Origin of the sequence: Curvibacter sp. APW13, assembly GCF_032337135.1 — a bacterium.
GTDB lineage: Bacteria > Pseudomonadota > Gammaproteobacteria > Burkholderiales > Burkholderiaceae_C > Allorhodoferax.
The window spans coordinates 1-57,103 of sequence record NZ_JAVXZZ010000003.1 but is presented as its reverse complement, the minus strand read 5'-3'; the positions used below and the strand labels follow the sequence as shown (position 1 = coordinate 57,103).

At 64.8% G+C, this 57,103-nt stretch carries 50 protein-coding genes (1 of these 50 cut by a window edge); 20 read left to right on the top strand and 30 right to left on the bottom strand.

Annotated features, from left to right (window positions below):
* Positions 1–286, bottom strand: the 5' portion of a protein-coding gene (locus RQP54_RS13425; RefSeq protein WP_315678886.1) for a response regulator. 149 nt of this gene lie to the left of the window's left edge; only the first 286 of its 435 coding nucleotides appear in the window; it begins with the start codon at positions 284–286; its stop codon lies off the left edge, out of view.
* 159 nt (positions 287–445) lie between these two features.
* Here RQP54_RS13425 and RQP54_RS13420 point away from each other — a divergent pair, with 159 nt between their 5' ends.
* The gene (locus tag RQP54_RS13420; RefSeq protein ID WP_409997580.1) at positions 446–1,357 is read left to right on the top strand and encodes a DMT family transporter; all 912 of its coding nucleotides are present in this window, start codon (positions 446–448) and stop codon (positions 1,355–1,357) included.
* A gap of 41 nt (positions 1,358–1,398) precedes the next feature.
* Here the strand turns inward: RQP54_RS13420 and RQP54_RS13415 are convergent, their stop codons facing one another.
* From RQP54_RS13415 to RQP54_RS13405, 3 genes are all read right to left on the bottom strand, one after another.
* The gene (locus RQP54_RS13415) at positions 1,399–3,882 is read right to left on the bottom strand and encodes a DUF1631 family protein (RefSeq protein WP_315678884.1); all 2,484 of its coding nucleotides are present in this window, start codon (positions 3,880–3,882) and stop codon (positions 1,399–1,401) included.
* A 33-nt stretch (positions 3,883–3,915) separates the two neighbouring features.
* The gene (gene ettA, locus RQP54_RS13410) at positions 3,916–5,577 is read right to left on the bottom strand and encodes an energy-dependent translational throttle protein EttA (protein WP_315678883.1); all 1,662 of its coding nucleotides are present in this window, start codon (positions 5,575–5,577) and stop codon (positions 3,916–3,918) included.
* Positions 5,578–5,642: 65 nt separating this feature from the next.
* Positions 5,643–7,916, bottom strand: coding sequence for a DUF1631 family protein (locus RQP54_RS13405; RefSeq protein WP_315678882.1), 2,274 nt, complete (start codon positions 7,914–7,916; stop codon positions 5,643–5,645).
* A 245-nt stretch (positions 7,917–8,161) separates the two neighbouring features.
* Between RQP54_RS13405 and RQP54_RS13400 the strand changes: the two genes are divergently transcribed.
* Together RQP54_RS13400 and RQP54_RS13395 are read left to right on the top strand one after the other, a co-directional pair.
* Positions 8,162–9,925 carry a DEAD/DEAH box helicase gene (locus tag RQP54_RS13400; protein ID WP_315678881.1) on the top strand — a complete coding sequence of 588 codons (1,764 nt, stop codon included), beginning with the start codon at positions 8,162–8,164 and terminating at the stop codon, positions 9,923–9,925.
* On the top strand, positions 9,840–10,508 hold the full coding sequence (locus RQP54_RS13395; RefSeq protein ID WP_315678880.1) for a nucleoside-diphosphate sugar epimerase: 669 nt from the start codon (positions 9,840–9,842) through the stop codon (positions 10,506–10,508). Before RQP54_RS13400 ends, RQP54_RS13395 begins: the two co-directional genes overlap by 86 nt.
* Positions 10,509–10,526: 18 nt before the next feature.
* Here RQP54_RS13395 and RQP54_RS13390 read toward each other — a convergent pair whose 3' ends face one another.
* Both RQP54_RS13390 and RQP54_RS13385 read right to left on the bottom strand, forming a co-directional pair.
* On the bottom strand, positions 10,527–10,910 hold the full coding sequence (locus RQP54_RS13390; RefSeq protein ID WP_315678879.1) for a hypothetical protein: 384 nt from the start codon (positions 10,908–10,910) through the stop codon (positions 10,527–10,529).
* Between the two features lie 22 nt (positions 10,911–10,932).
* Entirely contained in the window at positions 10,933–11,397 is a 465-nt protein-coding gene (locus tag RQP54_RS13385; RefSeq protein WP_315678878.1) for a MarR family winged helix-turn-helix transcriptional regulator, read from the bottom strand.
* Between the two features lie 58 nt (positions 11,398–11,455).
* Between RQP54_RS13385 and RQP54_RS13380 the strand changes: the two genes are divergently transcribed.
* Complete coding sequence (locus RQP54_RS13380; protein WP_315678877.1) at positions 11,456–11,995, top strand: PaaI family thioesterase; 540 nt, start codon at positions 11,456–11,458, stop codon at positions 11,993–11,995.
* Here RQP54_RS13380 and hutG read toward each other — a convergent pair.
* The 7 genes from hutG to hutC all read right to left on the bottom strand — a co-directional run bounded on the left by hutG (position 11,992) and on the right by hutC (position 20,203).
* Positions 11,992–12,816 carry an N-formylglutamate deformylase gene (hutG, locus tag RQP54_RS13375; RefSeq protein ID WP_409997574.1) on the bottom strand — a complete coding sequence of 275 codons (825 nt, stop codon included), beginning with the start codon at positions 12,814–12,816 and terminating at the stop codon, positions 11,992–11,994. The genes RQP54_RS13380 and hutG overlap by 4 nt on opposite strands.
* Positions 12,813–14,198 (bottom strand): formimidoylglutamate deiminase, encoded by a 1,386-nt coding sequence (locus RQP54_RS13370; RefSeq protein ID WP_315678876.1) that lies wholly within the window; start codon positions 14,196–14,198, stop codon positions 12,813–12,815. Before RQP54_RS13370 ends, hutG begins: the two co-directional genes overlap by 4 nt.
* A gap of 12 nt (positions 14,199–14,210) precedes the next feature.
* Positions 14,211–15,452 carry an imidazolonepropionase gene (hutI, locus tag RQP54_RS13365; RefSeq protein WP_315678875.1) on the bottom strand — a complete coding sequence of 414 codons (1,242 nt, stop codon included), beginning with the start codon at positions 15,450–15,452 and terminating at the stop codon, positions 14,211–14,213.
* Between the two features lie 49 nt (positions 15,453–15,501).
* The gene (locus RQP54_RS13360) at positions 15,502–16,080 is read right to left on the bottom strand and encodes a HutD family protein (RefSeq protein ID WP_409997573.1); all 579 of its coding nucleotides are present in this window, start codon (positions 16,078–16,080) and stop codon (positions 15,502–15,504) included.
* Between the two features lie 13 nt (positions 16,081–16,093).
* Positions 16,094–17,791, bottom strand: coding sequence for a urocanate hydratase (gene hutU, locus RQP54_RS13355; protein ID WP_315678873.1), 1,698 nt, complete (start codon positions 17,789–17,791; stop codon positions 16,094–16,096).
* A gap of 29 nt (positions 17,792–17,820) precedes the next feature.
* The gene (hutH, locus tag RQP54_RS13350) at positions 17,821–19,368 is read right to left on the bottom strand and encodes a histidine ammonia-lyase (RefSeq protein ID WP_315678872.1); all 1,548 of its coding nucleotides are present in this window, start codon (positions 19,366–19,368) and stop codon (positions 17,821–17,823) included.
* 64 nt (positions 19,369–19,432) lie between these two features.
* Positions 19,433–20,203, bottom strand: a complete 771-nt coding sequence (hutC, locus tag RQP54_RS13345) for a histidine utilization repressor (RefSeq protein WP_315678871.1) — start codon at positions 20,201–20,203, stop codon at positions 19,433–19,435.
* A 96-nt stretch (positions 20,204–20,299) separates the two neighbouring features.
* On the opposite strand from hutC, the gene gloA reads away from it, so the two are divergent.
* Together gloA and RQP54_RS13335 are read left to right on the top strand one after the other, a co-directional pair.
* Positions 20,300–20,713, top strand: coding sequence for a lactoylglutathione lyase (gene gloA, locus RQP54_RS13340; RefSeq protein WP_315678870.1), 414 nt, complete (start codon positions 20,300–20,302; stop codon positions 20,711–20,713).
* Between the two features lie 17 nt (positions 20,714–20,730).
* Positions 20,731–21,243 (top strand): DUF1569 domain-containing protein, encoded by a 513-nt coding sequence (locus RQP54_RS13335; RefSeq protein ID WP_315678869.1) that lies wholly within the window; start codon positions 20,731–20,733, stop codon positions 21,241–21,243.
* A 54-nt stretch (positions 21,244–21,297) separates the two neighbouring features.
* Here the strand turns inward: RQP54_RS13335 and eda are convergent, their stop codons facing one another.
* Positions 21,298–21,942 carry a bifunctional 4-hydroxy-2-oxoglutarate aldolase/2-dehydro-3-deoxy-phosphogluconate aldolase gene (gene eda / locus RQP54_RS13330; protein WP_315678868.1) on the bottom strand — a complete coding sequence of 215 codons (645 nt, stop codon included), beginning with the start codon at positions 21,940–21,942 and terminating at the stop codon, positions 21,298–21,300.
* 34 nt (positions 21,943–21,976) lie between these two features.
* Complete coding sequence (gene edd / locus RQP54_RS13325) at positions 21,977–23,842, bottom strand: phosphogluconate dehydratase (protein WP_315678867.1); 1,866 nt, start codon at positions 23,840–23,842, stop codon at positions 21,977–21,979.
* A 126-nt stretch (positions 23,843–23,968) separates the two neighbouring features.
* On the opposite strand from edd, the gene pdxH reads away from it, so the two are divergent.
* Positions 23,969–24,625, top strand: coding sequence for a pyridoxamine 5'-phosphate oxidase (gene pdxH, locus RQP54_RS13320; protein ID WP_315678866.1), 657 nt, complete (start codon positions 23,969–23,971; stop codon positions 24,623–24,625).
* Positions 24,626–24,673: 48 nt separating this feature from the next.
* Here the strand turns inward: pdxH and RQP54_RS13315 are convergent, their stop codons facing one another.
* From RQP54_RS13315 to msrA, 4 genes are all read right to left on the bottom strand, one after another.
* Positions 24,674–24,820, bottom strand: coding sequence for a DUF3149 domain-containing protein (locus RQP54_RS13315; RefSeq protein ID WP_315678865.1), 147 nt, complete (start codon positions 24,818–24,820; stop codon positions 24,674–24,676).
* A gap of 153 nt (positions 24,821–24,973) precedes the next feature.
* Positions 24,974–25,477, bottom strand: coding sequence for a DUF3299 domain-containing protein (locus RQP54_RS13310; RefSeq protein ID WP_315678864.1), 504 nt, complete (start codon positions 25,475–25,477; stop codon positions 24,974–24,976).
* A 19-nt stretch (positions 25,478–25,496) separates the two neighbouring features.
* Complete coding sequence (locus RQP54_RS13305; protein ID WP_315678863.1) at positions 25,497–27,236, bottom strand: STAS domain-containing protein; 1,740 nt, start codon at positions 27,234–27,236, stop codon at positions 25,497–25,499.
* Positions 27,237–27,319: 83 nt separating this feature from the next.
* Entirely contained in the window at positions 27,320–27,850 is a 531-nt protein-coding gene (msrA, locus tag RQP54_RS13300; RefSeq protein WP_315678862.1) for a peptide-methionine (S)-S-oxide reductase MsrA, read from the bottom strand.
* Positions 27,851–27,939: 89 nt separating this feature from the next.
* Between msrA and RQP54_RS13295 the strand changes: the two genes are divergently transcribed.
* From RQP54_RS13295 to RQP54_RS13260, 8 genes are all read left to right on the top strand, one after another.
* Positions 27,940–28,605, top strand: a complete 666-nt coding sequence (locus RQP54_RS13295) for a TetR/AcrR family transcriptional regulator (protein WP_315678861.1) — start codon at positions 27,940–27,942, stop codon at positions 28,603–28,605.
* Positions 28,606–28,612: 7 nt separating this feature from the next.
* On the top strand, positions 28,613–29,749 hold the full coding sequence (locus tag RQP54_RS13290; protein WP_315678860.1) for an efflux RND transporter periplasmic adaptor subunit: 1,137 nt from the start codon (positions 28,613–28,615) through the stop codon (positions 29,747–29,749).
* 2 nt (positions 29,750–29,751) lie between these two features.
* Positions 29,752–32,892, top strand: coding sequence for an efflux RND transporter permease subunit (locus tag RQP54_RS13285; protein ID WP_315678859.1), 3,141 nt, complete (start codon positions 29,752–29,754; stop codon positions 32,890–32,892).
* Between the two features lie 48 nt (positions 32,893–32,940).
* Complete coding sequence (locus RQP54_RS13280; RefSeq protein WP_315678858.1) at positions 32,941–33,597, top strand: protein-L-isoaspartate O-methyltransferase; 657 nt, start codon at positions 32,941–32,943, stop codon at positions 33,595–33,597.
* A gap of 14 nt (positions 33,598–33,611) precedes the next feature.
* On the top strand, positions 33,612–33,953 hold the full coding sequence (locus RQP54_RS13275) for a rhodanese-like domain-containing protein (RefSeq protein ID WP_315678857.1): 342 nt from the start codon (positions 33,612–33,614) through the stop codon (positions 33,951–33,953).
* Between the two features lie 51 nt (positions 33,954–34,004).
* Positions 34,005–35,342, top strand: coding sequence for a TolC family outer membrane protein (locus RQP54_RS13270; RefSeq protein WP_315678856.1), 1,338 nt, complete (start codon positions 34,005–34,007; stop codon positions 35,340–35,342).
* A 79-nt stretch (positions 35,343–35,421) separates the two neighbouring features.
* Entirely contained in the window at positions 35,422–36,615 is a 1,194-nt protein-coding gene (locus tag RQP54_RS13265) for an adenylate/guanylate cyclase domain-containing protein (RefSeq protein ID WP_315678855.1), read from the top strand.
* A 176-nt stretch (positions 36,616–36,791) separates the two neighbouring features.
* Positions 36,792–38,180 carry an L-serine ammonia-lyase gene (locus tag RQP54_RS13260; protein ID WP_315678854.1) on the top strand — a complete coding sequence of 463 codons (1,389 nt, stop codon included), beginning with the start codon at positions 36,792–36,794 and terminating at the stop codon, positions 38,178–38,180.
* A gap of 94 nt (positions 38,181–38,274) precedes the next feature.
* Here the strand turns inward: RQP54_RS13260 and RQP54_RS13255 are convergent, their stop codons facing one another.
* A complete protein-coding gene (locus RQP54_RS13255) occupies positions 38,275–41,160 on the bottom strand; it encodes a methyl-accepting chemotaxis protein (RefSeq protein ID WP_315678853.1) in 2,886 nt (961 codons plus the stop codon).
* A 258-nt stretch (positions 41,161–41,418) separates the two neighbouring features.
* Here RQP54_RS13255 and RQP54_RS13250 point away from each other — a divergent pair, with 258 nt between their 5' ends.
* Entirely contained in the window at positions 41,419–41,769 is a 351-nt protein-coding gene (locus RQP54_RS13250) for a DUF3147 family protein (protein WP_315678852.1), read from the top strand.
* A 204-nt stretch (positions 41,770–41,973) separates the two neighbouring features.
* Positions 41,974–42,888, top strand: a complete 915-nt coding sequence (locus tag RQP54_RS13245) for a crotonase/enoyl-CoA hydratase family protein (RefSeq protein ID WP_315678851.1) — start codon at positions 41,974–41,976, stop codon at positions 42,886–42,888.
* Positions 42,889–42,905: 17 nt separating this feature from the next.
* Here the strand turns inward: RQP54_RS13245 and RQP54_RS13240 are convergent, their stop codons facing one another.
* The 6 genes from RQP54_RS13240 to modA form a co-directional block, all read right to left on the bottom strand.
* Positions 42,906–44,039 carry an FIST signal transduction protein gene (locus RQP54_RS13240; RefSeq protein ID WP_315678850.1) on the bottom strand — a complete coding sequence of 378 codons (1,134 nt, stop codon included), beginning with the start codon at positions 44,037–44,039 and terminating at the stop codon, positions 42,906–42,908.
* A 94-nt stretch (positions 44,040–44,133) separates the two neighbouring features.
* The gene (locus RQP54_RS13235) at positions 44,134–45,657 is read right to left on the bottom strand and encodes a HAMP domain-containing sensor histidine kinase (protein ID WP_315678849.1); all 1,524 of its coding nucleotides are present in this window, start codon (positions 45,655–45,657) and stop codon (positions 44,134–44,136) included.
* 98 nt (positions 45,658–45,755) lie between these two features.
* Positions 45,756–46,562 (bottom strand): class III extradiol ring-cleavage dioxygenase, encoded by an 807-nt coding sequence (locus tag RQP54_RS13230; protein ID WP_315678848.1) that lies wholly within the window; start codon positions 46,560–46,562, stop codon positions 45,756–45,758.
* Between the two features lie 105 nt (positions 46,563–46,667).
* Positions 46,668–47,774 carry a molybdenum ABC transporter ATP-binding protein gene (gene modC / locus RQP54_RS13225; protein ID WP_315678847.1) on the bottom strand — a complete coding sequence of 369 codons (1,107 nt, stop codon included), beginning with the start codon at positions 47,772–47,774 and terminating at the stop codon, positions 46,668–46,670.
* Positions 47,771–48,454 carry a molybdate ABC transporter permease subunit gene (modB, locus tag RQP54_RS13220; RefSeq protein ID WP_315679338.1) on the bottom strand — a complete coding sequence of 228 codons (684 nt, stop codon included), beginning with the start codon at positions 48,452–48,454 and terminating at the stop codon, positions 47,771–47,773. Before modB ends, modC begins: the two co-directional genes overlap by 4 nt.
* A gap of 2 nt (positions 48,455–48,456) precedes the next feature.
* The gene (gene modA / locus RQP54_RS13215) at positions 48,457–49,239 is read right to left on the bottom strand and encodes a molybdate ABC transporter substrate-binding protein (protein WP_315678846.1); all 783 of its coding nucleotides are present in this window, start codon (positions 49,237–49,239) and stop codon (positions 48,457–48,459) included.
* A 92-nt stretch (positions 49,240–49,331) separates the two neighbouring features.
* Here modA and RQP54_RS13210 point away from each other — a divergent pair, with 92 nt between their 5' ends.
* The gene (locus RQP54_RS13210) at positions 49,332–50,921 is read left to right on the top strand and encodes a methyl-accepting chemotaxis protein (RefSeq protein ID WP_315678845.1); all 1,590 of its coding nucleotides are present in this window, start codon (positions 49,332–49,334) and stop codon (positions 50,919–50,921) included.
* 5 nt (positions 50,922–50,926) lie between these two features.
* Here the strand turns inward: RQP54_RS13210 and pbpC are convergent, their stop codons facing one another.
* From pbpC to RQP54_RS13195, 3 genes are all read right to left on the bottom strand, one after another.
* On the bottom strand, positions 50,927–53,182 hold the full coding sequence (gene pbpC, locus RQP54_RS13205; RefSeq protein ID WP_315678844.1) for a penicillin-binding protein 1C: 2,256 nt from the start codon (positions 53,180–53,182) through the stop codon (positions 50,927–50,929).
* Complete coding sequence (locus RQP54_RS13200; RefSeq protein ID WP_315678843.1) at positions 53,169–53,792, bottom strand: DUF2971 domain-containing protein; 624 nt, start codon at positions 53,790–53,792, stop codon at positions 53,169–53,171. The genes pbpC and RQP54_RS13200 overlap by 14 nt, the downstream gene beginning before the upstream one ends.
* 144 nt (positions 53,793–53,936) lie before the next feature.
* Entirely contained in the window at positions 53,937–54,875 is a 939-nt protein-coding gene (locus RQP54_RS13195; protein WP_315678842.1) for a LysR family transcriptional regulator, read from the bottom strand.
* A gap of 98 nt (positions 54,876–54,973) precedes the next feature.
* Between RQP54_RS13195 and RQP54_RS13190 the strand changes: the two genes are divergently transcribed.
* Both RQP54_RS13190 and RQP54_RS13185 read left to right on the top strand, forming a co-directional pair.
* Positions 54,974–55,375 (top strand): hypothetical protein, encoded by a 402-nt coding sequence (locus RQP54_RS13190; RefSeq protein ID WP_315678841.1) that lies wholly within the window; start codon positions 54,974–54,976, stop codon positions 55,373–55,375.
* Positions 55,376–55,525: 150 nt separating this feature from the next.
* Positions 55,526–56,269, top strand: coding sequence for a substrate-binding periplasmic protein (locus RQP54_RS13185; protein WP_315678840.1), 744 nt, complete (start codon positions 55,526–55,528; stop codon positions 56,267–56,269).
* 141 nt (positions 56,270–56,410) lie between these two features.
* Here RQP54_RS13185 and RQP54_RS13180 read toward each other — a convergent pair whose 3' ends face one another.
* Complete coding sequence (locus RQP54_RS13180; protein WP_315678839.1) at positions 56,411–56,827, bottom strand: hypothetical protein; 417 nt, start codon at positions 56,825–56,827, stop codon at positions 56,411–56,413.
* Between the last annotated feature and the right edge of the window lie 276 nt (positions 56,828–57,103).

The window sequence follows — 57,103 nt, the reverse complement described above, 5'->3', positions numbered from 1 at the left end:
CGCCTTGCGTCGCTTCGCGGACACGCAATTCCTTCAAAGCCTCCATGCCGTCCATCACAGGCATCATGACATCCATCAGAACAACATCGAACTTGAGCTTCCCCATTGCCATGAGCGCTTTCTCGCCATCACCGACAACCACGCCGGTATGTCCCAAGCTCTGCAGCATCCCCACTGCAAGCCGTTGATTGATGGTGTTGTCCTCGACCACCAGCACTTTCAGTCCTGCATTCGTTGTACTCGTCACTCGTCGTTCCTTCCTGTCGATGTGGGTGAGCACGAACATTCTGCCTCATCGGCGCCAAAAGCCCAACATTGGTGCAGCACCTGGTGCTGCCGTAACTTTTTCATGTTCCATGTCGGCAGATGCAACTGCGCATCGATCGTTCCAGTTTCCCCTTTTGGGTCAGGCAATGACACAGCAGGCATCAACGACAATCTTGGCATGACCCATCGCAAAACTGATCTTGATGCCCTGGCTGTTGGCCTGCTGCTAGCCTGCCTGGCATTCTGGGGCTTCCAACAGGTACTGGCCAAGGCAACACTGACCGAGATGGCCCCGGTATTCCAGGCCACCTTGCGCCTTGAGGGGGCAGCCGTATTGCTCCTGCTCTGGTGCCGATGGCGTGGCATCGCGCTTCTCTCCCCTGATGGAAGCACTCGCGCCGGCCTACTGGCGGGGGTTCTGTTTGCGCTCGAATTCATGTTTCTGTTTCTGGGTCTGCAATACACCAGCGCGGCACGCTTGACGTTGCTGCTGTACACATCTCCACTGTGGGTCGCCCTTCTGCTGCCGCTGCGTGTGCCAGCGGAGCGACTGGGGCGCATGCAATGGCTGGGCTTGGGCTGCGCCTTTGTGGGCGTGGCCTGGGTACTGCATCAACCCACCGAATCTGCCTACCCGCAGCAATGGCTCGGCGACGCCATGGGGCTGCTGGCAGGTCTACTCTGGGGTTTGACCACCGTGGTGATACGAGCGTCTGGCCTGACGCGCATAGCACCGGAAAAATTGTTGATGTACCAACTGGGTGTCAGTGCCTTGCTCTTGCCATGCATCTCACTGGCCATGGGGGAATCCTGGAATCTGCAACTCAGCGCATTTGCCTGGGCATCGGTGCTGGTCCAAGCAAGCGTAGGGGCCTTCCTGAGCTATCTGGTGTGGATGTGGATCCTTGGAAAATACCCTGCGACCAAAGTCAGCGCCTTTACCTTTCTCACACCCGTGTTCAGCCTGATTGCCGGAGTGTGGTGGCTGGGCGAATCCGTGAGCTTGCCTCTGCTGGGCGCACTCACAGTGGTGATGGCCGGCATTGCGATGGTGAACCGACGAACACCTGAAAAGCTACTAGTTCAATAGCTTACTGCGCTTACCCAGCGAGGGCTAGCGAACGTTTCGCATCAGATGTCGCTCTGCAGCCCAGTATCCACGCTGTTGCGCATGGCGGTTTGTGCCACCGCGTTGAGCGCCCCTTCCACCACCGCCCGTGAGGACACCAGACGCAACTGCCCCGCCTGTGCCAGCCGGTCGCGTGAGCGGCGGGTCATCGACTGGGTCGCTCCAAACCCATTGGTGAACAGGAACAAGGTGCCATGGGGGCTGGACCAGGTCAACTGAGTGCGCGTCCACTGCCCTTCAACATAGAGTTCGATCCAGGCACCAAGCGCCAGGTTGTCCAGCGCATCCGGACCGATGGGCATAGGTTCCGTGAGGGAGCCCGAGGGCACCGCAGCAGGAGCCAATTCGGCTGTGTCGGCTCCACCTTCGCCCAGATCGACAAAGTTCGAGGCCTGGGCTTCTTGGGGAGCAATCCACGGTTCGCTCTCCTCGCTGGCGTGACGTCCGACTCCGGCCTGCGCATGGGTGAGCACCGACTCTTGCACCGTCGCGGAGGATGGCTTTGCCGCCCCCTTGAACGCGCGCTGATGCAGCCCCATCAACGTTTCGAAAAACGCGCTGGTCTTCACCGATGGGTAGTCAATGGAGTCCAAGCCGGTTCGCAGGGTCGCCAACAGCATCGGCACCAGCTTGGTCAGCTTGGCCACATTGTTCTTGGTCAACTCAGGATGAACACTCCACAGCAGTGCCGAAATCAGGGCTTCGTACTTGGAGGCAGCCTTGGACCCAGCCCCCTGGGTAATGCGCGCATGGGCCACCACCTGTGCCCATGGACCGCAGAGAAAGTCAACCACCACGGCTGGCACCGCCCCCGCATCGGGGTGCTTTTCGACCTTGGCCGCGATCTTCTCTGCAAGCAGATTCCGTGCCTCGGCGTTCTGCAGTATCGCGACCACCTTGGACTGCGCCTCTTCCTGCTTACGCAACGCCTGTGTCCAGGCCGCCTGGAGTTTTTCCAGCACCCGCTGGAATGGCTCGGCGTCATCGATGTGCATGCGCGACAGCGGGTCGACCTGGGCATGGACTTCATCAATGAACTGTGTCAACCCCTGCGCCTGGGGATCGGAATAGGCCAGGCTGCGCTGTGTTACCTGCAACAGCAATTCGCGCGCCGGATGCTGCTTGTCGGAGAAGAAGCGCGGATCCACCAGAGCCAGACGCAGCAATGCGGGTTCGAGCGAACGCACCAAGGCCTGCACCGGCGCCAACAGCCGGGGGTCGCGAGCCAGGTTTTCCACCATCAGTTGGACAACTTCCAGACTCAGCGCCTGCGCCATACCCTTGGCATTTCGGCGCATGGCCAGGCGTACCCCCTCGATACTGCTGTTGGACGCATCCTCCGGGGTCGGTTCGCCCTGGCGTTGCTGCAATCGCTGCACCACCCGGTCTACCTGCCGCATTTCACTCAAGGCCTCGAACGCTGCCGGAACCGTGGAGGCGAAATCAGACACGGGGGCCGCCGGCTCTGAATTGCCCGCTTCGAATTCACGCGCAAATCGCTGCGCGAATGACTCCATGCGGCTCAATGGCGCGCTTGCCAGGTTGTCCAGCTCGCCGGACAGCAAGCGCCGCAAGGTATCGAGATTGAGCAATGCCTCGGGGCGATGCGCTGTACCTCCCGCACCTTCGACCACCGGAGGCTGTGCTTCAACCGGCGCGACAAAACCGCTCTGCCCTTGCAGGCGCGCCCCTGGCAGTACCCGCGCTCCCATTTGTGGAGCCTGGGCTGCCATGGCCTGGGCCGCTGCCAGCTCCGACTCGGCCTGTGGTGCGTTGAACGAATTCGGTGCCACGGCCTTGGCCTGGACCGGAACCACACCGCCCGAAGGCAGGACCATATAGCCCGCCGCAACTACACCCTGGGCCCTGAGCTTGTCCGCATACATCGCATAGTACGAACGCAGTTCATGACCGAGCGCCGCACTCATAATCCCGAACCACTCCTGCCGCGCAGCAGGCGGGACAGCCAGCTGGTCCAACACCGCCTTGAGGGCCAGCAGATAGCTTTGCGGACGCAGGGGGTTGCCTTCCTGACGCACCGCCGCCAAACCCAGGGCACTGCATACCAAGGTATTGAGCTCTGTCAGATTGGCGTCGGCCACCAGCAGCGTAGTCTGCTGGGCACGGGCCAGCGCCACGCTCTCCTGTACCTGGTTCTCGTCCATCAGCTCGAGCTGGTCCAGACTCAATGTCTCCAGGGACTGGGGCGCGTGCTTGCGCTCCTTCTCGGGCTGGGTGATAGCCATGCGCAGCGCCGGACCAAACGCCGCACGCATCTCGGCATCCTTCGACTTCAGCAGCTTTCCTGACACGATGAACGCGTCGCGCTCGTACACGTTGCGCGCCTTGAGTTCGCGGTCATACAGTTGGCGCGAACAGGCGGCGATCAAGGCCGCCATGATCGCCGGAGCGCCCGCCACCGCATCTTCCACGATGGCATTGAACTTGGTGTTGTCCTTACCTGGGGTGGATGCGTTGGCTTTCATGGGCGCCATCGTACCGATTTTTGGTGCGGCTGATTACTTCAATGCCTTGTAGCGCATGCGCTTTGGAGCTGCGCCTTCCTCACCCAGGCGTTTCTTCTTGTCTGCTTCGTACTCCTGGTAGTTGCCGTCGAAGAAGACCCACTGGCTGTCGCCTTCGCACGCGAGGATGTGGGTGGCAATACGGTCGAGGAACCAGCGGTCATGGCTGATGACCATGACGGAGCCAGCGAATTCGAGCAGTGCGTCTTCCAACGCACGCAGGGTTTCCACGTCCAGGTCGTTTGACGGTTCGTCGAGCAACAGCACGTTGCCGCCTGCGATCAGGGTCTTGGCCAGGTGCAGCCGTCCGCGCTCCCCCCCGGAGAGCATGCCGACCTTCTTCTGCTGGTCGCCCCCGTTGAAGTTGAAACGGCCGCAGTAGGCACGGCTGGCCATGGTGAATTTGCCGATGTTGATCATGTCCAGTCCACCGGACACGTCTTCCCAGACCGTCTTGTTGTCGGACAGGTCATCGCGGGTCTGGTCCACGAAGGCCATCTTCACGGTCTGGCCGATCACCACTTCGCCGCTGTCCGGTTTTTCCTTGCCGGCAATCATCTTGAACAGCGTCGACTTACCGGCACCGTTGGGGCCGATGATGCCGACGATGGCACCTGCCGGTACGCTGAACGACAGGTTGTCGATCAGCACGCGATCGCCAAAGGACTTGGTCACGTTGCGGAACTCGATGACCTGGCTGCCCAGACGGTCGGCCACAGGAATGAAAATTTCCTGCGTCTCGTTGCGCCTCTGGTATTCGTAGTCGCTCAGTTCCTCGAAGCGGGCAATACGGGCCTTGCTCTTGGCTTGGCGACCCTTGGCGTTCTGGCGCACCCATTCCAGTTCCTTCTTCAGGGCCTTGGCGCGGGCTTCCTCACCTTTCTGCTCTGCTTCCAGACGTGACTGCTTGGTGTCCAGCCAGGTGCTGTAGTTGCCCTTGTAAGGGATGCCATGACCGCGGTCCAGTTCCAGAATCCACTCGGCAGCGTTGTCCAGGAAGTAGCGATCGTGGGTGATGGCAACCACGGTGCCGGGGAAGCGCTGCAGGAACTGCTCGAGCCAGTCCACCGATTCGGCGTCCAGGTGGTTGGTGGGCTCGTCGAGCAACAGCATGTCGGGCTTGGACAGCAGCAAGCGGCACAGCGCCACACGGCGCTTTTCACCGCCGGACAGCTTGCCGATCACCGCTTCCCACGGGGGCAGGCGCAATGCGTCTGCCGCAATCTCCAGCAGGTGGTCACCACCGTCACCGGCGGCGGCAATGATGGCTTCGAGTTCGGCCTGTTCGGCTGCCAAGGCATCGAAATCGGCATTTTCGTCGGCATAGGCAGCGTAGACCTCTTCCAGACGGGCCTGCGCAGCCTTCACCTCACCCATGCCACCTTCGACGGCTTCGCGCACGGTCTCGTTGGGGTCGAGCTGGGGTTCCTGCGGCAGGTAACCGATCTTCAACCCGGCCATGGGGATGGCTTCACCCTCGAATTCCTTGTCCACACCGGCCATGATCTTGAGCAGGGTGGATTTGCCCGAACCGTTCAGGCCCAGCACGCCGATCTTGGCGCCAGGGAAGAACGACAGGGAAATGTCCTTGAGGATGTGGCGCTTCGGCGGCACGATCTTGCCGAGGCGGTTCATGGAGAAAACGTATTGGGCCATTGTGTGATGCAGGGTCGGTTGGACGTAAAACCCGCATTATCCCAGCAGCCCGGGACCGGGACCGCTCAATCGGGCGTTTCGCCGTCGGATTGGTTGGATATGGCGGCCTGCGCCACGGCGTCCAGCGCCTGATCCAGCACCTTCCCATCCGACACCAGGCGAATCAGCGACTGGGCCTGCAAGCGCTCCATGGTGCGCCGCGACATGCTGTGCGCCAGGCCGTTGCCCGAAATGAACATGAACAAGGTGCGGTGGGGGCTGGCCCAGGTCAACTGGGCACGGACCCATTCGCCATCCATGGCCAGATCCACCCAGGCACCGGTGTGCAGGGTCTGGGCAGTCCACTGCTGCGGCTCAGGCAAGGCATCGGCGGGAAGCTCCATTCCGTCGGACACCGAGTGCTGCTCGTCCACATAGCCGGAATCCTGCGCCTCAGCTTCGGACATCCAGTAGTCGGACATGTCCAGAATGCTTTCGCTGCCACCGAAGTCGCTCGCTGGCACCGTGTCCGGCCCTTGCGCGCCGTCTTCGGACATCACCTCAGCGGCAGCCGGTTTTCCATTGGGCTCGGCGCTGGCCCGCGGCACATCGAATGCCTGCTCATGGAACGGTATCAATTCATCGAAAAACGCCGCGATGCGGTCACTCGGGTAATCGATCATGGTCAGGCCCTGGCGCATCTTGACCAGCATGGCCGGCACCAGTTGCACCAGACGCGAGCGGTTGCGCCGTGCTGCCTTCACCCGCACGCTCCATATCAGGTCATCCACCAGGGAGTGGAAGCCATCGGCGTCTTCCGTGCCCGCCACACAGCGCAGCTGCGACTCTGCCACCACCTGTGCCCACGGGCCGCGCAGGAAGCTGATGACCAGCTCAGGCACCGACTTGTTCTCCACTTTCTCCATGAACTCCTGCGCCAGCCGTTGGGCCAACAGGTGACGCTGCTCCGCATGCAGCAGCGCACGCGCAGCCTCTTCGGCGCGCTGACGCTGCTCCTGTTCGTCACGCGCCCAGCCCGCCTCCAGACGGCGCAGCACGCGGTCAAACGCTGCGGCATCACCATCGCCGCCGGTCAGCACGCTGTTGGCGTTGTCAAAGGTCTTCATGAAGCGCGCAAATCCCGGCTGGTCCACCGAGGAGTAGGCCAAGCTGCGGTGCGTGATGCGGTCTAGGTACTGCCGTGCCGGGTGGTTGCGCTCGCTGAAGAATCGGGCGTCACTGCGCACCAGCTTCTGCACTACGGGTTCGAGCGCGCGCAAAGACGTACGCACCGGCGCCAGCAGGCGGTAGTCCTGCTCCAGGTTGTCGATCATCAAGCGCACCACCTCCTCACCCAATTGGGCGCCCAACCGTTTGGCCGGCGACTTCTCGGTCGGTTCGGCAATGGTGCGGTCAGAAACACCTGCGTCGGCGCTCTCCAGCTGAGAAGGAGCCTGATGGGCCTTTTCCGCCAGGCGCCGCATCATGTGCTCCATGAGCTTGAGGTCCTCCAGCGCGCTGTAAGCAGCAGGAAGCGTATGGCTAAATTCGGTGTCGCGGTTCGCGACCGGACTGGGCTCGCTCAACTCGCCGCTGAGCAGGCGTCGCAGCTTGTCCAAGGTGAGCATGGTGCGCGCCATGACCGGTGTACTGTTGCCGCGCCCTCCTCCATCGAGCCCACTGACCGTTGCTCCGGGAGGTGTGGCCGGTTCAATGCCCGCGGTACGCAGCCAATCCACCAGTTCCTTGTAGAGCTGACGCAGGCTCAGACCGAGCAAACCCGCCGACTGCGTCATGATGGCGTTGCGCCCCAGCGGGTCATCCACCAGCTGGGTCAGTGTCTCACGCAGGGCGTAGACGAAGCATTCGGGGCGCAGGGGGTTGAGCTGGGGCTGCACGGTCTGCCAGCCCATGAGCCCGCCCACATAGGCGTGCACCGGTGCCAACACGTCACCCACCGCCATCTGCACTTCCTGTTGGGTCAGCGCGATCTCGATATTGGAGTCGATCTGGTCTTCTTCGAGCAACTGGAAATCGTCGAAGCGCACCGCCGGCTGGGCCAGGCCCGGCAACGTGGCGCCTGCAAAGAAGGCACGGCGCAGCGCAGCGGCAAACACGCCATGGGCTTCCTGGGCGTTGGCACACAGCGTCTCCACTGCAGCACGCCCTTCCTTGCTGATCTGCCCATAGGCCACCTTGGAATGCTTTCCCAGCAGCGCCGCCTGCAAACCCGCCATCACATCGTCGAGAAGAGCATCGCTCTGTTCGAGCACGGTTTCCAGGCACACCTGCACCGTGGGGCGCAGCCCCCCGAGATCCTGCGCGACACCCAGGCGCCGCAAAGCGTACTTCTTCAGCATGGGGCCATTGTCAACAACGGGACCGATTTGTACACCCCCACCAGTAGGCTTTACGTATTGTTACCGCCAACCCGATTACAATAGCGCCTGCAGCAGGCCTTCAGTCGCCTGTATTGCCGGCACCATGCCGCGGGTTGCACCACGCAATGCACCCACCCTGAAATCGAACCGTCCAGCGCTGAACCGGCACACCCTGTACCGGATGGGACCGGTTCACAAAGCGCCCGCAAGCGCAATTGATCCCCATGAATTTTGATGAATTGAACCTGGCCCCTGCCATCCTGAAGGCTGTGCGCGAAGAAGGTTACGAAACCCCGACCGCGATCCAGGCCCAGGCCATTCCGCTGGTACTGCAAGGCCATGACCTGCTGGGCGGCGCCCAGACCGGCACCGGCAAGACGGCCGCGTTCACCCTGCCCATGCTGCACCGCCTCTCGCACGCCCGCAGCGCCCAGAACAAGTTCGGTGGCACCGGCATCCGTGCCCTGGTGCTGACCCCCACCCGTGAACTCGCCGCCCAGGTCGAAGAGTCGGTGCGCACCTACGGCAAGTACCTGCAACTCACTAGCGCCGTGGTGTTCGGCGGCGTGGGCATGAACCCACAGATCGACCGCATGAAGAAGGGCGTGGACATTCTGGTGGCCACCCCGGGCCGTTTGCTGGACCTGAGCCAGCAGGGCATGCTGGACCTCTCCACCGTGCAGATCCTGGTGCTCGACGAAGCCGACCGCATGCTCGACATGGGCTTCATCCACGACGTGAAGAAGGTACTGGCCCTGGTGCCGAAGGAAAAGCAGAGCCTGCTGTTCTCGGCCACCTTCAGCGACGAGATCCGCGAGCTGGCCAACGGCCTGCTCAAGAACCCGCAAAGCGTGCAGGTCACGCCGCGCAACACCACCGTGCAGCGCATCACCCAGGTGATCCACCCCGTGGGCCGCGGCAAGAAGAAGGCCCTGCTGGCCCACATCATCAACGAAAACAACTGGAGCCAGGTGCTGGTGTTCACGCGCACCAAGTTCGGCGCCAACAACGTGGCCGAGTACCTGGAAAAGAACGGCATCACGGCCATGGCCTTGCACGGCAACAAGAGCCAGGCCGCCCGCACCCAGGCGCTTTCCGGCTTCAAGAGCGGTGAGGTGCGCGCCCTGGTGGCTACCGACATCGCAGCCCGCGGCATCGACATTGACGACCTGCCACACGTGGTGAACTACGAGATCCCGAACATCAGCGAAGACTACGTGCACCGCATCGGCCGCACCGGCCGCGCCGGGGCCGACGGCACGGCCGTCAACTTCGTCTGCCTCGACGAGGAAGGCTTCATGCAGGACATCGAGCGCTTCACCAAGCAGAAGATCGAAGTCAAGGTGATCGACGGCTTCGGTCCCGAGCCCGATGAGAAGGCCGAACCCATTGCCATGGGCCGCCAGACCATCTGGGGTGGCGCCGGCAAGCCGCCGAGCCGCGACGTCATGCAGGCCGCTGCCAAGGCAGCCCGCTCCGAGATGATGCAGCGCATCCGCGACAACAAGGCCAAGACCGGCGGTGGCGGACGCAACGGTGGTGGCCAGCGCAAGGCCGATCGCCCAGCCGGCCCAGCGGAAGACGGCGTAGTGCAACTGCACGATGGCCCCCGCAATGGCAACGGCGGCGGCCAGGGCCGTCGCAACCCGAACCAGGGCAACAACCGCCCGCGCCAGGAGCGTGGTGAGCGTGGCGAGCCTTCGCTGGCCCGCGACGACCTGCACCTGGGCTCGGGCTTTGGCCTGAACCGCAACAAGCCACGCCCCCAGGGCGGTGGCCAGCCTGACCCGATGCGCACCAGCGTCGATATGATGTCTGACCGGGGCGGCCGCCGCGGTGGTGGTGGCGGCTTTGGTGGCGGACAACGCCGTGGTGGTGGTGACTTTGCAGGAGGTGGTGGCTATGGCAACGGAAAGCCGGGTGGCGCTGGTCGCGGGGGCAACCGGCCTCGTGGGCCGGGAGGTTCTCGCAATCCTGCTGGCCGATGAGCGCTACTGCCGGGTCCACGCACTGACCCGGCGGCCGCTGGACTTCAGCCACCCCAAGCTCGAAGCGCATGTGGTGGATTTCGCACGGCTACCCAAGCTGCCGCTGGTGGACGAAGTCTTCATCGCGCTCGGCACCACCATCAAGGTGGCGGGTAGCCAGGAAGCCTTTCGCGCCGTGGACTACGACGCGGTTGTGGCTGTAGCCCGCGCAGGCATTGCGTCAAAAGCTACGAAATTGGGAGCAGTGAGCGCCTTGGGCGCGCACCCCAAATCGAGCGTGTTCTACAGCCGTGTCAAAGGCGAGGCCGAATTGGCGCTGGAACTATGCGGCTACCCCAGCCTGGTGCTGGCCCGGCCCGCCATGCTGGCTGGCGATCGCGAAGCGCTGGGGCAACCCGGTCGCAGCGGCGAGCGCATCGGGCTGGCACTGACCCGTGCACTGCGCCCACTGATCCCCTCCAATTACCAGAGCATCGACGCACGCGATGTGGCTGCTGCGCTGGTCAAAGCCGTGCAGAAAGCGCGTCCGGGGGTGTGGCGGCTGGAATCCGGCGAAATGCAGGGCGCCGCACCGCGCCGCTGAGTCCGCACCAGGTACCGCTCAGGCACGTACGAACAGGGTCACCAGCGGCTCGTTGCCGACCTGTCGACTCCAATGGCCGTGCACCGTGGCGTCGAACGTTGCACCCTCAGGCAGGGTGTCGGCACTGAAGAAGTGCTGCCCCGGGCCGAAGATGCGCGAACTTCCGTCCTGCAGGCCGATCTCCATCTGGCCGCCCAAAATGAAACACCACTGCGGCGCGCCCGTGCAATGGAACTGGCTGCGAAAGCCCACCGGGCTGGTGCGCAGCTGGTAGCCACCGGACGGAAACACCTGGGACAGCATGGACTGCGGCGTGCCCTGGTCCAGGGCAATGGACTCCTCGCGGAAGCGGGCTCGGCCATCGGTGTCGGTGAACAGAACGGTCTGGGTGAAGGTAGTCATAAGGGCTCAGGCAAAAGCCCGATTATTCCGGAACCCGGTCCGCGCTCGGACCGAGTTTTTCCATCGCCTCATCCAGCAGTGCGTGCAAGGCGACCACGGTGTCCGCACCCAGCAGACGATTGAGGTCGGTCTGCGCCACGCGCCAGCGTTGCTGCGCCTCGCGCCGCTTTTCACGCCCCGCTTCGGTGGCCTCGATCAGGCGGCTGCGCGCGTCCGGCCCGGGGAGCACCGCCAGCCAGCCCGCCTGCACCAAGGGCTGCAGGTTGCGCGACAGGGTGGACGTATTGAGCTTCATGTGCGCCGCCAGATCGACCGCCCGCACCGGCCCGAGCTTGACCACATGGGACAGCAACGAATACTGGGTGCCGCGCAGGCCGGTCTTGCCCACTTCGTCGTCGTAGTGCTGGGCCACGCGGCGCATGAGCTGGCGCAGCTTGAGGTTGGTACACCCCTGGGGTTGCACGGTCTTTGGTTCGATCTTGGACATGCGGCATTATGATTGCATCTAAAATTGTTGCATATACATCTTTCAAAGGAAGTGCTGCATGACAACCGATGTGCTGAACCAGTGGATGACCCAGGAAACCGACGTGCGCTCCGTGCTCGATGCCGGTGCCGGCCCCGGCGTGGCGCGACCGGAGCAGGTAAAGGGCCTCAATGGGCTGCAGTTGATGCAGGCCATGTTGCGCGGTGAGGTGCCCTACGCCGCCATTGCCAGGACGCTGGACTTCATGCTGCTGGAAGTGGATGAAGGCCGGGCCGTGTTCCAGGGCACACCGGGCGCGGCCCACCTGAACCCCATGGGCGGGATCCACGGCGGCTGGTACGCCACCCTGCTCGATTCGGCACTGGGCTGCGCCGTGCACACGAGGATGCCAGCAGGACGCGGCTACACCACGGCCGAGCTGAGCGTGAACATCGTCAAGGCCATCAACCCGGCCAAGACGCCGCGCGTGCGGGCCATTGGCCAGGTGATCCACTGCGGCCGCCAACTGGCCACGGCCGATGCTCGGCTGGTGGGGCCGGACGGCACGCTGTACGCGCACGCCACCACCACCTGCCTGGTGTTCGAACTGCCGAGTTAGGACTTGTGGCTGGTGGCAAATTCGAGTGCCGCCTGCAACAAGGCCCGCAGCACGGGCTGCACCTGCGCTGCCACCTCGGGCAGGTAGCCAAACGGCATGGTCTCCTGCATGTAGCTGCATTGGGTCATTTCCAGCTGCACCGCATGCACCTTGTGGGCGGGCTGGCCATAGTGGCGCGTGATGTGACCGCCCTTGAAGCGGCCATTGAGCACGGCGGTATAGCCGGGGGCGGCCTGCGCAATGGCCAGCAGGCGCTGCGCCAGGCCCGGGTCGCAACTGGCACCATCGGCCGTGCCCAGGTTCAGGTCGGGCAGCTTGCCTTCAAAAAAGCGGGGAACGACCGAGCGGATGGAGTGCGCGTCCCACAGCACGGCCATGCCGTGCTCGGCGAGGATGCGGGCCAGCTCGGACGCCAGCTGCTCGTGGTAAGGCCGCCAGATGGCCTCGCGCCGCGCCGCAATCTCGGCCTCGCCGGGCTCCTGTCCGGCCAAGTACAGCGGGGTGTCGGCGAAGGTATCGACCGGGCACAGGCCGGTGACGCTCTGGCCAGGGTAGAGGCTGGCCCCGTCCGGCGGGCGGTTCAGGTCGATCACGTAGCGTGAATGCGTGGCCTGCAGGATGGACGCCCCCATGTCCTTGGCAAAGGCGTAGAGCAAGGGCAGGTGCCAGTCGGTGTCGTGCACCTCGCGGCCCTCGGGCGTGAGGCGCTGGGCGATCGATGCCGGTACATGGGTGCCCACGTGGGGCATGGAAATCAGCAGCGGGGCTGTGCCCTGGTGAAAGACGAAGGGCGGCTCGGTGGTGTCAAACAAAGGGCTCATGTCGTCTCCAGCAACTGCGCGCGGGCCGCTACAAATTCCGTAGCTGCCTGCGCAATGAATTCCGGGGCCAGGGTGTTATTTCGCTCCAAACCACTGGACCAAACGCGGCGGATGGCCGAGGTGCGGTGGCTGGCGAACACATGGGCAGACAGCATCTCCGGGGCGCTCAAGCCCGCCAGCGCCAGGTGTTGTGCATCCAGCTCCACCCAATCGGCCTGCTGGCCCACGGCCAGCCCGGCCACGGCACGGCCGCTGGCCTGCGCGCCACCGGCCACGGCCTGGAGCGTCATGGCGGTGGCGACCTGTGCATGCGTGGCAGAAGCCAGCACGTTGCGGCTGCGCCCTTGCAGGCGCTGGCCGTATTCGAGCATCAACAGCTCTTCGGCCGCGTTGACCGTGGCGTGGCTGTCCGAGCCAAGGCCCCAGGCCCCGCCGTGCGAGAGCCAGCGCGGCATGTCGAAAATGCCGTCGCCCAGGTTGGCTTCGGTGCTGGGGCAGATGCCGGCCACGGCACCACTCTGCGCTGCGCGCTGGTACTCCGAGCACGACATGTGGGTGGCATGCACCAGGCACCAACGTTGATCGACTGGCGCATGGTCCAGCAGCCATTCCACCGGGCGCTGCCCGCTCCAGGCCAGGCAAGCATCGACCTCGCCGGTCTGCTCGGCAATGTGGATGTGCACCGGGGCCGTGGGGTCGATGGCATGGAGCCCCGCCAGCACCTCGCGCAGGGCATCAGGCGGCACGGCGCGCAGGGAATGCGGGGCCAGGCCCAGGCGGGCACCTTGTGCATCGCACAGAGGTTTCAGGCGCTCCAGCAGGCGTAGCATGTTGTCGGTGCTGCGAATGAAGCGGCGCTGCCCTTCCACGGGCGCTGCGCCACCGAAGCCGCTGGTCTGGTACAGCACCGGCAGCAGGGTCTGGCCAATGCCGGTCTTCTTGGCTGCGCGCAACAGGCACTGCGCCAGCGTGGCGTCGTCGGCATAGGGCGTACCGTCTTCCGCATGGTGCACGTAGTGGAATTCGCACACGCTGGTGTAGCCGGCTTGCAGCATCTCGGTGTAGAGCCAGGTCGCAATGGCCTCCAACTGATCTGGGGTGATGCGGTTGGCAAAGCGGTACATGAGCGTGCGCCAGCTCCAGAAGCTGTCCTGGGCTTCAGCGCGGTATTCGGTAAGGCCGGCGAAGGCGCGTTGGAAGGCGTGGGAGTGGAGGTTGGGCAAACCGGGAATGACGGGGCCGAGGGCCTGGGGTGTGGCACGGTCGGGTGTGCAGTCGGCCTGCACCTGTGTCAGATGCCCGGCACCGTCCCATTGCAGCCGTACATTGCGGGCCCAGCCGGTAGGCAACAAGGCATCGTGGGCGAACAGCGCGTGGTTCATGGATTCGATTCTTCAGATGGTCGGAAACACCTTGCCCTGGCGGACCACGGTGTGCACAGGGGCATTGCCAAACCAGTAGGCCAGCTCGGCGGCCTCGCGCACCGTCCAGAGCACGAAGTTGGCCGGTCGCCCCACGGCCAGCGCGCCATGCGTGCCCTGCAGGCCCAGTGCCGTTGCTGCGTGGCGGGTGATGCCGGCCAAGGCTTCGGGAACGGTCAAGCGGAACAGGGTGCAGGCCATGTTGGCCATGAGCAACAAGCTCAGTGCCGGCGAAGTGCCCGGGTTGTGGTCGGTACTCACCGCCATGGGAATGCCCGCCGCACGCAGCGCGGCAATCGGCGGCAAATTCGTGTCCCGCAAGGTGTAGTAGGCCCCGGGCAACAGCACCGCCACGGTGCCTGAGTCCTTCATCGCGGCAATGCCTTCAGCACTCAAATGCTCGATGTGGTCACAGGACAGAGCCCCAAACCGTGCCGCCAATTCCGAGCCGCCCAAGTCAGACAGTTGCTCGGCATGCAGCTTCACCGGCAGACCCAGCGCCTTGGCAGCTTGAAAAACCTGCTCGGTCTCTGCCAACGAGAAACCGATGCGTTCGCAGAACACGTCCACGGCGTCGACCAGCCCCTCGGCCGCCAGAGCCGGCAGCATCTCCTTGCAGACCAGATCGATGTAATCCTGGCTGCGGCCCGCATATTCGGGGGGCAAGGCATGGGCACCGAGGAAGGTGGTGCGTACGGTCACGCCGAAGGCCTCGCCCAGGCGACGCGCCACGCGCAGCTGCTTGCGCTCGTGCTCCAACGCGAGGCCGTAGCCGGACTTGATCTCGATGGCGCACACCCCTTCCGCCAGCAATGCCTGCAGCCGCGGTGCGGCCAGGGCAAACAGGGTGTCTTCATCCGCCTCGCGTGTAGCGCGCACGCTGGAGACGATGCCGCCACCGCCCTTGGCCACTTCCTCGTAGCTGGCACCGGCCAGGCGCATGGCGAATTCGTTGGCACGCTGGCCACCATAGACCAGGTGGGTGTGGCAGTCGACTAGGCCCGGGCCCACGAGTGAATCGCCACCGTCGTGCTGCGCAAACGTGCGGTAGGCGGCAGGCAGGTCGGCGGCGGGGCCAATCCAGCGGATGAGGCCCTGCACCACCACCAGCGCCACTTCGCCATCGATGGGACTGCCATCGTCCAAGGCACCCGGCAGCAGGCGCAGCTGGCGCCACACGCCGTCGGCGCTGGGTGCATTCGCTACCAAATTCATAGCTGATTGCGCAGTTTTTACGCGGGCTGGAGGGCTTTTTTGCATGGAATCAACTCCGAACCGGGGTGATACGTACCGACAGCAGGCGGGCTTGCGGCTGGCGCGCGCTGCAGGCCCAGGCCGTCGGCGCGTTCGCCCACCATACGCCCTGACCGGCGGGTACGTCTAGCAGGGTGTTCCCGTCATTCAGGGACCAATCGCCATCCAGGGCCAGCAGCACGCCTGCCGTGGCTGGGGCGAGCGTCGCCCGGCCAGTGTGCAGCTGCACATCCGAGCGCGCCACGCCGCGGCGGGTCATGACGTTGAAGTCGGTGGACTCCCCGCCCAGCAAGGTGCAGTCCACGGCCACATCGCCGGCAAAGGCGAAGGGCTGACCGGGAACGTCGAGCCGATGGTCGAAGTGCCCGGGGGCGTGCAACCGAACACCATCGCCATCGAGCAGCAGGATGGTCCGGTCGATGCCCGTAAACACCGAGAACGGCCCCGGCTGCGCGATGGTCGCGATGCTGACGCGCCAGTCAAACGCCTCCATACCCGTGCCGGGCGGCTGGCACACGACTTCGCGCGTACTGCCACCGCCGTTTTTCCACGGCGTGCGCGGGAGATCGGCGATGGCGAAGCGGTGCAAGGTCACTTCAAGCTCACTTGATCATCGGCAGCTTCAGACCCTGCTTCTTCGCGGTCTCAATCGCCAGCTCGTACCCTGCGTCGGCGTGGCGCATCACACCCGAGCCGCAGTCGTTGACCAGCACGCGCGCCAGGCGGTCGCGTGCGGCATCGGTACCGTCGGCCACGATGACCATGCCCGAGTGCTGCGAATAGCCCATACCCACGCCACCACCGTGGTGCAGGCTCACCCAGCTTGCGCCACCGGCGGTGTTGAGCAGGGCGTTGAGCAGCGGCCAGTCGCTCACTGCGTCGGTGCCGTCCTTCATGGATTCGGTTTCGCGGTTCGGGCTGGCCACCGAGCCGGTGTCCAGGTGGTCGCGGCCGATGACGATGGGGGCTTTGAGCTCGCCGTTTTTCACCATCTCGTTGAAGGCCAGGCCCGCGCGGTGGCGCTCGCCCAGGCCCAGCCAGCAGATACGGGCGGGCAGGCCCTGAAAGCTGATGCGCTCGCGGGCCATGTCCAGCCAGCGGTGGGTGTGCTTGTTGTCGGGAAACAGTTCCTTGATCTTGGCATCGGTTTTGTAAATGTCCTCGGGGTCACCGGAAAGCGCCACCCAGCGGAACGGGCCCTTGCCCTCGCAAAACAGCGGACGGATGTAGGCCGGTACGAAACCGGGGAAGTCGAACGCGTTGTGCACGCCCTGGTCGAAGGCCACCTGGCGGATGTTGTTGCCGTAGTCCACCGTGGGAATGCCCATGGCCTGGAAGTCGAGCATGGCTTGCACGTGCACGGCGCAGCTCTTGGCGGCCTCCGCGGTGAGCGTGGCGTGCTGGGCCGGGTCGTTCTGGGCGGCCTTCCACTGCGCCACGCTCCAGCCCCTGGGCAGGTAGCCGTGGATCAGGTCGTGCGCCGAGGTCTGGTCGGTCACGAGGTCGGGCTTGATGCCCCCCGCCTGGGCGCGCTTCACCAGTGCGGGCAGCACTTCGGCCGCGTTGCCCAGCAACGCGATGGAGACCGCTTCCTTCTTGGCGGTGTGTTCCTGGATGAGCGCCAGCGCGTGGTCGATGTCGCGGGCCTGCTTGTCGACGTAGCGGGTGCGCAGGCGAAAGTCGATGGAGCTTTGCTGACACTCGATGTTGAGCGACACCGCACCCGCCAGCGTGGCCGCCAGCGGCTGTGCGCCGCCCATACCGCCCAGGCCTGCGGTCAGAATCCACCGGCCCGACAGGTCGTTGTTGTAGTGCTGGCGGCCGGCCTCGACGAAGGTCTCGAAGGTGCCCTGCACGATGCCCTGGCTGCCGATGTAGATCCAGCTGCCGGCCGTCATCTGCCCGTACATGAACAGGCCCTTGCGGTCGAGCGCATTGAAGTGCTCCCAATTGGCCCACTTGGGCACGAGGTTGGAGTTGGCCAGCAGCACACGCGGCGCGTTGGCATGCGTCTTGAACACGCCCACGGGCTTGCCCGATTGCACCAACAGGGTCTCGTCCTCGTTCAGCGCTTTCAGGCTGGCCAGGATCTGGTCGAAGCAGGCCCAGTCGCGCGCGGCGCGGCCGATGCCGCCGTACACCACCAGCGCCTGCGGGTTCTCGGCCACTTCGGGGTCGAGGTTGTTCTGGATCATGCGGTAGGCGGCCTCGGCGATCCAGTTCTTGCAGTGCAGCTCCGAACCGCGGGGGGCGCGGATGACACGGGTGGGGTCGATGCGAGGGTCGGTGTTCGTGGTCATGGTTGTCTCCTCAGGTGTTCGATGCGGGTTCAGGCGATGGAAGGCAGGTTCACGCTCTTGACAGCGGCCACCAGGGCACCGCTTTCCACCATGGCAATGGCAGCCGCCATGTCGGGCTGCATGTGGCGGTCGTCGCTCAGGTGCGGCACCTGGGCGCGCAGCAAGGCGGCTACCTGCTGCAGCGGCGCGCTGGTGGTCAGCGGCGCGTGGAAGTCGCAGCCCTGGGCCGCGCACAGCCATTCGATGGCGATCACGGCCATGGCATTAGCGGCCATGGGGGCCAGGCGGCGCGCACCGTGGGCGGCCATGGACACATGGTCTTCCTGGTTGGCCGAGGTGGGAATGGAGTCCACGCTGGCGGGGAAGGCGCGCTGCTTGTTCTCAGAAACTAACGCAGCAGCTGTCACCTGCGGGATCATGAAGCCGGAGTTCAGGCCGGGCTTCGGCGTCAGGAAGGCGGGCAGGCCCGACAGTGCAGGGTCCACCAACATGGCAATGCGACGCTCGGACAGCGAACCGATCTCGCAGATGGCCATGGCGATCATGTCGGCCGCAAAGGCAACGGGCTCGGCGTGGAAGTTGCCACCGGAGAGCGAATCGTCGGGTGCGCCGTTCTGGCCCGGGAAGATCAGCGGGTTGTCCGACACGCCATTGGCCTCGGTTTCCAGCAGCGAAGCGGCGTGGTTCAGCACGTCCAGGCATGCACCCATGACCTGGGGCTGGCAGCGCAGGCAGTACGGGTCCTGCACGCGCTCGTCGCCTTCCCTGTGCGAGGCGCGGATCGCGCTGCCGGCCAGCAGTTCGCGCAGCGCGTCGGCCGCGGCGATCTGGCCCTTGTGCTTGCGCAAGGTGTGGATTCGGCGGTCGAATGGTGCGTCGGTGCCCTTGGCCGCATCGGTAGACAAGGCACCGGTCAGCAGCGCCGACTGGTACAGGCGCTCGGCCTCGAACAGCCCGGCCAGTGCGTTCGCAGTGGAGAACTGGGTACCGTTGAGCAGGGCCAGGCCTTCCTTGGGGCCCAGCACCACGGGGGCCAGGCCCACGCTGGCCAGCGCTTCCACGGCGTTCTTGCGCCCGGTGGGGGTGTCTGCTTCGCCCACACCGATCATCACGGCCGTCATGTGCGACAAGGGAGCCAGGTCACCCGAGGCGCCCACCGAACCCTGCGAAGGCACCACTGGGATGATGCCCTTGGCCAGCATGGCTTCCAGCAAGGCGAGCGTGGCGGGCCGAATGCCCGAAGCGCCCTGCGCCAGGCTGGCGAGCTTCAGGGCCATCATCAGGCGCACCACCGGCACCGGCGAGGCTTCGCCCATACCGGCACAGTGCGACAGCACGATGTTGCGCTGCAGGGTTTCCAGGTCTTCGGCCGGAATTCGCACGCTGGCCAACTTGCCGAAGCCCGTGTTGATGCCGTACACCGGATCGCCCTTGGCCACGATGCGCTCCACGGCAGCGGCACTGGCCGCCACCCCGGGCAGACAAGAGGGGTCCAGGCGGGGTGTAGCACCGCGGTAGACGTCGCGCCATTGCGCCAACGTCACTTGTCCGGGCAGCAGGGTAATGGATGCAGTCATTTGTATGCTCCTGTATATACAAGTTGTATGGTAACGAAAAGTTCGGCTTTGTGGAACTGTTTTTTTAGCTGGCCAGCGCGTTGCCGTCTGTGCGGAATCGGCTGCCCAAGCGGTAGCGGGTGCCAGGGTGCCAGCAGCGCACCAGGGTGATGGGGACGTCGCGCTGCCAGGTGCGCCGGGTCAGCAGCAGGCACGGTTGCATCGGATCCATGTCGAGCAGCCGCGCCTGCTCGGCGTTGGGCATGACGGCATCCACCACATGTTCCATCTGGTCGAACAGCACGGTGCGCACCAGAAAGTCGGACGGCTGCTCCTGCGCGAAGTCCTGCTGCGCATAGCTCGGCACCAGGACCGGATTGACGTAGCGGTCTTCCAGCTGCATGGGCACGCCGTCTTCCTTGTGCACGCACACACTGTGGAACACCGAGGCTCCTGTGGCCAGCCCCAAAGCGGCGGCGATTTCCAGCGAGGCTGAAATGCGCTCCACGGTGATCACCTCGCAGCTGTAGTCGTGCCCACGCGAGCGGATGTCCTGTGCCAGGCTGGCGATCTGCAGCAGGTTGGATTGGGGCTTGTCGTCGGCCACAAAACTGCCCAGGCCCGCTACACGCCGGATACGCCCCTGCTCCATCAGCTCGCGCAAGGCCCGGTTCACGGTCATGCGCGACATGCCGAACTGCTTGACCAGTTCGTTCTCGGACGGCAGCTTGTCGCCAGCCCTCCAGGTTCCGTCCTGGATGCGCGCGGCAATGAAATCCTTGATTTGCTGGTACAGCGCGAGTCCTTGGGAAGACTCGACAGGCTGCGACGAAGGGGTGCTGCGGGGTTTGGGCATGGAGTGCGGATTATTCCGCAAAATCTCTATCCTGTATAGACAGGTCAATAATCCCCGCGTGTGGCAAGAAACTTCGGAGCCAAGGACAATGCGCCCATGCGATTTCTACACACCATGCTGCGGGTGGGTGACCTGCAGCGCTCGATTGACTTCTACACCCAGGTGCTGGGCATGCAGCTGCTGCGCACCTCCGAGAACCCCGAATACAAGTACTCCCTCGCCTTTCTGGGGTTCGAGGGCGGCAACCCCGGACAGGCCGAGATCGAGCTGACCTACAACTGGGGCGTGGACCGCTACGAGTTGGGCACCGCCTACGGCCACATCGCGCTGGGCGTTCCGGACGCCTACGCGGCGGTGGAAAAAATCAAGGCCGCGGGTGGCAACGTCACGCGCGAAGCCGGACCGGTCAAGGGCGGCACCACCGTCATCGCCTTTGTGACCGACCCCGACGGCTACAAGATCGAACTGATCCAGCGTGCCGACACCGGTGCCGGTGCCGGACTACGCTGAAGCACTGCCCACAGACCATGAACCGCCGCCACTTTCTCGTCACCACCCTCGCCGCAGGAACCACCATGACCCATGCTTCGCCGTCTGGCGCCGTGCAATCCATCCCGCAAGCCCTGCAGTGGCTGGAGCAACTCGGCCAAGCCGGCTCTGTCACTACCACCGGCGCCTGGCCACTGGTGGCGATCCTGGAGCACATGGCACAGAGCGTGGAAATGAGCCTGGACGGATTTCCGGCGCCGAAAAGCGCGCTGTTCCAGTCCACCGTGGGGGCGGCAGCCTTTGCCGTGTTCCAGTGGCGTGGGCGCATGTCGCATGGCTTGGCCGAGCCGATTCCGGGAGCGCCTGCGCTGACCCTGCAAGGCGACTGGAAACCGGCCGCCCAGCGCCTGCGCGCGGCGCTGTTGCGCTTTGATGCCCATACCGGCGCACTCAAGCCCCACTTCGCCTATGGCGCCTTGAGCAAATCGGATTTCGCGCAGGCCCATGTGCTACATATCGCCAACCACCAGGACGAAATCGTCGTGCGCTAGTCGCTACGCTTTTCGTAGCTGCTTACGCAGTAAATACGAGGGCTTGAGGCTGATTTAAGCCTTTCTCAGGGCCTGCGTCTGTGCCGCCAGGGCAGTGATGCGGGCCCAGTCCCCCGCCTCCATGGCGTCCTGCGGCACCAGCCAGGAGCCGCCCACGCACACCACATTGGGCAGGGCCAGCAACTCGGCCGCGTTGGCTTGCGTGACGCCACCCGTGGGGCAGAAGCGCACGTCAAAGAACGGGCCGGACCAGGCCTTGAGCATGGCCGGGCCACCAGCCTGCATGGCAGGGAAGAACTTGAGCTCGGTGTAGCCGTCTTCCTGCGCCATCATGATCTCGCTGCCCGTTGCCACACCGGGCAACAAGGCCAGCCCCACGTCCTTGCACGCCCGCCCCACGGTAGAGGTGTAGCCCGGGCTGACCGAGAAGCGAGCGCCCGCCTTGGCTGCGGCTGCCGCATCAGCGGCGCTGCGCACCGTACCGGCACCGACCACGGCCTCCGGCACTTCAGCGGCAATGCGCTCCATGCAGGCCAGAGCCTGCGGCGTGCGCAGGGTGATTTCCAGCATGCGTACGCCACCAGCCACCAGGGCACGGGCCATGGGCACGGCATGGGCCACGTCCTGCAACACGATAACGGGAATGACGGGGGCGTCCTGCATGACCTGCAAGGCGGTGAGGGAGGTAGATGTGCTCATGGTCTTTTTCGGATGTCTTCTGTTGATCGTGCCATCACAGCCAGGTGCAGGCGCCCTGCTCGGCCGCCAGTGCATTGCGGCGCATGCCGGCAAACAGGCCACGGCCCAGGCCTTGGCCGTTGGCGGTGCGCAGCTCCTGGGGCATGGTGGCCAGCGGCCGTGCCGCCCATTCGCCCGCATCCACCAGTACCTCCAGTGTGCCGGCCGTGGCGTCCAGTCGAATCCGATCCCCGTCACGCACTTTGGCCAGGGGGCCGCCTGCGGCCGCCTCGGGGGATACGTGGATGGCCGCCGGCACCTTGCCCGAGGCGCCGCTCATGCGTCCGTCGGTCACCAGGGCCACCTGGAAACCCTTGCCCTGCAGCACGGCTAGCGGCGGCGTGAGCTTGTGCAGTTCGGGCATGCCGTTGGCCTGCGGCCCCTGCCAGCGCACCACGCACACCACGTCGCGCTCCAGCTCGCCGGCCTTGAAGGCTTGCTGCAAGGCGTCCTGCGAATCGAACACGCGCGCCGGTGCCTCGACGACATGGCGCTCCACCGGCACGGCGGACACCTTGATGACACTGCGGCCCAGCTTGCCAGTCAGCAGCTTGAGCCCGCCCGTGGCGCTGAACGGATTGGATGCCGGGCGCACCACGGTCTCGTCGCCGCTGGTGTCGGCCACGGTCCAGTGCAGGGACCGACCATCGTCCGCCACGGTGGGCACACCGGTGAATTCGCGCAGGCCACCCGGTCGCACCGTCAGCACATCGCCATGCATGAAGCCCGCATTCAACAGTTCATGGATGATGAAGCCGGGGCCACCCGCGGCCTGGAACTGGTTCACATCCGCCGTACCGTTGGGGTACACACGGGCCAGCAAGGGCACCACGTCGGACAGTTCAGCAAAGTCGTCCCAGTCGATCAGAATGCCAGCAGCGCGCGCCACCGCCACCCAGTGGATCAGGTGGTTGGTCGAACCACCCGTGGCCAGCAGCGCCACCATGGCGTTGACGATGCAGCGCTCGTCGACCACGCGGCCAATCGGCGCTGGGCGCGCCAGCACGGTGCGCACCGCTTCGCGCGTGAGCGCCTCTCGCGGCAGCGCGTGGGGGTGGATGAAGGCGCTGCCCGGCACATGCAGGCCCATGGCCTCGAGCAGCATCTGGTTGCTGTTGGCGGTGCCGTAGAAGGTGCAGGTGCCTTCGCCATGGTAGGCCGCCGATTCGGCCTGCAGCAGCGCCTCACGCCCTACCAGACCCTGGGCCGCCTGTTCGCGCACCTTGGCCTTGTCGGTGTTCGACAGACCCGACGACATGGGCCCGGCGGGGACGAATACCGTCGGCAAGTGGCCGAACTGCAGTGCACCAATGAGCAGGCCCGGCACGATCTTGTCGCACACACCCAACATCAGGGCGCAGTCGAACACGTCGTGGCTCAAGCCCACCGCGGTACCCATGGCGATCACATCGCGGCTGAACAGGCTCAGCTCCATGCCCGGCGTGCCCTGGGTCACGCCATCACACATGGCCGGCACACCACCGGCGACCTGCGCCGTGGCACCGCAACGGCTCGCTTCGTCCTTGATGATGGCCGGGTAGGACTGGTAGGGCGCATGGGCCGACAGCATGTCGTTGTAGGCCGTGATGATGCCGATGTGCAAGGGGCGCTGCGCCACCACGCCAATGGCGTCCAGACCCGACACCTTGCGCTTTTCAGCCTCGGGCATGGCGGCAAAGGCGTGGGCCACGTTGGCACAACCCAGGCGTTGGCTGCCGGGGGGGCGTTGGGCCAGGGCATCGACGCCAGCCAGATACTCGGCGCGGGTGGCCGCGCTGCGTGAACGGATGCGTGCTGTGACCGCAGCCACCACGGGGTGCAGGGGAGCATTGGAAGACGGGTTACCGGAGGACAAGCTCATGAATTCAGCCTTGTAACAAAATTACATGTTTTGATGGTAACCAGTTTCATGGGCGCTGGGAATACTACGCAGTTACCAAATGGGTACCAAAACGATCCGGCCCATCGACTGCCTATACTGGAGTCCATGAGTACCGACATTGCCTCCCTGCGAAAGAGTTACGAGCGCGCTGAACTCAGCGAAGACGCCTCGCATGCCGACCCGCTGCGCCAGTTCGAACAGTGGTTCAACGAAGCGGTGGCGGGCGAAGTGCCGGAGCCCAACGCCATGACCCTGGCCACCGTGGACAGCCGCTTGCGCCCCTCGACCCGCGTGGTGCTCATCAAGGGCTTCGACGAGCGCGGCATCACCTGGTTTACCAACTATGACAGCCGCAAAGGCCAGACCCTGGCGGGCAATCCCTTCGCTGCGCTGCAGTTTCATTGGGTGGAGTTGGAGCGCGTGGTGCGCATCGAGGGCCGGGTCGAGAAGGTCAGCGACGAGGAAAGTGACGCCTACTTCCACAGCCGCCCGCTGGACTCGCGCATCGGGGCCTGGGCCTCACCGCAGAGTCAGGTGATTTCAAGCCGCAACGTGCTGGTGACCAATGCCGCCAAGTACGGTGCCAAATTCATGCTGCAGCCGCCGCGTCCACCGCATTGGGGCGGCTACCGCCTGGTGCCCGACCAATGGGAGTTCTGGCAGGGGCGCAAGAGCCGGCTGCATGACCGGCTGCGCTACCGGCAGGAAGATGCACCCGATGGTACCGGCCTGCGCTGGGTGCGCGAGCGGCTGGCGCCCTGAGTTTGAGCGCTGCAGGAAAAAGAAAGGGCGCCTTGAGCGCCCTTGTTCTTACTTGCCAGCCGCGGCTTTCGCGTCCTCGTCCATCTTGCGCTGGAAGAAGGATTTGAACCAGAAGCCCATGAAGATCACGAATACGATCACCCCCAGGCTCATCAGTCCATAGTCGGTGGAGAAAAGGTCCAGCATTGCTTTCATGAGAAACGTCCTTGCGTCAATACTTCGATAGGGCCGCGCCGACAAAGCAACGGCTGTCGGCAGTTTAAATCCTCACATATCGTAAGGACATCCACAGATTCCTCAAGTGTTGACGCAGATCAAAGATCACGCCCGCAGCCGCCGCTGCACAGGTCATTTGACCGGAACGGCATCTGTTATCCGGTAATACAGCCCATAGGGGTCGTCTTCCAGCACCGCAAACTGGCCTTCCACGACCACGGCCTCCATGCTGTATTTCACCGGGGTCTTGGTCTTGACTTCGACCATGCTCTCTGGGCCTCCGGGAACGCAGAACGAACAGGTCAACGGCACGGAACTCAGCAGGAAGTGCTTCTGGTTCTCCCCCGGCTGCAAGGGCATCATGAATCCCTGAACACGTTGGGTCTTCTTGTTCAAGGCCTGGACGCCGCTCGGGAATACCGGCAGCAGCCGGTTGTTGACGTTCTTGGTCTTGATGGCTGTCAGGAAGTTCCATGACAGGACATCAGGGCGCTCCTGCAATGGCTTGAACGGGCTGTTGGGACTGTGCACACCCGCACCGCTGCCCGCGGGCGCAGCGCCAATAGGGCTGCCCAGCTGGGCCCCAGCAGGCAATACACAACACGCGATCAGAACACTGGCAAGAATCTTTTTCATGGCATGCAACCCCACCGCATCACCGCGTCCGCAACACAACGCTGGCATGGTCATTGATGCCAATGACGTTGAAGAACGCAGCCACAAGACGGGACAAATCCTGAAACTGCACATGGCAACCCTGTGCTTCCAGGTTCGCCACCCAATTCAGGATAGCACCGGCAGCCGCGAAATCAACACGGATCAGGTAGCTGCACGACACCACCAACTGGTGGGCGCCCTGGCTGCGATCGCGTAACTCCGACAACGCCTGATCCGCATCGCCCAAGAGCTCGCCCACCAGTTCGACGACGTTCGAAGTCTCCGGTGTCAGCAGGCCAAACACCGAGGCACGCGCGCCATCGAGTTCACCCATCATGCTTTCCTGTGCCTGGGTGTCAGCAGCCACCGCCATTTCGTGCACACACTCGCACAGCGGCGGCTCCCACGAAGGAGGCGATAGTTCATAGACCATGCAGAAATCCAGCGCGACCTGCTCGAATTCATCCAACAGCGACAGCACGCGCAGGGCATTCAGGCGCAAGCGCCACCACTCGCGGTCAGTACGCACATCCGCGCCGGGTGTGCGCGCCTTGAGCACGCGCATCCACTGGGGGGTACCGGTGAACTCGAACTGCAGGGGCTTGGCGGCCCAACGCTGCAGCAGGTCGGCAAACGGCTTGGCAGCCTCATCCGCGATCGCCTGCACCCCTTCCCAATGCACATGCACCACGCCAGAAGTCCGCTCCACCAGCCGCTCCAGCGCCTGCAGCGAGGCAAGCTCCAATTGCGCCGGGCAAGTCCATTCGTCCGGGTGCTGCTCCACTGGCGATGCCTGCGAATGGGCCCGTTTGTCCCGCACCATCGTCGGCATGCAATACCACTCGGGCGGACTGGTGCCGAAACGCTCGGCATACTGCAGCGCAAACTGATCGAACGCATCCTTGGCCCCGGTGGCTCGGTGCAGGTCAAAGATTGCCCCCGCATACAGCTGCACCGACTCGGGCTTGCCTTCCGGCGCATTGAACCCCTGCTCCAGCAACACCAGCGCTCCAGCCGGGTCCCCTTCGGCGTAACGGATCGATGCCTCCTGCAGGTCCGGATCACCCAGCGTGACGCCCATTTCGATTGAAATGAGCTTCGAATTGGAAAAACCGCTGATTCCGCTGTCAAGCAAGGACGACTGCGACGGCACAAAACCCACCACCACCGGGTCGGTGCTGGCAGCCTTGCCCGCAGCCGTCAACGCTGCCGGCTGGGTCGGTGGCGCTGTAGCGAACTCGAAACCGTCGAGCAGATCGACGCCAGGCGGCGGATCGTCAGCCCCCATGCGCACCGACGAGATGACCGGCTTGGGCTGGGGTTTGGGTGCACTGAGCGGAGCCGGTCGCGACAGCGGGGCGGGCACCCCCAATTCCTCGGACTTTCGCGCCCACCAGTTGCGCGACATCTGGGCTTCGATGTCGTTGATTTTCTGCACCGTGTTGTGGCGGTCCTTTTCCTGGTAGCCGCCACTGCTCTGGAACACTTGGGCCCGCCCGGCAACATAGCTGCTGGTGACGATGCCGTTGGAACGGATCTTGCGCAAATAGTCGAACTCGCGACGACGGATGATGTCGTCACGACGCTTTTGCTCGACGCGGGCTTTCAGTGCCTCCTGGGTGGTGTCTGCGCCTCGGTCCTGTCGCGACTCCTGCTCGTCAGACGCAGCTTTCTCGTCTTTGCGGATCAGACTGGCTACCTTGGACAGCAGCCCTACGCTGTTCTCTTTCACGGCCATGGCGCAGTCTAACCCGTTGCCATGGTTTTGGGTGATCTTTGCATGCGAGCGCGGCTCGGGGTCTTGCCGGTGTGGCGCCGGTGCTACTTGCGCAGCCGCGCCAGCGTCTGGCGGAATTTGGCAACCTTAGGCGCCGCCACGGCCAGGCAGTAGCCTTGCGCCGGGTTCTTGGTGAAGAAATCCTGGTGGTACTCCTCGGCGCGCTGGTAGCGGTCCAATGGCGCTATTTCGGTCACCACCGGTCGATCCCAGAGCCCCTGCTCGCGCTGCGCATCCAGCCATGCCTGGGCACGGTCCGCCTGCGCTTGCTGCGTCCAGTAGATGCCACTGCGGTATTGCGTCCCTACATCGTGGCCCTGTCGATTCAGGGTCGTGGGATCGTGGATCAGGAAAAACACCTCCAGCAATTCCTCCAACTGCACCTGGGCACTGTCATAGCGCAGGTGCACCACTTCGCAATAACCGGTGCGCCCAGTGCACACGGCCTCGTAGTCGACCTTGTCGGTGTGTCCGTTGCAATACCCCACTTCCAGCGCAATCACGCCCCGCACCTCGCGAAATACCGCCTCGGTGCACCAGAAACAGCCCCCACCCAGCGCCAGCACCTGCTCCATACATACTCCTCGTAGCACCCGCGCAGTCAGCGCGGATTTGACAAGCCAGACTTTGCGCCATAAACTAATAACCAATTGGTCAGTAACTTATGCCCACACGCTTCTGCCCCCTTTCCTCTGTCCCTGGTGTCCGGCGCGAACGCCGCAAGGAGGCGCGTCCGGGCGAACTGCTGGCCGCAGCCTTGCAGCTGTTTGTGGAAAAGGGCTTTGCCGCCACCCGTGCCGAAGAGGTGGCCCGGCTGGCCGGGGTATCCAAGGGCACCCTCTTCCTGTACTTTGCCAGCAAGGAAGACCTGTTCAAGGCGGTGGTGCGGGAAAACCTTTCAGGCCAGTTTCCGGAATGGAACGCCCGCTTTGAAGCCTATGAGGGCAGTACGCCCGACCTTGTCCGTCTGTTCCTGTTTCAGTGGTGGGAAACGGTTGGCAACAGCCCCATATCCGGAATCATCAAACTGATGACGAGCGAAGCCAGCAACTTTCCTGAACTTGCTGCATTTTACGAGCAGGAAGTCATAGAGCCCGGCAGACGCCTGATCGAACGCATCCTGCAGCGCGGTATCACCAACGGTGAGTTCGCGCCCCTCGATCTGCGCTATGGGGTATACACCCTGCTGGCACCCATGCTGTTCCTGGCCACCTGGAAGCACTCCTTCGGGGCCTGCACCCAGTTTGCCGACACCATCGATCCGCAGGAGTACCTGCGCGTGCAATCCGAAATCATTCTGCGCGGCTTGGCGGCCGCCCCCAACACCTGAGCAAGTCATGAAACCCTGGATGAAATGGGCGGCTGCGACCGCCACCGTCGTGCTGCTGGGCGCGGTCACTGTCCGACTGTTGAGCGCACGCAATGCCAAAGAGGAGGCCCTGCAGGCGCAGCAGGCGCTCCTGAAAACCGCGGTCGTGCTCCAGGTCAATGCTGCGGACGTGACGCCTGTGCAGCAACTGGAGCTCCCGGTCAGCATCGCCATCACCGGCTCACTGAAGGCCGTCGACTCCGCCGTCGTCAAGGCGCGCATTGCGGGCGAGTTGCGCGATCTGGTGGTGCGCGAGGGTGACACCGTCAAGGCCGGCCAGGTGCTGGCGCGCATTGAGCCTACCGAATACCAGGCCCGCCTGAAGCAGGCCCAGGAGCAGGCCGAGTCCGCCAAGGGTCAGCTCGACATTGCCAAGCGCAACTTTGAGAACAACCGCTCCCTGGTAGACCAGGGCTTCATTTCCAAGACCGCGCTGGACACCTCGGCCGCCTCGCTGGCCAGTGCCCAGGCCACCTACCAGGCCGCACAGGCGGGGGCCGATGTGGCGCGCAAGACTCTGGACGATGCCGTGCTGCGTGCCCCGATATCGGGTCAGGTGTCGCAGCGCCTGGCCCAACCCGGCGAACGCGTCGGCGTGGATGCCCGCATCATCGAAATCGTCAACGGTTCCCGACTGGAACTCGAGACCGCCCTGAGCCCGGCCGAATCGCTGCTGGTGCGCCCGGGCCAGGTAGCACGACTGCGCCTGGAAGGCAGCAATCAGGACATCCGGGCCCGTGTGGTGCGCATCAACCCCAGCGCCAACACCAGTACCCGCACCGTCACTGCCTACCTGAGCATCGACAGCACAGGCAACCTGCGTCAGGGCCTGTTCGCCCAAGGGCAGCTGGCCACCGGTGCAACCACCAAGGCACTGGCCGTGCCACTCGCCAGTGTGCGTACCGACAAACCCCAACCCTACGTACAGGTACTGCAGGACGGCAAGGTGCAGCATGTACCGGTCACGGTGACGCTGCGCAGCGAATGGCAGGGCCAGCCCTATGCCGCAGTGGAAGGCGTCGCCCAGGACACCCCGGTGCTCGCGGGCACGCTGGGTGCCGTACGCGCCGGTACTGCCGCTACGGTGGCCAAGGCAGGTAACTGAGCATGTGGTTCACGCGCGTCAGTCTCAAGAACCCGGTATTCGCCACCATGGTGATGCTCGCCCTGGTGGTGCTGGGCCTGTTTTCCCTGCAACGCCTCAAGGTCGATCAGTTCCCGAACATCGACTTTCCCGTCGTCGTTGTGGTCACCGATTACCCCGGTGCCTCGCCAGAGATCGTGGAGAGCGAAGTCTCCAAGAAGGTCGAGGAAGGCGTCAACTCGATTGCCGGCATCAACGCCCTGACCTCGCGCAACTACGAAGGCCAGAGCGTGGTGGTGATCGAATTCGGCCTGCACATCGACGGCCGCAAGGCCGCCGACGACGTACGTGAGAAGGTGGCTTCGGTCAAGCCGCTGCTGCGCAGCGAGGTCAAGGAGCCGCGCGTGCTGCGCTTCGACCCGTCGGCCAGGGCCGTCTGGTCAGTAGCCCTCATTCCGGACACCAAGGCCGGTGCACCCAGCGCCGTGGAGTTGACCAATTGGGCCGAGCAGACCTTCAAGAAGCGTCTGGAGAACGTGCGCGGCGTGGGCTCTGTGACCGTGGTGGGTGGCACCAAGCGAGAGATCAACCTCTACCTCAACCCGCGCGCAATGGAAGCACTGGGCGTGACGCCCGAGCAGGTCGTGAACGCCGTTCGCTCGGAGAACCAGGACGTGCCTGTGGGCACCATCCGCTCACGGGAACAGGAACGCGTGATCCAGATCGATGCCCGCATGGAGCGCCCGGAGGATTTCGGCCGCATCATCGTCGCGCGCAAGAACGGGGTCCCGATTCGGCTCGACCAGGTCGCGCGGGTGAACGACGGCGCCCAGGAGGAGGAAAGCCTGGCGCTGTACAACGGCCAACGCACCCTGCTGCTCACGGTGCAGAAATCGCAGGACGCCAATACCATCGCCGTCGTCGACGGCCTGAAGCAGACCCTGGAGGAACTGCAGAAGATCGCGCCCCAGGGCGTGAAGCTCGAACCCATCTTCGATGGCTCGCGCCAGATCCGGGTCTCGGTGGAGAACGTACGCCGCACGCTCATCGAAGGTGCCGTGCTCACGGTGCTGATCGTGTTCCTGTTCCTCAACTCCTGGCGCTCGACGGTCATCACCGGGCTGACACTGCCCATCGCCCTGATCAGCACCTTCCTGTTCATGGACATGTTCGGTTTTACCGTCAACATGATCACGCTCATGGCCTTGTCGCTGTGCGTGGGCCTGCTCATCGACGACGCCATCGTAGTGCGGGAAAACATCGTGCGCCATGTCCAGATGGGCAAGAACGCGTATGACGCGTCGATGGACGGCACCCAGGAGATTGGCCTGGCCGTGCTGGCCACCACACTTTCCATCGTGGCCGTGTTCCTGCCGATCGGCTTCATGGGCGGCATCATCGGCAAGTTCTTCCACGAGTTCGGTGTCACCATCGTCGCGGCGGTGCTGATCTCCATGTTCGTGAGCTTCACGCTCGACCCCATGCTGTCCTCGGTGTGGCACGACCCCTCGATCGAGGAGCACATGCGCCACGGCCCGCCGGTCACGCTCTACGACAAGACCATCGGGCGCGTCACCGGCGCCTTCGACCACGCCACCGAGCTGCTGGCCGACTTCTACCAAAGCATCCTGCGCTGGGCACTGCAGCACAAGCTGGCCAGCACCGTCGCCGCCGCTCTCATTTTCGTAGCTAGCGTCGCCCTCGTTCCGCTGCTTGGGACCGAATTCGTACCCAAGAGTGACTTCTCCGAAACCACGGTCAACTTCTACACCCCGGTCGGTTCCTCACTGGAAGTCACCGAGGCCCGCGCACGCGACGTGGAGAACGTGATCCGTTCCTTCCCCGAAGTGCGCTACACGCTGACCACCATCAACACCGGCAATGCCCAGGGCAAGATGTACGCCAGCATCTACATCCGCCTGATCGACCGCAAGGACCGCAAGCTCAGCGTCGACGAGATGTCGGTGGTGTTGCGCCAGAAGCTGCGCGAGGTGCCGGGCGTCACCATCACCCACGTCGGCCTGCTCGATTCAGTGGGCGGCCAGAAGCAGATCCTGTTCTCCCTCCTGGGACCGGACGTTGGCGAGCTCGAACGCCTGAACCAGCTGGTGATGGACAAGGTGCGCCCGATTCCCGGCCTGGTGGACCTGGATTCCAGCGTCAAGCCCAACAAGCCCACCCTGGAAGTGCAGATCAACCGCGACGCCGCCTCCGACCTCGGTTTCAACGTGTCGCAACTGGGCAGTTCGCTGCGCACCCTGGTGGCAGGGCAAACCGTGGGCAACTGGCGCGCACCGGACGACCAGACCTACGACGTGAACGTGCGCCTGGCACCCGATGCGCGCGCCCGCCCAGCGGAGCTGGCCTCGCTGCCCTTCGCTTCCGGCACCCTGCCCGATGGCAGTGCCCGGATCGTGCGCCTGGGCCAGGTCGCCCGCGTGGTCGAGTCCACCGGTCCGAACCAGATCAACCGCCGCGACCTCACCCGCGAAGTGGCCCTGTCGGCCAACGTATCGGGCCGCTCGGCCGGGGAAGTGTCGAACGACATCAAGCGCGCCATGGAAAGCATCCAGCTGCCCCCTGGGTACAGCTACAAGTTCAGCGGCTCGACCAAGGACATGGCCGAGTCCTTCGCCTACGCGGTGTCGGCCCTGGTCATGGCGATCGTCTTCATCTACATGATCCTGGCCAGCCAGTTCAAGAGCTTCCTGCAACCGCTGGCGCTCATGACCTCGCTGCCGCTCACGCTCATCGGCGTGGTGCTTGCGCTCATGATGTTCAACTCCACCATGTCCATGTTCTCCATCATCGGCATCGTGATGCTCATGGGTCTGGTGACCAAGAACGCCATCCTGTTGGTGGACTTCGCCATCCGCGCCCGCGAAGACGGCATGGAGCGCACCGAAGCGCTGCTGATGGCGGCCAAGGTGCGGCTGCGCCCCATCCTCATGACCACCCTGGCCATGGTGTTCGGCATGGTACCGCTGGCCTTTGCCCTCACCGAAGGTTCGGAAATGCGCGCCCCCATGGGGCAGGCGGTCATCGGCGGCGTCATCACGTCCTCGGTACTGACCCTGGTGGTGGTGCCGGTGGTGTATTGCTACATGGACGACCTGGGGGCGTGGATGCGCCGTCTGTTCGGGGCAAAGACCCCCAAACAGTAGAATCGGGGATATTCTGCTAACATACCCCACGGAGTATCAAAAATGGACATGGCCGAGATTCAAAAAGCACGCTTCAACATGGTCGAACAGCAGGTTCGCCCCTGGAATGTTTCCGATGAAGCCCTGCTGGCATTGCTGCTGAGCGTTCCGCGCGACGCCTTCGTGCCCGCTGGCAACGAAGGCATGGCCTTTGCCGACATTGAGCTGCCCACCGCCTGCGGTGAGCGCATGCTGGCACCCAAGGTCCAGGCCAAGCTGGTGCAGGAACTGCGCCTGCAGAAGACCGACCGCGTGCTCGAAATCGGCACCGGCACCGGCTACATGACCGCCCTGCTGGCCAACCTGGCCGAGCGCGTGGTGTCGCTGGAACAGCACGCTGAGCTGGTGACCCAAGCCCAGAACAACCTGGCCAAGGTCGGTATCCGCAATGCCCAGGTGCGCCAGGGCGACGGCGCCAAGGGCGCTGCGGTGGACGGTCCGTATGACGCCATCGTGCTGGCCGGCTCGGTGGCCGAAGTTCCGCAGGCCTTGCTGGACCAACTGCAAACCGGTGGCCGACTGGTCGCCATCGTCGGTGACGAGCCCATCATGCGCTGCGAGCTCTATACCCGCACCGGTACCAGCACCTTCACCAAAGCCACGCCGTGGGACTGCAATGCCCCCCGGCTCCATCACTTTCCCACCCCCTCGCGCTTCAGTTTCTGAAGCCCCCACTGAACATGATTGACCAGATCCGCCCCACTGACCTGCCGCAATGGATGGCTGCCAACGCCGCCCACGGACCCGCCGTGGTGCTCGATGTACGCGAGCCCCACGAATTGCAGATGGCCAGCATCAAGGCGGATGGGTTTGAACTGGTGTGCATTCCGATGGGGGTGATTCCGCCGCGCCTGAACGAACTGGACCCGGACCGCCCGGTGGCCTGCCTGTGCCACCACGGTGGCCGCAGCCAGCAAGTGGCCCATTTCCTGGCCAGCCGCGGATTTGCCCACGTCGCCAATATCGCAGGCGGCATCAATGCCTGGTCGGCCGAGGTCGACCCGAGCGTGCCGCGCTATTGATTGCGTGCCCACCAGCCCCACCTCTTTCCGATTCTGAAAGCAGAAGTCACCATGTTCACCACCCCCTCCTTCCGCCTGCTCCCGCTGACCCTGGCCCTGGGCCTGGCCGCCTCGGCCCACGCGCAGTCCCTGAGCGAGCTGTACAAGGCCGCCCGCAGCTACGACGCCACCTACCAGTCCGCCAGATCCCAGTTCGATGCCACGCTGGCCAAGGCAGAACAGGCCAAGGCCGCGTTGCTGCCCACCGTGGGCTTGAGCGCCAGCACCAACCAGTACAACACCGAGGCCAAGGAACCCACCGCCAAGACCTACGACTGGAACGACCAGAAGTGGAGCGTGTCGGCTTCCCAACCCCTGTACCGCCCGGCCAACGCCGCCAGCTATGACCAGGGCATGCAGCAGGTGAAGCTCGCCAACGCCCAGTTGCAGGCAGCCGAACAGGACCTGATGGTGCGTGTGGGCCAGGCCTACTTCGACGCCCTGGCCGCGCGCGACAGCCTGGCACTGGTGGGCAAGCAGAAGGAAGCGGTATCTGAGCAGCTGGCCTCGGCCAAGCGCAACTTCGAGGTCGGCACCGCCACCATCACCGACACCCGCGAGGCCCAGGCACGCTACGACCTGGTCTTGGCCCAGGAAATTGCTGCCGAGAACGACCTGCGCGTCAAGACCCTGGCGCTGCAGCAGTTGGTGGGCTCCAGCACCGCCGCACCCGTGTCCCTACGCGACGACGCTAGCCTGCCCACGAGCGGCAGCGACAGCGCCGAGCAATGGGTCGGCAAGGCACTGAACGGCCACCCTGCCCTGCAGCAACTGCAGGTGGCACTGGATGTGGCCAAGCTGGAAACCAAGAAGGCTGAAGCTGGCCACCTGCCCACGCTCGACCTCGTGGGGGCCTACCAGTACAGCGCCTCGCAAGGCACCTTGTCGTCCACTACGGGCAAAGCCACCAACATCAGCTCCAACACCGCCACCGTGGGCCTGAGCTTCACGCTTCCGCTGTACGCCGGCAATGCCATCACCAACCGCGTGCGTGAAACTGCTGCGCTGCAAGCCAAGGCCGACACCGATCTGGAGGCCAGCAAGCGCACCATCTCGCAAGGCGTGCGCACCGCCTATTTCGGCGTGCAATCCGGCCTGGCCCAGGTCAAGGCACTGGAAGCCGCGGAAGCCTCCAGCCAGAGCGCGCTGGACGCCAACAAGCTCGGCTACCAGGTGGGTGTGCGCATCAACATCGACGTTCTGAACTCCCAGAGCCAGCTCTATGACACCAAGACCAAGCTGGCCAAGGCGCGCTACGACGTACTGCTGGGCGGCCTGAAGCTGCGCCAGGCAGCGGGCGTACTGCAGACCGACGACCTCGACAGCGTGTCGAAGCTGCTGGCACAGTAAGCGCACCGGGTTACCGCCTCGGCGAGGGCTGCATCGCCGCTCAGGGTTTCTTAAGACAGCGCAGGTATTTTCGCGCTCCATGTCTTTTGCACACCCTGAACCGAAAACAGCCAATGCCATGGCGCAGGTATTTCTGGGCCATGCCGGACATGTCCCTCTGGCGCTGATCATCCTCGAAGCATTGCAGGCACAGCCGGGCTACTTCGCGGGCATGGACGCCTACTTGCTGCTGGCAGCCGGTGTCAGCCAGGCCTGGTTTGCCCACCGCTTCCGGGCGTCCCCCCGCACGGGCCGGGTGCTGTCCAATTTCGTCGGCCCCGCCCTGTACTCCCTCGGTGAATTTGCCGCCGAGGGCACGAACTTCCTTGCCCAATGGCACCACCTGGCCTATTGGGGCTTTGCCCTGGCGTTTGCCCTGGTGCAAGGCGCCCAGCTCGGCTGGCGGCATGCCAAGGTCGCAGCGACGGTGGGCGAAAGCGTGGTTCGGGCCTCCATTCCCCTGGTCACTTACGCCCTGTTTGAGGCCCATGCGGACGGGAAAGCCCTCTCCTTCAGCGTGTTCTGGGCCGACATGACCCACCAGTACCTGAGCATCGTCCTGTTGCTGCTGGGCACCCTGATGGGGTTTCTGGAGGTGAATCTGCAACGCGCGCAAGCTGCCGTGCGCGCCCTGACCGACCAACTGCATGTGTATTCGAGCTGGGCGCTGGGCCACAACGTGCTCGAACGTGCACTCGAAGACGTTCGCACCCTTTCACTCAAGCGGATGCACCGTGCCCTGCTGTTTGTCGATATTCGTGGTTTTACCGCGTGGAGCGAACAGCGCACGCCGGAAGAAGTGGTACAGATGCTCAACCGTTTCTATGCAGAGTCGGAAGGCGCCTTGGGCACGACACCCATCAAGCTCAAGTACACCGCCGATGAAATATTGGCCGTGTTCGAGCACACGGAACAGGCGCTCGCAGCCGCCCAGGCCTTGCTGACCCAACTGCACACCACACTGGAGCCGCTGAACCTGAGTGCAGGAGCCGGGCTGCATTACGGCCCGGTGGTCGAAGGGGTGTTGGGCGGTTCCCAGTCGAAGGCCTACGACGTCATCGGCGATACGGTGAATACGGCCCAACGCCTGTGTGATGCTGCCCAAAGCTGGGAGCTGCTGCTGTCCGAGGCAGCCGTTGCATCCGGCACATGCAAGCCCACCACCTGGCGCAGCATCCAGGTCAAGGGAAAGGCCCATGCTTTGTCGGTCGCCAGCCTCCGACTGCCCTCTTGATTGCATGAACAGGGCGGTTGATCCGTCTGGAGACAGCCCTGGAAACGGCGACAGGAAATGAGGGGGCCAGGTTCGAACGAACGGAGCGGCAATAATCACCGGCCTTGCCACGCGGCCGACGGCGCCAGCAAACCGCGATTCAATTCAAGCCCGGCCTCTCTGAAAGGAATACCCCCATGGCAGTTTCCGTATTCGACCTGTTCAAGATCGGCATTGGCCCCAGCAGCTCACACACTGTGGGCCCCATGCGGGCCGCGCGGTTGTTTGCGCTGCGTCTGGAGTCCGAGGGGGTGCTGGACAAAACGGCCACCGTGCGCTGCTGGCTGCATGGCTCGCTCGGGGCCACAGGCAAGGGCCACGGCAGCGACACCGCCGTGCTGCTGGGGCTGATGGGGCACGAGCCCGATACGGTCGAGGTGGACCACATTGCCGCCTACCTGGCCGACGTGCGTACCCACAAGCGCCTCACCTTGCCCGGTGGCCACACCATTGCCTTCAACGAAAAAGACGACCTGCTGTTCATGCGCGCAGCCCTGCCCTTCCATGCCAACGGCATGCGGCTGCAAGCCTTCGATGCGGCGGGTACGGCGCTGTGCGAGCGCACCTACTACTCGGTGGGTGGCGGCTTCATCGTCAGCGATGAGGTGGCGGCCGACGGCGCGCGCCAGAAGGTGATTGCCCCCGACGCCACGGTACTGCCCATGCCCTTTACCACGGGCGAGCAGTTGCTGGCGCAGTGCCGGGCGCGGCGCCTGACCATCGCCCAGGTGATGCGCCGCAACGAACAACATTGGCGCAGCGACGCCGAGATCGACGCCGGGCTGGAGCGCATCTGGCAGGTGATGCAGGCCTGCGTGCAGCGCGGTTGTGCCACCGAAGGTGTGCTGCCCGGTGGCTTCAAGGTCAAGCGCCGTGCCAAGGCGCTGCGCGATGCGCTCACATCCAAACCCGAAGAAGCACTGCGCGACCCGTTGCAGGTGCTGGACTGGGTCAACCTCTACGCCCTGGCGGTGAACGAGGAGAACGCCGCTGGCGGACGTGTGGTCACCGCCCCCACGAACGGCGCGGCCGGCATCATCCCGGCCGTGTTGCACTACTACACGCGTTTCGTGCCGCAGGCCTCCAGCCAGGGCGTGCACGACTTCCTGCTCACGGCGGCGGCCATCGGCATCCTGTACAAGGAAAACGCCAGCATCAGCGGCGCCGAGGTAGGCTGCCAGGGCGAGGTGGGCGTGGCCTGCTCCATGGCCGCCGGTGCCCTGTGCGCGGTGCTGGGTGGTACGCCCGAGCAGGTGGAGAACGCCGCCGAGATCGGCATGGAACACCACCTGGGCCTGACCTGCGACCCGGTGGGCGGGCTGGTGCAGATACCGTGCATCGAACGCAATGCCATTGCCTCGGTGAAGGCCATCAACGCCGCACGCATGGCCCTGCGCGGCGACGGCAGCCACTTCGTGAGCCTGGACAAGGTCATCAAGACCATGCGCGACACCGGCGCCGACATGAAGACCAAGTACAAGGAAACGGCCCGCGGCGGGCTGGCCGTGAACATTGTGGAGTGCTGACCGTCCCAACCGACGACAAGGTCCACCAACCCTTGCTACGGGCCCCGCACTGAGGTGCTGACCCGATCAGGAAAGGGGCTTACGCTGGTGCCACTCATTGCCCGATGCGCGGCACGAACGGGCGAGAGCGATCGGCCTCGCGGCGACCGCTGGGCAGCGAGGCCAGGCCCGATGGCCTGGCACGGCCATCGCCGACACGGAAAAACGCAACGCTTTCCTGCAGTTGCTCGGCTTGCCCACTGAGCTCCTCGCTCGTCGCTGCCAACTGCTCCGAGGCACTGGCGTTCTGTTGTGTGGCCTTGGAGAGTTGCCCCATGGCCCCACCAATCTGCACCACGCTTTCGCTTTGCTCGGCACTGGCCGCAGCAATCTCCTGCACCAGCTCGCTGGTCTTCTGGATGCTGGGCACGATCTCGTCGAGCAGCTTGCCCGCACGCTCCGCCGTGGTCACCGAGTTGCCCGCCAGTTCGCCAATTTCCTTGGCCGCTTCCTGGCTGCGCTCGGCCAGCTTGCGCACCTCCGCCGCCACCACCGCAAAGCCCTTGCCATGCTCTCCCGCCCTCGCCGCCTCGATGGCCGCATTGAGCGCCAGCAGGTTGGTCTGGTAGGCAATGTCGTCGACGATGCCGATCTTGGCGGCGATCTGTTTCATGGCCCCCACCGTCTGGTTCACCGCTGCACCGCCTTCCACTGCTTCCTTGCTGGTCTTGGTGGCCATGCCATCGGTGACCTTGGCGTTGTCGCTGTTCTGGCTGATCGAGGCACTCATGGTGTCGATCTGGGCCGTGGTTTCCTCCACGCTGGCGGCCTGCTCGCTGGCAGCCTGGCTCAGGCTCTGTGCCGTGGCCGAGACTTGCCCTGCGGCATTCGTCACGGCGTCGGCCGCCGCACGCACTTCGGCGAGCACGCGGGCCAGGTTCTCGGCCGTCGCGTTCGCACTGTCCTTGACCTTGCCGAACAGGCCCTGGTAGTCGCGTTCGATACGCTGAGACAGATCCCCCGTGGCGAAGGCCTCAAGCAGGCGGGCGATGTCGTTGAGACCCCGCTCACTGTTGTCCATCACCTGGTTCATGCCTTCGGCAAGGGTAGCGAAGAATCCGGTCTTGCCAGCCTGATCCAGGCGTATGGCGAACTCGCCCTCGGAAGCGGCCTTCACCAGCGCTGCCACCTCGTTTTCGGCCTTCACCTCGGCCGTTCGGTCGAACCACTCGACCACCGTACCCAGGCGTTCTCCTTGGGCACTCAGAATCGGGCTGGCGTTGAGGCCGAAGTACAGGCTACCCACCTGGATCTGGGTGCGGTAACTGGTCTTGAGTGCGGCCAGCAAGCCTCGCTGGTGGGCCGGATTGCGGTGGAACACGTCAATGTTCTGCCCGATCAGGCGGTTCGCATCGAACCGGGGCAACACCTTGCGCAATTCGCTTTCATTGCGTCGCATCATGTCCTGCACCGTATCGTTCATGAACACGATGTTGAGGTTGGCATCGGCAATCATCACGTTGGTGCTGGCCTTGTTCAGCGCCTGCACCACGCGCAGGTTCTCAACCGCTGCCTGGGCCGCAGCCCGCAGACCCTGCTGTACCTTTTCCACCGCTTCGCAGATGCGGGCCTTCTGGCCCGGCATGCGCTCCAGCGTCACGTCGAAGCGTCCGTCGGCATAGCCGCCCACCACGTCGACGACCCGCTGGGTCACTTCGATGTGCGACTGCACCAGTTCGTTGACGTACTGCGCCATGGTGGCGAAGCCCCCCGGAAGGTTGGAGGCCGCCATGCGGTAATCCAGCATGCCAGCGGCATGCTGGCGCGCCATTTCCTCCTGGGCCTGCTGGAAACGCCCCAGCACCGCATGGACATCGCGCAGGGACAACAACACCTTGGAGACCTCGTCGCGCGAACTGGGCGGCTGCGGCGGGTTGCTCAGGTCACCATGGGCCAGTTCATCCAGGTGCTGTTCCAGGGCTGCCAGGTCCTTGCGGGTGTGGACATAGAAGCTCATGAACAGGTAGGCTGCCACCACCAGAAGCACCACGATCAGGGCCAACACGGCCTGCAGCTTGCCCTGCAGGGTCGCAATGCGCTGAAGCAGCAAACCGTCCAGGGCCGGCCAGCCCTTGGCGGCAAAGTCGTCGACTCGCTTCACGGCAGCCTGCCCCTGGGCAAAGTATTGCACCGCAGTCAGCCCTTCCTTCACCAGCAGCGCATCGCTGTCTTTGGCCATCTCAATGAAGGACTGGACGTCCTTGAACATGGCCATGTCAAGACTGGACTCCGTCGCGGGGGTCGCGGCGAGCGATTTCTTCAGGTTTTCGCTCGCATCATCCAGTTCCTTGGCGGCACCATGGGCCCAGACGGCATAGCGCTTGACGTCTTTCAGGTCGAGGGTCTTCTTGGCAGACTGGTGCTGCGCCAGTGCATAGGTGCCCCAGCCCCACAACTGGCCCAGGTCTTCCTTCAGCTGTGGCAGGAGCGCAAGGGTGGAGAACAGGTAGTAGGAATCGAGGTCCGGATCCAGCACCAGGGTCGATTCGTCACCGAGATGCCCGGTCAACTCCACCAGGGCGGCCGATACGGGGCCAAACACCGTCTTGCCATCGGCATCGACACCTTTGGGAACCGCCCGTGCCTTGGCCCAGGCCTGCTTCAGTGTATTCAGGTGTGTCTGTACATCCAAGGGATCACCGGAGGTAGCGACAAACCTGTCGAAGCGCTCCAGCTGTGCATCCACGTCCTTGGAAGCCGCGTCGAACTCGGCAGTGGCGTCAAAACCACCCAGATTGGCCCGCGTGGCATTACGCACACGCACCACTGCAGAAAGCAGCGGACCGATCTCCCGGTAGGCGTCAACCCCCAAGCGCTCCTTCTGCGCCGTCGCAATCTGGGCTGTCTGGTTGCTGACGAACGAATAGCCGAGTACCAGAATGGGCACCAGGAAAACCAGCGTGATCAGGAGCGCCTTGGCGGGAAATCGAATGCTCCCCATCAACCGCACACCTGGGCCCCAAATGCCCGCAGTGGTCCCAGAAGTTCCAACAGCTGTCGCCATGGTTTCAGTCTCCAAGTTCTCATTTATTGCGTCCGGCTGCCGCCCTGGCAAGCCGCAGCGGCAGGCCGTTTGAAACCTGCCGGCGAGGCAGTATGACAGCAACCGCCACTTTTTGCATCGCCCGTTTCCCCGGGGCCATCCAAGCTTGCGCAAGCACGGCACACGCCGGCGGATCATTGCCGCTACGATGGTGGCATGCCGTGGATCATCACCAAATACCTGATCACCGCCGCCGTGGTGGTGGCGGTGTCCGAACTCGCCAAACGCAGCGACAAGCTCGGGGCCCTGATGGCGGCGCTTCCGCTCGTGACCTTCCTGACCCTGGTGTGGCTCTATGTCGAAGGCCAACCGCAGGAGAAGATTGCCAACCACGCCTGGTACACCTTCTGGTACGTGGTGCCCACGTTGCCGATGTTCCTGGCCTTTCCCTGGCTGCTGCCACGCCTGGGCTTCTGGCCCACGCTGCTGGCCAGCGCCGCGCTCACCAGCCTGTGTTTCGCCGCCTTCGCCTACTGCCTGCGCCGCTGGGGCGTGGAGCTGATGTAGGCCGGCCAGTTCGCTCCTTCCAGTTGCTACTGAATCAGTAGCGCATTACGCACATTCCACCCGGGCTGCAGCCCATTTCACTGGAACTTCCGGACAGGAAGCCTGTCACCCAGGCGTCCCGGTGCGGGTTTGTTGGCATGGGCAGGGGCGCCCGACACCCCTAGTATTTGTCCACCAATCAAAACGCCAGCACGAGGTTTGCCCATGCCCACCTTCTCCACCCTGCGCATCGATGCCGACGCTACCAATCCGCGCGTTGCCCGCCTGCTGCTGAACCGCCCCGAGCGGCTCAACGCGATCACCGACGACACGCCACGCGAGATCCGCGCTGCCGTGGACTGGGCCAATGCGCAGAGCGACATCCACGTCATCGTGGTGGAAGGCGCAGGCAAGGGCTTTTGCGGCGGCTACGACCTGGCCGGCTCGGCTGAGTCGCACATCGAACACCCGTGCCAGCAGGAGAAGACACCCTGGGATCCGATGGTCGACTACGCCACCATGAAGCGCAACACCGAAGACTTCATGAGCCTGTGGAAAAGTCCCAAACCCACCATTGCCAAGGTGCATGGCGCGGCCGTGGCCGGGGGCAGCGACATTGCCCTGTGCTGCGACCTGATGGTGATGGCCGAGGATGCACGCATCGGCTACATGCCCACGCGCGTGTGGGGCTGCCCCACCACCGCCATGTGGACCTACCGTCTGGGCCCCACGCGCGCCAAGCAGCTCATGTTCACGGGTGATGTGATCAGCGGCAGCAAGGCCGCCGAGTGGGGCCTGGCCAATGCAGCAGTGCCGCTAGACCAGTTGGAAGCCGAAACCATGCGTCTGGCCAGCCGCATTGCGGGTGTGCCCAGCGGCCACCTGGCCATGCACAAGATGGTGGTCAACCAGGTGATGCTCAGCATGGGCCTGGAGCAGACCCAGATGATGGCCACGGTGTTCGACGGCATCACGCGCCACAACCCCGAGGGCCTGTGGTTCCGTCGCTATGCGCAGACCCATGGGTTCAAGGCCGCGGTGCAGTGGCGTGACGGCGGAGAGCCGATTCCCGAAGGTGACGAGGCCCGCGCCAGAATTGCCGAGCTGGAACGGCAGATGCAGCAGCCGCCCCCGGGCTGACGTCGCGCAGGCCGATTTCAGGGGGAGGCCACGCACACCAGCGCAGCGTTGTGGAACCGGGGAGCGTCCAGGTCCTCTATGCTGTCGATTTCCCCCAACGAGAGGGCTCCGAACAGGTGTGGGACACCGCCATCGCGACGCAAGCCCGCCAACTCCGTGTCGGCATCGCCCCCGAAGTGCATCCTGCGCCCAGCGCAGTAGAACGTCATCAGGCCACGTTGCGCGGCGTTGGCCTGGCGCAGGCCCTGACCCAAGGTGCTTAACAGTTCATGCACGCACTCGCTGTCCTGCAGGTGGGGAGCCCGCAGCAGCCGCAGGGCTGCATGGGGCGCGATCTCGCCCACACAGAACAGGGACTGGTCCTCACCCAATCCCACCGGAATGCGCACCAGCACATCGACCACGGTGATCACCCCGAATGGGAAATGCACGGCATAGTCGTAGAAATTCTCACGGGTCAGTGCCACCCTATATTCCCGGGCAACGACTTCCTGATAGACCTCGAACGCAGGGCGCCCATCAATCTGGAGTATCCGGTTGCCCTGAGCGGCCGTCGCACGCATCAACGCTTGGGACACCGGATAGGCGTGCCGTACCGCCGTGACCACTTGCGCTCCCAGGTTGATGGCCAGCACACCATGGCCCAGCAGTCGCTCGGCATCAAACAGACAGGGCATGTCGGTGAAGGTTTCACTGCCAGCATTGACACCGACATAGTGCGCAGGGGTATCGAGCCCCAGATGCAGTCCGTCCAGGACGGTACCTATGTCAGGAATCATGGCATCGAAGACGAAGAACACGGTGGGCCGGTGCACACCGCGCTGCACGACATCTGCAGTCCAGGCACGCAGTTGCTCCCTGCCCGCCTCGTCCAGAGGGGCTTGCAGCACATGCGACGGGCAGGTATCGAAACACACCAGCCACGCCCCCTGCGATCGGAAACCGTCCTCGACCACCAACGCCGGGAAGATGGCACCCATGAGTGGAATGGCGCGTGTGCGACACACCTCCTGCAGCCACGGTACGGCAACTTGTTCCTGCTCCGGCAGCAGCACCAGCAGGCCCAGGTCGGGATACCGTGCCTGCCAGGCCTGCACGGTCGCATCGACCTGCCCAGGTTCCAGCGCAACGTACTGTTGGTCCACAATCATGCTCTCTCTCCAACGTGAGGCACCACTGTACCGCAGCCGGCCTTGCATGATTGGCATGGGTAGCCATCACGCTGCGCCCTCCAAGGACACCTGCCTATTGGGGAGTGACGTGGGGGGCCTGCAAAGGCAGCCACAGGCTGAATCGCGCGCCCTGGCCCGGCTGGGTCGTCAGGGTGATCTCGCCTCCCAGGGCCCCAGTAACGAGCCCATGCACGATGTACAAGCCCAGCCCCGAGCCTCCTTGCCCGAAGCGGGTGGAGAAGTAGGGGTCGAATGCCCGCTGTGCCACGTCGGATGGCATGCCGACGCCGTCATCCGACACCTCCAGCAGCACCCCCGGGAAATCCCTGTCCTGCGGCCGGGCACAGACATGCAGCTGCAGGGAGGTTCGGTCTCCGAGGCCATGCACGGCTGCATTCTGGAACAGGTTGCTCAGTACCTGCTCCACGGCCCCGGGGTAACTGTCCAGCTCCAGCGATACCGGCACGTCCAGCGCCCAACCCAGCGGCAGGCGCTTGAGGCTGGGGAGCATGACCTGGTGGGTGTCCTGCACCACCTGTGCCAAGCGGAATGTGCGCCGTTGCATGCTGGATTGGTCCACCGATACGCGCTTGAAGGTTGCCACCAACTCTGCAGCACGCTGGCTGCCGCGGTCGATCAGAGCACTCATCTGGCCGGCCTCGTTCAGGAAGTCTTCCAACTGGCTGCGGCGCAATTGCCCTGCGGCGTTCGCCCCTTGTACCGCCAACGCACGCTCCAGCAAGGCGGAGGCCGCGACCCGCACATTTCCAAGCGGGGTATTGAGCTCATGGGCCACCCCCGCCACGAGACTACCCAAGGCGGCGAGCTTTTCACTTTGGACCAGTTGCTTCTGTGCGCGCTTGAGTTGCTCCACGTTGTGTTCCAGCTCCAGGGTGCGCTCCAGTACACGCTGTTCCAGCTCGGCGTTGAGGGCTGCCAGCGCGCTGCGGGCCCGGTCGCGCTCCTGGGTCTGGCGGTTCAGGGTAACCGACAGCAACACCACACCGATCAGGGTATAGGGCGACGAGGCCAGGTAACGGATGTGCTCAGGCGCCATGTCAAAGGCCTGCAGCAGGAACATGGACAAGGGGTATCCCAGCAAGGCCGCCGCCAGTGTGGTATGCCCTACACCAGCGAAGCGCCGACCGGTGTTCCACACCATCCAGGCCAGATAGGCAAACAATGCCAGCGCCAGCCAGTCGCCGAACGAACGCAGGCCCGCGCCCCAGGCGGCTACGGTGAGAACAGGAAGCGACACCCACAGAAACAGGAACAGGTGCAAGGGTGGGCGGCGCGAGTACTCGCAATAGGCCACGAGCCCCGCCACCATGGAGGCCAGGCTGGCATACCCCACCACAATCTGGATCGCCAAAGACACCGAGACGGCGCTTGGACGCCCGATGTTGGGCGTGACCAGTATCGGGGTGCCGATGTTGATCACGGCAGCGCACAGCATGCTCAGTGCCAGCCAGTCCAGCGCCCACTCCTTGCGCACATGCACCTGGCGCCACAGCAACCAGGCCACGGCGGCCTCCAGCACGCCGTTCGCCTGTGCGAACGACTCAGCGGCATTGGAGTGGAAAAGGGTCAGGTCCATGCACCACCTTGTGGGGGAAGGAGCACGGTATCACGAAGCCTCACCCATCGCCAGCCCCACATACCCGCACTGGGTTGCGGCAGGTGCCGCAAGAGTGATCAGTGCAGCGCCATCGCGTCCATGGACAGCATGCCGTAGAGAATTTCGCGGCTCAGGTAATCCAGCGAGGGGGCACTGCCCTCCTGGCCCCAGCCCGCAGCGCCCAAGGTGAAGAACAGCGGCAGGAAATGATCTTCTGTGGGGTGCGCGCGGTGGGCATGCGGGGCCAACTCACGGTAGTTCAGCAGGGCGGTCGCGTCGCCCCGCCGCACCGCCGCCTCCACCCAGCGACTGAACTCCACCGCATAGGGCGCAGCCTGGCTGCCGTCGAAAGCTCCGAACTCACCCAGGTTGTGCGTCATGGCGCCACTGCCCATGACCAGGATGCCTTCACTGCGCAGACTCTGCAGTGCCTGCCCCATGGCGAACACCTCTTTCGGGCCAAAGCCCATGGGCAGCGCCACCTGCACCACGGGAATGTCCGCTTGCGGGTACAGGTGCATCAGGGGCACCCAGGTGCCATGGTCGAAAGGACGCTGGGGGTCGGGCTGAGCTGGCATGCCGGCCTGGGCCAGCAAGTCCTGCACGCGCTGTGCTACGGCGGGTTGACCCAGCGCCGGATACTGCAGCGCATACAGCGGACGAGGAAAGCCGCCAAAGTCGTGCCAAGTGGTCGGAGTGGGGCTGGTCATGACCGCGGGGCCACGCGCCATCCAATGGGGTGACATGACCACGATGGCGCGCGGCGCGGGGGCCTGGGCGGCCGCCCACTGGGCCAGGGCCGGGCCGGTCTCACCGGGCTCCAGCGCAAACAGCGGCGCACCGTGCGACACGAACAGGGTAGGCATCAGGGAAGCAGTGGTCATGGCAGGCTCCAGCGCCGCAGCGCGTTGCAATGCTTTGAACTGTAGACGCCACCCCGTCAATCAAGGTGCAAAAATTTTCACCGCAGCATTGCGCCGCATGCGGCTTCAGCCCACCAGACCGACGGACTTGATGTGCGCCCATACCGCACGCCCCGGTACCAGACCCAGAGCATCGACCGCGCGGCAGGTGACGCGGGCCAGCAGCAAGGCACCGTCTGCGCCCTGTCCGCCGCGCTCCAACTGCAGCTGCACCAAGGCCTGCGAGGGGTGGGCACCGGGCGCGATGGCACGCACCATGCAGGGCATGGCGTTCTGGATCGAGCTGTCCTGCAGCGGCGCCAACGACAGGCTCACGTCGCGCGCCAGCACGCGCACGCGCACGCGCTGGCCCAAGGCCAGCCCCGTGTCACGCAGCCACAGCGTGGCACCGGCGCACTGCACGGCGGCCAGGTGCCATCGGGTATCGCACTGCTGCACCTGCCCCAGCAGCAGGGCCCCGGCGTCCTCGCCCAGCACCACGGGGGCGTCTACCTGCGCCAATACCTCGGCGACCGGGCCGCAGGCGCGCACACGCCCGGCCTCCATGACCACCAGGGTATCGGCCAGCCGCGCCACTTCGTCAGCCGCGTGGGTCACGTACAGCATGGGAATGTGCAGTGCGTCGCGCAGCCGCTCCAGCCAAGGCAGCAGTTCCTGGCGGCGCGCGCCGTCCAGCGCCGACAAGGGCTCATCCAACAGCAGCACCTGTGGTTCGCTGGCCAGTGCGCGGGCAATCGCCACGCGCTGGCGCTCGCCGCCGGAAAGGCCCGAGACGCCCCTATCGAGCAGGCGGCCAATGCCCAGCAGTGCAATGACCTCTTCCACGGACGTCGGCAGCGCGGCCCCGCGCCAATGCGCGGCACCGAAGAGAATGTTCTCGCGCACCGACAGGTGGGCGAACAGGCTGGCCTCCTGGAACACATAGCCCAGCGCGCGCTGGTGTACCGGTACGAAAACGCCCTGGGCGTCGTCCTGCCAGGTCGTACCACCCAACTGCACCAATGCGTTGCGCGCGCGCTCGAGCCCCGCTACGCAACGCAGCAGGCTGGTCTTGCCGCACCCCGAAGGGCCGTACAGCACCGCAATGCCTTGCGCAGGGAGGTGCAGGTCGACGTCGAGCGCAAAGTTGCCACGCTGCCACTGCAGCAGGATGCGCTGGGCCGCTCCGCTCATGTGAGCAACCCGCGGCGGCGGCCATTGGCAGCGTGCAGCAACCACAGCACCAGCAGTGCAAACACCACCATGCCCAAGGACAAGGCATGGGCCTGCCCATATTCGAGCGCTTCGACATGGCCGTAAATCTGAGTCGACACCACCTGGGTCTGCCCCGGAATATTGCCTCCGAGCATGAGCACCACGCCGAACTCGCCCACCGTGTGCGCAAAGGTGAGCACGGCGGCACTCACGTAGCCGGGGCGTGCCATCGGCAGCGCCACGCGCCAGAAGGCCTGCCAGGGACTGGCGCGCAGGGTGGCAGCCACTTCCATCGGGCGCTGCCCCATGGATTCAAACGCATGCTGCAGCGGCTGCACGGCAAAGGGCAACGAGTAAATGAGCGAGCCCAACAGCAAGCCGCCAAAACTGAAGGGCAGCAGGTCCAGGCCGAGCGACTGCATGGCCTGCCCGACCCAGCCCTGCGGCCCCAGGCTGACCAGCAAGTAGAAGCCCAGCACCGTCGGCGGCAGCACCAGCGGCAAGGCCACGACGGCAGCCACCAAGGCGCGGGCGCGCGACGTGGTGTGCGCCAGCCACCAGGCCACGGGCGTGGCCAGCACCAGCAGCAGCACGGTTGTGGCCGTGGCCAGTTCGGCACTCAGCACGATGGCCGACCAGTCCTGGGCAGACAGTGTCACGCTCATGGTCTTGCCGGTTCCTCGAAGCCATAACTGCGCAGCACCTGGCGCGCCGCATCGCTGCGCAGGAACGCCAGGAACGCTTTGGCGGCGTCATTGTCCCGCCCACGCTGCAGCAACACGGCATCCTGCAGGAGGGGGGTGTGCAAGCTACTGGGCACCAACCAGACCGAACCACCCAGCGGTTGCTGGTTGCGCAGGACCTGCGAGGCCGCCACGAAGCCCAGTTCGGCATTGCCGCTGGCCACGAACTGCCAGGCCTGGGCCACGCTTTCACCCTGCACCCAACGCGGCTGCAGGCGCGCACGCAGGCCCAGCTTGTCCATCACCTCCACGGCCGCCGCGCCGTAGGGTGCGGTTTGCGGGTTGGCCAGCGCCAGATGCCTGAAATTTCCCTGGCTCAGCACCTGGCCCTGGGCATCGACCAGTCCCGGCGTCGCACTCCACAGCACCAGCCGCCCTATGGCATAGGTCAGGCGTGTACCCGCCACGGCCTGGCCGCCGGCTTCCAGGCGCTTGGGCGCTTCGTCGTCGGCCGACACCAACACATCGAAGGGTGCCCCGTTGACGATCTGCGCCTGCAGCTTGCCGGTGGCGCCCACGGCCACCACCAGTGTGTGGCCGGTGGCGCGGCCGAACTCGGCCTGCAGTTGCTGCATGGGCGCTGACATGTTGGCGGCCACGGCCACACGGGCTTCGCCCGCCCAGGCATAACCTGCGGCCAGAAGCAGCCAGCCCACCATCCATGCCACCCACCGGGCGGCCAGGGAAACGATCGATGTCATGGAGCCGAGTATAGGTAGTCACCCGCTGTACATTGCGCGCCAAATGTGCCGATACTTCTCCACTGGAGCGCATTTATTCTGGAGACGAGACCATGCTGACCCGCGTAAAGATCGGAACCCGCCTCTATGCAGGCTTTGGATTGCTGGTGGTGCTGTCCATCGCCGTGATCGGCATTGGCTGGTTTGGCCTGAACGTGGCCATGAAAGGCCTGGACGGCATCACCGGCAAGCTCATTCCGATCAACATCATCACGGCCAAGGCCAAGTACGGCATCCTGGAAAGCAAGATCGCCCACAACGGCATGGTGGCGGCGATGGGCAAGCCCGAGGTCATCAAGGCGCTCAAGGCGGAATGGGACGCACAGCAGAAGCTGCTCGATGGTGCTGGGGACAATTTCGCCAATGCGCCCATCACCGAAGAGCAGAAGAAGAACCTGGCGGCGTTTCGCGGCTACCTGCAGGAATACCGCGCCGCGGTAAACCCCGTGGTGGAGAAGCTGCTGGCCAATCAGTACGCAACCAATGCCGAGGCCTGGGAGGCCATGCAGGCCTCGGAAAAGGGTTTCAAGCCCATGTACGACATGCTGGCAGGCATCGACGCAGCGCTGCAAAAGGGCGGCACGGAGGTGTTTGGCAAGATCAACGGCGCCATGACTGCCATCACCACTGCGCTACTGGTCATCGGCGCACTGAGCGTCACGACCGCCGTGCTGCTGGGCTGGCGCATGGCGCACTCCATCGTGCAGCCGGTGCATGGCGTGGCCGAGTTTGCCGAGCACATGGCCGGTGGTGACCTGACCAAGCGCCCCCCATTGGCCCAAGGCAACGACGAACTGGCCCACATGACGCAGGTGCTGGAGCGCATGCAGAACTCGCTGGTGGGCGTGATCAGCAAGGTGCGCGAGGCGGCCGACGGCATCCAGCTGGCCGCCTCCGAAGTGGCAACCGGCAACCACGACCTCTCGGCCCGCACCGAGCAAACTGCCAGCAACCTCGAAGAAACCGCGTCGAGCATGGAGGAAATGTCGGGCGCGATCAAGCAGTCGGCCGACTCCGCGCGCGTGGCCACCCAACTGGCCTCCGAGGCCGAACGCAGTGCCCAGCAGGGCGGCGAAGTGGTGGGTCAGGTGGTGAGCACCATGGCCGAGATCAACCACGCCTCGCGCAAGATCAACGACATCATCGGCGTCATCGACGGCATTGCCTTCCAGACCAACATCCTGGCGCTGAACGCCGCGGTGGAAGCGGCCCGTGCGGGCGAGCAGGGCCGCGGCTTTGCCGTGGTGGCCAGCGAAGTGCGCTCGCTGGCCCAGCGCAGTGCCGAGGCCGCCAAGGAAATCAAGGGCCTGATCAGCGACAGCGTTTCGAAGGTGGAACATGGCTCCAGCCTGGTGGGCCAGGCCGGCAGCACCATGGAGGAAATCGTGGCCAATGTGGTGAAGGTGCGCGAGATCATCGGCGAGATGTCGGTAGCCGCCACCGAGCAGGCCGACGGCGTGCAGCAGATCAACTCCGCCATTGCCAACCTGGACCAGATGACGCAGCAGAACGCTGCCCTGGTGGAACAGGGTGCCGCCGCCGCATCGAGCATGAGCGAGCAAGCCACCGAGCTGGCCCAGGTGGTCAGCACCTTCAAGCTCGCCGCCGGTGCGGGCGGTGGCAACACCTTGCTGCTGCAGTAACTGGCCTAGCGCCGGGCCGCGTCCGCGCGGCTGCGCCCGGCGGCGGTAAGCCCGGCACCGCGCACCTCGATGCGTATCTCGTCACACACCTGACCGGCCGCATCCACAAGCTGCACCCGGTGGCGCCCCGGCCACGGTAGCCAAGCCAACGTGGTGCCCTGCCCTACGGCCTTGCCGTCGATGCGCCAGCGGGTAGCGGACCCTTGCGCCGTGAAGTTCAGGCGCTGGCGCTGCGGCGGTATGTCCGGGTCCAACGCCACGATGGTGCCCGGGGCCGGAGCCGTGATGCGCGCCGCCACGCCCCCGTCCTGGGTGCATTTTTGGCCTCCAGCCCCCATGGAAATTGCGCCAGAAGCTCCTGTTTTAATAGCAAAACGAGGCTGCTCGGTGCCCGCCAGGAACCACTCGCTGCGCGCAGCCTCCACCGGCGCGCCCGTGCCCGGCGCCGCGAACTGCACCTGCTGCTGCACCAGCCCGGCCGGTGCGGCCGGGGCCTTGCTGGGCGTACTGCGGTGCAGGTAACCCATGACGGCGGCCCACACCGGGGCCGCGCCGCTAGTACCGCTCACGTCCCACATGGGTGCGCCGCTGGCATTGCCCACCCACACACCCACGGTGTAGCGTTGCGACCAGCCCACGGCCCAGTTGTCGCGCATGTCCTTGCTGGTGCCGGTCTTCACGGCGGTCCAAAAGCGCGTGGCCAGCACGCTGTCGGTGCCGAAGGTGCGGGCGCGGGCGTTGGTGTCGGACAGCATGTCGCCCACCACGAAGGCGGCGCGGGCGTCGAGCGCGCTGTGGAATGACGGTGCGGCACCAGCCTGCAGCCGCGTGGCACTGGCGCGCCCGCCGTTGGCCAGCGCCCGGTAGGCGTTGGTGAGCGCCAGCAGCGACACCTCGGCGCTGCCCAGGGCCAGGCTGTAGCCGTAGTAGTCGCCGCTCTCCTTCAGCGGAAGCCCCAGGCGCACCAGCTGCTTGTGGAAGGCGTCGGGCGACACCATGACCAGGGTGCGCACGGCCGGCACGTTGAGCGAGGCCCCCAGCGCCGTGCGGGCCGACACCCAGCCCTTGAACTGGCGGTCGTAGTTCTGCGGGATGTACAGGCCCCCGGGCGTGGGTATCTGCGTCCCCGAGTCTTCGAGCAGCGAGGCCGCCGTGATGCGCCGCTCGGCAATGGCCTGGGCATAGAGAAAGGGCTTGAGCGTGGAGCCGGGCTGGCGCAAAGCGGTCACAAAGTCGAGCTCGGCCGCGTCGCTGAGCAGGCCCGAGGACCCGACCCAGGCCAGCACCTCGCCGCTGGCGTTGTCCAGCACCAGCACGGCGCCGTCTTCCACATGGCGGCCGGATAGTTCGCGCAAGTGCTGCTGCAAGGTGCCTTGGGCAAAGCGCTGCAGGGGCGCCAGCAGCGTGCTGCGCACCGCCAGCGTGCGCGCGCCGGGTAGCAACTGGCGCGCCACGTGCGGTGCCACGCCTTCGCTGGCGTCGAACGCGCGGCGCTGCAGCGCCGCCAGGGTGAACACCTCCAGCGCGCTGCAATCTGCGCCACTGGCCTGCAGGCTCTGCAGTACGGCACAGGCACGCTTGGCCACCTGCGCCGGCGGCGCATTGGGTGCGCGCACCAGGGCGGCAGCCACCGCGGCCTCGCTCGCGTCCAGGCCATGCGCGGCCTTGCCGAACAGCGTGCGGCTCAGTGCATCCAGCCCCACCAGCTCGCCCTTGAAGGGCACGAGGTTCAGGTAGGCCTCCAGTATCTGGTCCTTGCGCCAGCTGCGCTCCAGCGCCGTGGCCGACACCGCCTGCCCGAGCTTCTGCACCGCGCTGCGCCCACCCCGGGCGCGCGCCAGGTCCTCTTCGAGCAAACCCGCCAGCTGCATGGTGATGGTGGAGGCACCGCGCGTGCGGGTGTTCCACAGGTTGGCCCAGGCGGCCGCGCCCACGGCCTGCCAGTCGACCCCGCTGTGCTCGTAGAAGCGCCGGTCTTCGCTGAGCACCAGCGCCGTGCGCAGTGCGGGCGACACGTCGGCCAGCGCCACCCACTGCCCCCGGCGCACGGTGGCATCCACCCGCAGCCGGTGCAGCAACTCGCCACGGCGGTCCAGCAGCAGCCGGTCGGACGGCTGGTACGCCGCCTTTACCTGCTCAAAAGTGGCTGCAGCCCGCACAGGAATTGCGCAGGCAGCTATCAAAATAGAAGCAATCACAAGGCGTACCGCAGGTAGCTGCGGCCGTGGTCGTGGCCCGCGCCTGCCTTCAGGCGCCACCATGGGCGAACTTCTTCCAGTTCTGGTTTTCCACCAGCGTGGAGTGGTAGACCTTGAGCCGCGAACACCCGGGCAGGGACTTCAGCGTCTGCTTCACATGCTGGGCCACCGTTCGCGGCAGCCACGGGCTCAGGATGATGCGGTCCACCGTGCTGCGCGGCATGGCAATGCGGTGCACGGGCGGGCCGGCCTGTGGGCTGGCGTGGAACAGGCGGAATTCGCTCTCGTCCTGGAACGCGTGGCGCTTGAGGTAGGGCAGCTCGTCCAGCGTCGGGGCGGCCGCCTGCAGCTCGTTGAGCGTCCTGTACTGCACCGCCTGCGCGCGCAGCCCGGGTGCCTGTGCCACGGCGGCCAGGAACTGCTCGCGCCGGAATTGGATGCAGACACCACCGGAGCCATGCGAGAACACGCGCCAGTGGTGGTAGGTCTCGGCCCCGTCGGCCAGGCAAAGCGCATACACCGACCGCACCCCTGCGCGGCGGGCGTATTCCTCGATGTAGAAGGAGTCGTTGCGGTCGTCCCAGCTGGCGGGATTCAGCAGGGCCAGCTGCTCCGTGTGCAGGAACTCAATGACGTACGGCAGCTCGGTATAGCGGCGCAGAAAGCTTTCCATCGGACCATCCCCCCTAAACATTCCCTGTCGGCAGCCGACAGGGCTACCGTTTCCAGTAAAAACAGGCTGCAGCCCTCACAGGAATTGCGCAGGAAGCTACCAAATTGGTAGCAACTGTAAAGCGCTTGCGAACTGGCCAGCGGGCTATTGTGCCGTCTCGTGCGCCGCGAATTCGCCACTGGCAGCCAGCAGCTGCGCCACGAAGTCCAGAAACACCTGCACCTTGCGCGGCAGGTGGCGCTGCTGTGCCACCACACCGTAGATGCGCAGCGGCGCCGGGCGGTGCCCTGGCAGCAGCTCAACCAGCGCGCCACTGGCCAGCAGGTCGTGCACCACAAAGCGCGGCGTGAGCGTGACGCCCTGCCCGGCCAGCAGCGCGTCGCGCAGCACCACGCTGTTGTTCACCCGCAGGCGGCCCTGCACCTGCACGGGGGCGCCACCGCGCGTGCCACGCAGCGGCCACAGGCCGGGGCTGTCGGTCTGGGTGTAGATGAGGCAGGCGTGCTGCAGCAGGTCTTCGGGCGAGGCCAGGGACGGTGCGCTGGCCAGGTAGCCGGGCGCGGCCACCAGCACGCGCTGCACGGCACCCAGCGGCCGCGCCACCAGGCTGGAGTCGGGCAAGGCGGTGGCGATGCGGATGGCGCAGTCCATGCCCTCGGCCACCAGGTCGACGTAGCGGTCGTTCAGGTCCAGGTCGAGCGTGAGCTGCGGGTGCGCCTGCAGGAAGGCGGGCACCTGCCGGGCCAGCCACATCAGCGCAAACGAGGTAGGCACCGCCACGCGCAACCGCCCCGCCGCGCTGGCACCGCTGCCCCGGGCGTCGTCCAGCGCGCTGTGCAGGTCTTCCTGCAGGCGCACGGCGGCGCCGTAGAAGCGCTGCCCCGCTTCGGTGACCTGCAGGCTGCGCGTGGTGCGCTGCAGCAGCTGCACCCCCACATCGGCTTCCAGCTGGGCCACCAGCTTGCTCACAGCCCCGCCCGTGAGCCCCAGATGGCGCGCCGCGGCGGTGAACGACCGCTGCTCGACCACGCGGCAAAACGCCTGCAAGGCGGGCCAGTTGGGGGGACGGTCATTGTTTCCCATATGGAATGAATCTTATGCCATGAAGTGCCTATACGCGAACGATTTGCATCAATAGACTTCCCACCATCTGCTTCCCCTGCATTCTCTGGAGAGTTCCCATGACCTGGATCGTTGACCACATCAAAGGCCTGATGCTGCTGGCCGGCGCGCTGACCAGCACCATGCTGCTGGCCGCCATCGCCCCCCACCTGGCCCTGCAAGCCACCTTCGGCGACACGGTGCAGGGCCCGCTGGCAGAACTGGTGGTGCGCAGCTGGGGCGCACTGGTGGCCCTGGTAGGCGCCATGCTGGTCTACGGCGCCTACCACCCGGCCCAGCGCGCGCTGGTGCTGGTGGTGGCGGGCGTCAGCAAGCTGGTGTTCGTGGGCCTGGTGCTGGCGCAGGGCAGCCGCTACCTCGGCAGCGCAGGGCCGGCAATCGCAATGGATGCTCTATTCGTGCTTGTGTTTGCGAACTACCTCTGGGCGGTACGCCACAGCCGCCCACTCGCCATCGTTTGAGCAATCCGACCATCCTGGCTGCAACGGGCTCGTCGACGGCAAGGCCAGACTTCCATTGATACCCTGCCCGATACCCGTCATACTGCGCTGACGAATGGGGGCCTGCAACGGCACGGTCCGCACTAACGGCGAAGCCACTGGAGAAGCCGCATGAGGAAGACTACTGCCTGGCTGGCAATTTTCGCGCTCTCGACAACGGTCATGGCGAAAGACCTGACGCTTGTCGCGCAGGAGTATCCGCCGTTCAACTGGAGCGAGGGCGGTGAGCTCAAGGGCGGCATGGTCGAAGTGATGAAGCGGGTGTGCGAGCGGCTCAAGTACCAATGCACGTTCAGCAGCGTGCCGCTGGCACGCGGCATCATGATGCTTCAGGACGGTTCGGCTGACGGCATGCTGAGCTTGATACCCAATGCCGAACGGTCCGCCTATGCCCATTTCTCGCCCACGGTCGTTGTGTCCAAGGTCTCCTACTTTGGAGCCAGGGACAAGTTCCCCAAGGTCCACGCATTGAAGGACCTGGATGGATGGACGGTGGGTGGCGTCCGCGCCTCATCGAGCCTGAACATTGCCAAGGAGCATCAGAAAGAGGCAACGCACATGACCCTCATTGACGAGAACAACAATGAGACGCTGGTCAAGAAGCTGCAGGCTGGCCGTTATGGCGAGAAAGGCGCCATCATTGGTGGCGACGCGGTATTGGCCCATGAAGCCGCAAAGATCAAGCTGGACCTCGACGTGGTCCTGGAAGGCGTTCCTCAAAACTTCGTGAACGCATTTTCGAAAAAAAGTGTCGATACGCAGACCATGGCACAGATCACCAAAGCCATTGTCGAGATGAAGAAAAGCGGTGAGATCAAGACGATCCTGAGTAGCTTCGGCTTGAAGGGCGACTGAGCGGTAGACGGGCCTTGGTGAAGCAAGCATGCTTGCCCAAACGCAGCGGAGCCGATCAGTCACTTAGTGCAGCAGCCCCTGCACCCTGCCAGATCAACAGTTTGACTTGTGTGCGGTCGGCATCGTCCGCAGGCAATGCCACTACAGCTTCACGCCAATGCGCAGCAAGGCGGTGCGCAGTTCGCGGCTGGCGGGTACGGAAACGTCTACCGCTGCAATGGCGGCAGCGAACGGGGAGCCTGCGCGGATGTTGCCGGGCAGCAGCTTCTTGATGGGGTTGTTCGCCCCGGGGTACTTGCCCTGCGCCGGGCACATGCGCACGTAGCAGTTGTGCTGGTCCAGCAGACCCTTGGCCACCAGCTCGGCCAGCTGCGCCGCGCTCACGTAGGTGGAGCGCCGCACGTCCTTGCGCCCGGGCTCGGGCACGTCGCGCACCAGCTCGAACTTGCCCAACGATTCGCGCTGCGTGTCGGTAAATGGATGCAGCACAAAGGTCTGCCGAACCCCGGTCTTCTTGGACACCAGCACGTGCTCGACGGCAACATCAGTCAACAGCATTTTGTTCTTGGGAGGGGTTAGGACACAGCGGGCCGATTGGTGGCAGCCAACGGGGTGGCTGGGGGTGGGGACTGTAACCGAACAGCGTAATACGCGGTATGGGTAAGTGACCACATGGGGCGTTTTACAGGCATCCGGCTCAGCGTCAGCTAGGGGCGGCGGATTCAACCGGTCGATGCAACACACTAACCACCGCATAGGCGGAAGGAGTGTTGCAGATGAAGCGGCGACCCAGGATCTACTACACGGATAGCCAGAAAGCGCTGATGTGGGAGC

Bases quoted from the DNA above. Each gene is read 5' to 3' on its own strand.
- RQP54_RS13420 (WP_409997580.1), top strand. From the start codon at position 446: ATGACCCATCGCAAAACTGATCTTGATGCCCTGGCTGTTGGCCTGCTG.
- RQP54_RS13415 (WP_315678884.1), bottom strand. From the start codon at position 3,882: ATGAAAGCCAACGCATCCACCCCAGGTAAGGACAACACCAAGTTCAAT.
- ettA (WP_315678883.1), bottom strand. From the start codon at position 5,577: ATGGCCCAATACGTTTTCTCCATGAACCGCCTCGGCAAGATCGTGCCG.
- RQP54_RS13405 (WP_315678882.1), bottom strand. From the start codon at position 7,916: ATGCTGAAGAAGTACGCTTTGCGGCGCCTGGGTGTCGCGCAGGATCTC.
- RQP54_RS13400 (WP_315678881.1), top strand. From the start codon at position 8,162: ATGAATTTTGATGAATTGAACCTGGCCCCTGCCATCCTGAAGGCTGTG.
- RQP54_RS13395 (WP_315678880.1), top strand. From the start codon at position 9,840: ATGGCAACGGAAAGCCGGGTGGCGCTGGTCGCGGGGGCAACCGGCCTC.
- RQP54_RS13390 (WP_315678879.1), bottom strand. From the start codon at position 10,910: ATGACTACCTTCACCCAGACCGTTCTGTTCACCGACACCGATGGCCGA.
- RQP54_RS13385 (WP_315678878.1), bottom strand. From the start codon at position 11,397: ATGTCCAAGATCGAACCAAAGACCGTGCAACCCCAGGGGTGTACCAAC.
- RQP54_RS13380 (WP_315678877.1), top strand. From the start codon at position 11,456: ATGACAACCGATGTGCTGAACCAGTGGATGACCCAGGAAACCGACGTG.
- hutG (WP_409997574.1), bottom strand. From the start codon at position 12,816: ATGAGCCCTTTGTTTGACACCACCGAGCCGCCCTTCGTCTTTCACCAG.
- RQP54_RS13370 (WP_315678876.1), bottom strand. From the start codon at position 14,198: ATGAACCACGCGCTGTTCGCCCACGATGCCTTGTTGCCTACCGGCTGG.
- hutI (WP_315678875.1), bottom strand. From the start codon at position 15,452: ATGAATTTGGTAGCGAATGCACCCAGCGCCGACGGCGTGTGGCGCCAG.
- hutU (WP_315678873.1), bottom strand. From the start codon at position 17,791: ATGACCACGAACACCGACCCTCGCATCGACCCCACCCGTGTCATCCGC.
- hutH (WP_315678872.1), bottom strand. From the start codon at position 19,368: ATGACTGCATCCATTACCCTGCTGCCCGGACAAGTGACGTTGGCGCAA.
- hutC (WP_315678871.1), bottom strand. From the start codon at position 20,203: ATGCCCAAACCCCGCAGCACCCCTTCGTCGCAGCCTGTCGAGTCTTCC.
- gloA (WP_315678870.1), top strand. From the start codon at position 20,300: ATGCGATTTCTACACACCATGCTGCGGGTGGGTGACCTGCAGCGCTCG.
- RQP54_RS13335 (WP_315678869.1), top strand. From the start codon at position 20,731: ATGAACCGCCGCCACTTTCTCGTCACCACCCTCGCCGCAGGAACCACC.
- eda (WP_315678868.1), bottom strand. From the start codon at position 21,942: ATGAGCACATCTACCTCCCTCACCGCCTTGCAGGTCATGCAGGACGCC.
- edd (WP_315678867.1), bottom strand. From the start codon at position 23,842: ATGAGCTTGTCCTCCGGTAACCCGTCTTCCAATGCTCCCCTGCACCCC.
- pdxH (WP_315678866.1), top strand. From the start codon at position 23,969: ATGAGTACCGACATTGCCTCCCTGCGAAAGAGTTACGAGCGCGCTGAA.
- RQP54_RS13315 (WP_315678865.1), bottom strand. From the start codon at position 24,820: ATGAAAGCAATGCTGGACCTTTTCTCCACCGACTATGGACTGATGAGC.
- RQP54_RS13310 (WP_315678864.1), bottom strand. From the start codon at position 25,477: ATGAAAAAGATTCTTGCCAGTGTTCTGATCGCGTGTTGTGTATTGCCT.
- RQP54_RS13305 (WP_315678863.1), bottom strand. From the start codon at position 27,236: ATGGCCGTGAAAGAGAACAGCGTAGGGCTGCTGTCCAAGGTAGCCAGT.
- msrA (WP_315678862.1), bottom strand. From the start codon at position 27,850: ATGGAGCAGGTGCTGGCGCTGGGTGGGGGCTGTTTCTGGTGCACCGAG.
- RQP54_RS13295 (WP_315678861.1), top strand. From the start codon at position 27,940: ATGCCCACACGCTTCTGCCCCCTTTCCTCTGTCCCTGGTGTCCGGCGC.
- RQP54_RS13290 (WP_315678860.1), top strand. From the start codon at position 28,613: ATGAAACCCTGGATGAAATGGGCGGCTGCGACCGCCACCGTCGTGCTG.
- RQP54_RS13285 (WP_315678859.1), top strand. From the start codon at position 29,752: ATGTGGTTCACGCGCGTCAGTCTCAAGAACCCGGTATTCGCCACCATG.
- RQP54_RS13280 (WP_315678858.1), top strand. From the start codon at position 32,941: ATGGCCGAGATTCAAAAAGCACGCTTCAACATGGTCGAACAGCAGGTT.
- RQP54_RS13275 (WP_315678857.1), top strand. From the start codon at position 33,612: ATGATTGACCAGATCCGCCCCACTGACCTGCCGCAATGGATGGCTGCC.
- RQP54_RS13270 (WP_315678856.1), top strand. From the start codon at position 34,005: ATGTTCACCACCCCCTCCTTCCGCCTGCTCCCGCTGACCCTGGCCCTG.
- RQP54_RS13265 (WP_315678855.1), top strand. From the start codon at position 35,422: ATGTCTTTTGCACACCCTGAACCGAAAACAGCCAATGCCATGGCGCAG.
- RQP54_RS13260 (WP_315678854.1), top strand. From the start codon at position 36,792: ATGGCAGTTTCCGTATTCGACCTGTTCAAGATCGGCATTGGCCCCAGC.
- RQP54_RS13255 (WP_315678853.1), bottom strand. From the start codon at position 41,160: ATGGGGAGCATTCGATTTCCCGCCAAGGCGCTCCTGATCACGCTGGTT.
- RQP54_RS13250 (WP_315678852.1), top strand. From the start codon at position 41,419: ATGCCGTGGATCATCACCAAATACCTGATCACCGCCGCCGTGGTGGTG.
- RQP54_RS13245 (WP_315678851.1), top strand. From the start codon at position 41,974: ATGCCCACCTTCTCCACCCTGCGCATCGATGCCGACGCTACCAATCCG.
- RQP54_RS13240 (WP_315678850.1), bottom strand. From the start codon at position 44,039: ATGATTGTGGACCAACAGTACGTTGCGCTGGAACCTGGGCAGGTCGAT.
- RQP54_RS13235 (WP_315678849.1), bottom strand. From the start codon at position 45,657: ATGGACCTGACCCTTTTCCACTCCAATGCCGCTGAGTCGTTCGCACAG.
- RQP54_RS13230 (WP_315678848.1), bottom strand. From the start codon at position 46,562: ATGACCACTGCTTCCCTGATGCCTACCCTGTTCGTGTCGCACGGTGCG.
- modC (WP_315678847.1), bottom strand. From the start codon at position 47,774: ATGAGCGGAGCGGCCCAGCGCATCCTGCTGCAGTGGCAGCGTGGCAAC.
- modA (WP_315678846.1), bottom strand. From the start codon at position 49,239: ATGACATCGATCGTTTCCCTGGCCGCCCGGTGGGTGGCATGGATGGTG.
- RQP54_RS13210 (WP_315678845.1), top strand. From the start codon at position 49,332: ATGCTGACCCGCGTAAAGATCGGAACCCGCCTCTATGCAGGCTTTGGA.
- pbpC (WP_315678844.1), bottom strand. From the start codon at position 53,182: ATGGTGGCGCCTGAAGGCAGGCGCGGGCCACGACCACGGCCGCAGCTA.
- RQP54_RS13200 (WP_315678843.1), bottom strand. From the start codon at position 53,792: ATGGAAAGCTTTCTGCGCCGCTATACCGAGCTGCCGTACGTCATTGAG.
- RQP54_RS13195 (WP_315678842.1), bottom strand. From the start codon at position 54,875: ATGGGAAACAATGACCGTCCCCCCAACTGGCCCGCCTTGCAGGCGTTT.
- RQP54_RS13190 (WP_315678841.1), top strand. From the start codon at position 54,974: ATGACCTGGATCGTTGACCACATCAAAGGCCTGATGCTGCTGGCCGGC.
- RQP54_RS13185 (WP_315678840.1), top strand. From the start codon at position 55,526: ATGAGGAAGACTACTGCCTGGCTGGCAATTTTCGCGCTCTCGACAACG.
- RQP54_RS13180 (WP_315678839.1), bottom strand. From the start codon at position 56,827: ATGCTGTTGACTGATGTTGCCGTCGAGCACGTGCTGGTGTCCAAGAAG.